Raw genomic sequence first — 56,863 nt, 5'->3', positions numbered from 1 at the left:
ACGATCGAAGGTACCGCAATCAAGCTCAAGGGAGCACTGGCGGTCGAAACCGGAGGCGCAGGCAATCCGTTTTCGGCGAAAGGCACACCTGCATCCGGCAAACCGCTTGACCGGATGTGTGGCAAGCAGTCCGATGGAACTTGTGCTCTACCCGATTGCCCCTGCATGGCGGGGCGCGCGCGATGATGATGCCTATTGTGGAGTCGATTCCAGGAGTGCCCGAAAAGCTGGGTCAAGGTTCCGCTCCTGGTGATTTCCCGTGCGCGCCGTATCGCTACTTGTTGCTGCATACTGGCGCGCTTGAAAGCTGGGCGTATCGGCCATCACCGCCCGATTCGAGTGTAAATTCTGCCTGGGCGCCGAGCGTCATCGATCTGGTTCGCGCAGTCAATCCGTTGGCTATGCGACGCTGGCTATTGGAAGACCTGACATCGGAAAATCCTGAGCGAGGCCCGCTGTTGGTCGACGTCACGAACGATGTCCTGTTTCTGGAACAAGCAAAGACAACATGGGCCGCCGCTGATAGCGTGTTGATGATCGGTACTCAAAGCGATATGGATACGCTGCACCGACATCTGAAGAGCCTGGCGCGCATCGTCATGCCCGACCAGGGGGCTGCCCAGTCTGCGCTCAGACCCAGTCAACTCGCCGCTTGGTTGAACGCACTCGATGCGGATCATCGCCATGCTTGGCTTGGACCGATTACGCAATTGCTGTGGCGTGACAACCTAGGGCCAGCCCATCAATGGTATAGGGTTGAGCAGACCACGTCCGCGCCAGCGCAAACGTCTACGGGCTGGTTGCATCTGCGTCCGCGCGAACTATCAGTCTTCAACCGAAATTTACAGGAGCACTTCGTAGTCGCCCTCGCAAATGAGTTACAGGCGCTGCCTGACTTCGCCGAGTTCAGTTTGGCCCATCTTCAAAACAGTGTGCAACACACATTGGATCAAGCCAACCAGATCGATATTTACTCAGAAGATGACATGCGCAGTTATGTCCTATTGCATGCACGTCACGGCAATCTTCGGAGCGATCCCGAGGCGCAGCGCCTCCTAAATGATGTCAGCGAGCCACCTTCTGCACGCCTGCGCGCGGTATCCGCCTACGCCAATAGTAAGGATATGCAACAATGACCGATCCAAACATCACGAGCTCCTCGCTCGCATGCAGCTCGCGCATTCCCGTCGTTCCCGTGCGATACGCGGTTCTTCCGGCTAAGTCGGGAGCTAAAGCATATGCTTACGCCGACTCAGGATTTACCTTGGATCAAAGCTTACCGGCGCTCAAGGAAGCCACCTATACGCTGCGCGCATTACGCCCCGGGTATGTCTACGTCTACATGAAAGGTTCACAGCGCGAGAAGCTAACGATCCATGAGTACGATGGCAACGGCAAATATATCGAACTCAAGTACTCAGGCTTGGAAGATTACGATAGACCCGATAAGTATCTCACCGGTAAAACTGTCTCCAACGTTTGGGTAGAAACTTGCCCAACCCTTGCTAAGGAAGTGTGGATCGGCTACTGCACGCATCTGTGGACAAACGCCACCACTGCGAAGGTGATCAGCAGCAGAGCATTTCGACAACGACTTATGCAACCGCTGGACGTCCAGGAGCTGACCAGTGGCGAGAAAAAGCCGTCTAGCCAGAAGCATGTTTTGCCTGCCACGGCGCTAAGCACTTGGGTAGAAGACTATAAGCCTAAGCAGCAGCGCGTTCCGTTGGCCTGGAGCGCGTGCTTCAGTAAAGATGACTTACCCCTGGGGGCAGTCCTGGCTCAAGCCGCAGCCTATCCATATACCCAACCCCGCGTGCCTGCGGTTGTCGCACTTTATGACGCCGAGGGGCTGACTCAAGAGCTAGGTCTCACGATCGCTGCGCTTCAGCACCAAGCCCTAGATCTGAAAAATTCACTTTTGGCATCCGCCGCGAAAGAATCGTCTAATGCAAGCGGCGCTTCCCCAGCCAGTGAGCTACCTGTGTGCATGCGACTGGACGTCGAGCGGGTTCAGCCCGCCAGCGCCGACTTCCATCGTAAATGCGTCGTAGCTATGCTGCTTGAGCAGGTGCTAAGCGGAATGTACAAAGGCGGAAGCTCGCCAAGTAGCCGAAACCCGGATGCATTTACCAAAATGCTAAGCGAGCGGTACCGCACCCAATCCCACGGCCATAACGTCCCTACGGATAGCCAAATTGAGTTTTCGATTCTTACAAATGAGTCCCTCTCGCCAGATGGAGAGCGCTTTGCCAAACGCATGAACGTGCCCGAGTACAACAAATTCCTGGCGGAACGCGACAAGGCCGATCAACAGCTTAAGCAGTTGCTGGCGAGCCTCGCCGCAGCATGCGCGAATCAGGATCTGTGGCTGGCCACAGCCGAGGCGAAATATCTAGAAAAACCTTACAGCCTCGCCGCTGCACTTTCATCTTATGACCGCAATCACAAGCGCTCATCCCAAGGACTTGAGCTGACCATTGCTCAATGCCTTCACAACATGGGCAATTGTCTGCTTCTGGATGATGAGAAAGACCCGCGCTTTACGCGTCTGCAAGCCTGGGTGGATGATAAGTCCAGTCCCATTTACGTCGGATTGGCAGCATACAACCCATTCAGACAGGCTGTTGAGGAGCTTAAGGGCAAAAACGACGTTAAAGGAACCCTGCTGGGTGCCAGTGCCGCAGTGATCAATGAACTGGGCGGAAAATTCGAGGACGTTAAAGGGGCTACAGACTTACTTGCAGAAACCACCAGCAAAGTCTTCATGAAAAGGCTGAACGGCAAGACTCGCTGGGACAAAAGTCGCAATCTGCGTCAAAACGTCGAGGCTGCCGCGCGTGAAGCGAATATGGAGGAGATCATGGGGTTGCTGGGAGCGCGTTATCGTGTGACCGACGCGCTGCCTGCAGCTGAAGCCAAATTCACAAGTGAAGTACAAGGACTAATCGACACTGGTATGGTTCGGGTAATCGAGAGCCAGAAGGCCGTACAGTTGAACACCGGTGTTCGAACGGTCACTGTGGCGGAGACCAAGACGCTTATAGTTCGGCCGACTTTGGCTGGATTTAGCAAGACAGGTGCTGTGAGTGCCCTGAATTTCGGCGCGTTGTACTTCAACTGGCTCAACTTGGCGAGCGCGTTCAAAGACATCACCACAAATTACAGTAGCGAGAACGCAACGAACCTTGCCTCAGCTATGTTTGCTACGCTGGGCTCGCTTGGCGCCGCTATGGTTAGCGCACGGGCGATTTACGTGACGGCCATTACCACGCTGGCAAATCGTCTGCCGGGCGTGGGCTTCCGTTTGGCCGCGCAAACTTTCCTAAGCAGTGTTGCTTTTACGCGGTTGACTGGGTACCCGGCGATTCTCGCTGGGTTACTCACAGACATTCAGAAGGGCCTACGACTCAGCAACGCTGGGAACAAAGAAGCATCACGCTATACATATTGGGGTGGAGCCACAATGTTCTTAGGCGGAGTTGCGGTACTCGAAGGTAGTATCGCCCTTGCCGGAGGCGTTTCCATTATTCCAGTAGTGGGCTGGGCTGCGGCTGTCGTCATCCTGGTCGGCGCAGCACTTATCGCCGGGGCCTTATGGCTCTATGCACAAGCGGATTCGGCAAGCAATCGCCCAATGGAGCTATGGGTTACATGCGGCATCTTCGGTAACCGCATGGGAGACGACAATAGCAAGAACGAGGTGGATCATCGCCCCAAAGCATTCAAGGATCTCGGTGACGAATTGCAAGGATGGTATCAAGCCTACTACGGTCCTGTATTGCTCAACTCGGACGCTGCCAAACAGTTAGGCTGGGAGGGCGTAGATTCCGCTTGGCAAGGACATTGGTTCGAAAACAATACTGCTGAATTCACTGTGCTACTACCCGGATACATCTTAGGTCAAAGCCTGTGGAACGGTGACTTAAGCGTGCCGCCCAGACCTGGCGAACGAATCCCTCGTGCTACCTATCCTAACGCCGTTGCCGAGACACGCATTACGCCGCATGGATTACTTGTGCACTATTCCCGGATGGCGCCGCTAGGCGATAGAAACCTTCAGCTCAGCCTGAGCTATCACCCCAATCAAGGCTTGAGCGAAGCCGCAGAAGTCACCGCAAGCTTCGTGCTCGGTGGTTGAGCAAGAGTATGCACATGGCAAATCCTCAAACAGTATGGACGCCGCAGTCTGCAGCCACCGGCGCATCTCCTCGCATTGGCGACCAGTTCATCGGTATGGGACAACAGGTGCTTTGCCTGCGGCGCCCGTTTCTCGAAGTATCTGTCCTGATGGCACTCATGTATTCTGTCACGATTGTTGGCTCACTTTGCTTCGTGCTTTGGATGTCGTTCTCATCAATTGCCGATCCGAGTAGCCAAACGGCTGACATCTGGCTAAATTGCCTTCCCTTTCTTTTCTTGATTGCAGGTACCGCTCTTTTTCTTGCCGTAAATTTACGTCGGCTGAGAATGTCCCATATCTACTTCAATCGACACACGCAACGTGTCTATGCTAAAGAAGGGCATCATCTATACGAAGCCGACTGGCACGGCGTGCAAGCGACTCCCAACTCATTCGTAGACGCGAGCAACGTGGGCGCCGTTACACGCTTCCGGCTCGAAATGCTAATACCAAGTGTCCACCCCTTACCGCCACGTCGCTTCTGGCAAAAGCGCTTACCACCCGGCATGCTGTGGATTCGCATCATGAGCAATGCGCAAACCGATCCACGCATCGAATATGTGGCGCAGGTTTGGGAATACATCCGAGTCTTCATGGCTCATGGTCCAGAAGGCCTTCCTATCCCGGCTGAGCCCAATTGGTGGATGCTGCCTCTGCACAAGGTGGTGCTCACGCCACTTGAGGCATGGCGGCACTATGTTCCTTGGCGTACCGGCGAGGCTGGCGAACACCAAGGGAAGAAGATCTGGCTGCTTCCGTTCTGGGCCGTTCTGTTCCCACTCACCATGTCGGTTTCACTTTGCTGGTGGGTCGTATGCTGCATCTTCGGCATTTGCCCTTCGGCGCCACCACCCGAAGCGCTCGAAGGCGAAACCAGACCGCTGGTAACCGTGGAGATGGCGTGCAAAGGAATCCGACCATAGATGCCATAGGTAATCGTGAGAGTGTGCGCCGGGAATCAATACATAGGTTAGCGTACGGGCGATCTACGTGACGGCCATTACCACGCTGGCAAATCGTCTGCCGGGCGTGGGCTTCCGTTTGGCCGCGCAAACCTTTCTAAGCAGTGTTGCTTTTACGCGGCTGACTGGGTACCCGGCCCCGGATGGCGCCACTAGGCGATAAAAACCTTCAGCTTAGCCTGAGCTATCACCCCAATCAGGGCTTGAGCGAAGCCGCAGAAGTCACCGCAAGCTTCGTGCTCGGTGGTTAAGCAAGAGTATGCACATGGCAAATCCTCAAACAGTATGGACGCCGCAGTCTGCAGCCACCGGCGCATCTCCTCGCATTGGCGACCAGTTCATCGGTATGGGACAACAGGTGCTTTGCCTGCGGCGCCCGTTTCTCGAAGTATCTGTCCTGATGGCACTCATGTATTCGGTTACGATTGTTGGCTGGATACCGTTCGCATTCTGGCTGCAATGGACCTCGCCAAAAATCCCGACAGAGTTCGGGGCTCCTAATCCTTGGTTCGAAGCTTTGTTCAACGTTCTGCTCTATGCCGCTCCGATCGTCTGTTTTGGTCCATTTCTGGCCCTTAACCTACGCCGGTTGAAGATGTCGCATATCTACTTCAATCGACACACGCAACGTGTCTACGCTAAAGAAGGGCATCATCTATACGTAGCCGATTGGCACGGCGTGCAAGCGACTCCCAACTCATTCGTAGACGCGAGCAACGTTGGCGCCGTTACACGCTTCCGGCTCGAAATGCTATTACCAAGTGTTCACCCCTTGCCACCACATCGCTTCTGGCAAAAGCGCTTACCACCCGGCATGCTGTGGTTTCGCATCATGAGCAATGCGCAAACCGATCCACGCATCGAATACGTGGCGCAGGTTTGGGAATACATCCGAGTCTTCATGGCTCATGGTCCAGAAGGCCTTCCTATCCCGGCTGAGCCCAATTGGTGGATGCTGCCTCTGCACAAGGTGGTGCTCACACCACTTGAGGCATGGCGGCACTATGTTCCTTGGCGTACCGGCGAGGCTGGCGAACACCAAGGAAAGAAGAGCTGGCTGCTTCCGTTTTGGGCCGTTCTGTTCCCACTCACCATGTCGGTTTCACTGTGCTGGTGGGTCGTATGCTGCATCTTCGGCATTTGCCCTTCGGCGCCACCACCCGAAGCGCTCGAAGGCGAAACCAGACCGCTGGTAACCGTGGAGATGACATGCAAAGGAATCCGACCGTAGATGCCTTAGGTGCTCGTGAAAGTGTGCACCGGAAATCAACACATCGCGCAATGCAACTTGCGCTTCACAGCGTGTGCATTTTTCCCAACGATGCGTCGTGCCTTCGGCTGACCAGGGCTTGTGTAGCGAAACGCATGAAACGTGGCTGGACGACAGCCGTGATCTGAACATGGCCTTGCTGGCCGATCAGAAGAAGGAGTTGTTGCGCGCTGCTGCACAGCGCGCGCGTTTCGGCGCTGCGGGCTACGCTCTTCGCGCCGCACGCAGCACAGAAGGATCAACTGAAACCACCGGCATCCGGCTTTTGCACAACTTGACGCACACAACTAAGCTGGCGGCGTTAAGCCCATCTCGTTCCCTTAGTGCACGCAGGTTCCAGCGCACCATCCATGTCATACGCGCACGCCGACAGCACGCAGCCGAGCCCCCGCCGCAATGCCGCTGCAACGCGAAAGGCGTCTCAGGTAAGCATTGCCGTCTTCCGCCTGCCCGCGCCATGCTCATAGGCGTACGCGAGGCCCAGCAGCGCCGCTTCGTCCCACTGGCGACCCACGAAAATAAGCCCGAACGGCGAGCCCGACGCGTAGTAACCCGCAGGCACCGCGATGCCCGGCAGGCCCGCGATGTTGATCTCTCCCACCGTCGTCTCCTGGATGGTGTCCTTTCCGTGCAACGGCGGAAGCTCGCACCTCATCTGCGGAAAGACGAGGGCATCGAGCCGCTGCTCGTCGAACACGCGCTCGAAGATGCGCAGATAACGCGCCTTCAGTTCGATGAATTCGGGCATCTCCGGCGGCAGCGACGGATTCGCCAGCGCGGCCTCGAAATCCGCCAGGCTGTGCATGAAGTTCAACACGCCGTTCGGTGCGAAAGCGTCTTCGTCTTTCGTGGCCTCCGCGAATTCCGCGAAGCTCTTGATCGACGCGTGCTTACCGAGACGCTCCAGATACTTCTCGACGTCGTAGGGGATGGATTCGAGACCGCGCGCGTCGAAATTGCGCAGCGGCGGGGTCGTCCTGCGCAGTTCGGCAAAGCCGGAGCCTTGAAAAGGATCGTCGATCAGCGTCGCGCCGAGCGATGCCAGTTCGCCCTTCACGCGCTCGTACAGCGCGGCGGCCTCGTCCGAAAGCGGCTGGTCGCGCCACCCGGGACCATAGAGACCGATGCGCTTGCCCCGCAGCGCATCACGGTCGAGCGCCGACGCATAGCCGCCTTCTGGCTGCCGGCCGACGCCAGCGAGCGTCTTCGGGTCTTCGCTCGTGTAACCGGCGATCACGTCGAGACACAGCGCCGCATCTCTCACGTTGCGCGCGATCGGCCCGACGACATCGCGATTGCCCGACAAGGGCATCACGCCCGCGTTCGGCACGAGCCCAATCGTCGGCTTGATGCCGACGAGGTCCTGCGCCGATGCGGGGTTCTGGATGGACCCGCCGGTCTCCTCGGCGAGTCCGAGCACCGCCATGCCCGAGGCCACCGCCGCCGCCGTTCCCGCGCTGCTGCCGCCCGGCACGCGGTCGGGCATCGCGACGTTGATCGTCGGGCCCGCCCAGCTATCGTTCGCATGCGATCCGGTGTGGCTCAGAATCGGTACGTTCGTCTTGCCGAGCAGCACCGCGCCCGCGCGGCGCATGCGCGCGACAACCGGCGCGTCGCGCTCGGGCATCAGGTCGATGCCGCCCGTCTTGCTGTACAGCTTCGACCATCCCGCCGTGGTCGGAAAGCCGACCATGTCCATCGGGTCCTTGATGACGACCGGCACGCCCGCGAGCGGCCCCAATGCTTCGCCGGCGGCGCGCCGCTCATCGATCCTGCGCGCATCGTCGATCGCGGAGGGATTCAGGAAGATCAGCGCGTTATACCTGTCGTTATGACGTTCGATCCAGTCGAAGCAGGCGCGCGCCAGTTCTTCCGCGGTGAACCGGCCGGTGCTGAATCCGTCCTGCACGGCATCGACCGTGAGGGTCGCGAGATCGACGTCGATTGCGCTGCGTTTTTCCATTCGATGCTCCCGTTGAGTTGTTCCGTTCGTCAGAGTTGTACGCCGCGTGTGAGCGCGCCGTCGACGACGATGTTCGCGCCGCTCACGAAGCTCGCTGCCGGACTGGCGACGAACGCCACTGCATTGGCGATCTCCTGCGGCCTCGCCATGCGACCGGTCGGATTCAACGCCAGCGCCCGCTCGAACAGCGTCGGATCGTTATGCTCGATCCAGTCCCACACGCCGCCTTCGAAGTACACGTTGCCCGGCGAGACCGTGTTCGCGCGAATGCCCTTCGAGGCGAGTTGATTCGCGAGCCCCTGCATGTAGTGCACGATTGCGGCCTTGAAGACGCCATAAGGTCCGGCCGCGAAGTCGATCTCGCGAGCCGACACGCTCGATATGGCGACGATCGACGCCGCCTTGCTCGCGGTGAGATAAGGCATGGCGGCATCGACGAGATTGACCGTGCCGAGCAGATCGGTTTCGAACTCCTTGCGCCACGATTCGAGGTCGTTGCCGATGGCAAGCGCGCTCACGTTGGCCACGACGATATCCAGCCCGCCCCACTCCGCGCCGACACGTTCGACCCACGCCTTCAGCGCGGCGCCATCGGAGACATCGACGGCGGCACCCGACGCCCGCGCGCCGCTCAGTTCGGATAGCGCGCTCGCCGTCGCCGCGACGCTCGCTTCGTCGCGCGCGCAGATGGCCACATCGGCGCCCTCGGTAGCCAGCGTCCGCGCGATCGCGAGACCGATGCCCTTGGTCCCGCCGGTCACGATCGCTTTCAAGCCCTTCAGTTGCAGGTCCATGTTCGCCGCTCCTTGATGTGTCGATGAATGGGCGGCGCGACGCGTTCAATCCCTGTCGCGCCCGTCCTCCGAATCCAGCCCGCGCGCGATCTGCAAGACTTCGCCCGCCTGAATGACCGAATGACAGATGTCGTCGATGGTCACGCGCTTTTCCATTGCCTGCGCGCGCAGCATGTCGTAAGCCTCGCGCTCGCTCACGCGATGCATGGTCATCAAGATGCTCTTGGCTTCCTGCAAGTGCCGGCTGTCGAGCAGCTTCTGTTCGAGCCTCGCAATGCGTTGCGTATGTTGACGCGCGCGCTTCGCGTGATAGAGCGCCATCACCACGGTAGACAGCAGGCCGGAGGCGCGAATCGGCGTGGTGACGATGCCGTCCGATCCCATCTTGATCGCCTGATCGATGAAGGTCGGGTTCTCGTACGCCACCACGCAGATGACGGGCGGCGCATCCGGCCCGCACCACTCGCCCTTCGGCGCGCGCTCTTCGGGCAGCAACGCCCGAAACACGAGATCGGTCTTCTCGGGCAGCGTGTCGGTGGGCGGCCAGCATCGCTCGACCTGAAAGCCCATGCGCCGGAGATGATTCGTGAGCGTCAGTCCGTCGTCGTCGTCCGGATGAAAAACGACAACCCGTGCATTGCGCTCGAGAATCGAACCCGTGAGGCTTCGCTGACCTCTGTCTGTTCGCGCGCTCACGTCAGTACTCTCGCGTGCTCAGCTTCGTGACCCAGTCCCCGAGCTTCTGGCGCGTCATGTACGGGTCGGGGCCGACGGCGAACTTCGACTCGCGCAGAATGGTGAACTGGCCATCGGCGTTCGCGCGGCCGATGCGCGGATAGAGCGCCATGTGATGATTCACGGGATCGATACGCACCCGGCCCTGCGGCGCCGCGTATTCCGATCCGAGAAGATGCGGCATGATGACGCCGATCTCGTCGGAACCCGACCGTGCGTAGGCTTCGGCGAACATATGCATTTGATAGTACGCAGCCTCCCAGTTCATGTCCGTCGGGGTGTCCGAACCGTAGCGCGACTGGTGATGCGCCACGGCGCGGTGATTCTCTTCCGTATCGACGCTCTGAAAATAGGGCGCTGCCGTGATGTGCCCTGCCGCGATGCCGCGCTGCATCGCATGTATTTCGGTCTCCGATGTATTCAGGCTGCCGATGGGCATGCGCGAGGGATCGAAGTCGGCGTGCGCGTAGGCGTCGTAGAGATACGGCACCGTCGCGCCGATGACCGTGCTGAAAATCCAGTCCGGGGACTTGCGCCGGATGTCCGCGACCACTTGCTCGAACTGCTCGCGCGTGGCGTCGAGCGACAGATACCGTTCGCCGAGGATCGCGCCTTCGGGATGCTGAAGCAGCAGTTCCTGCATGGTGCGGTTGCATTCGTACGGATAGACGTAGCTGGAACCGACGAAGTACACGCGCGCGCCGAAGGTCTCCGTCATGAAGTCCGCCAGCTGCACGCCGTTCTGATTGGGCGACGCGCCGCTGTAGATGATGTTGTCCGAATACTCGAAGCCCTCGTACATCTGCGCGTAGATGAGAAGCCGGTTGTGCTTCTCGACGACGGGCAGCATCGCCTTGCGGCTCGTCGACGTGTAACCGCCGAAGATGGTGTTGACGCCGTCCTTCACGATCAGCCGCTCGGCGAGCTCGCGGAACACGGCCGGATCGGACGCGGGGTCGTAGTGAATCGCGACGAGCTCGCGCCCGCCAATGCCGCCGCGCGCATTGATTTCCTCGACGGCGAGGCGCGCACCGCGCCATTGAGACTGTTCGAGCAGGGCGGTCGAGCCGCTCGTCGAGCACAGCAGGCCCACTCGGATGGGATCGGACAAAGCCATTTCGTGACGCACTCTAGAATGCGCGCGGAACGGACGCCCCGCGCGTGATGCCGGCTGCCTTGGATTCGTCTGACCGAAGCGTTACTTGAGGTAGTGCTTGGCGACCATCGCGCCAACCGTGTATTTTGGATCGACAAAATTGCCCAGTCGAACCTTGCCGACCTGACTCAGCATCATGTACGCGTCCCACTTGTCGAAGCCGTATTCCGCGGCCATCCACAGCACCAGTTCGCGATAGGCAATGCGGGTCGCGTCTTCCAGCGGCCGCGCGCTGCCGATGCTCATCAGCGCGTCTTCGTTTTCGAGCCGCGGCCAGTCGATCTGCCACTTCTTGATGAGATCGACGCGCACGGTCGTCGTGCTCTGATATTCGACCGCCGTGCCGCAGACTTCGCCGTCGCCCTGACAGGCGTGCGCATCGCCGATGAAGAGCCGCCCGCCCGGCGAGCGCACCGGCAAGTACGTGATGCTGCCCGGTCCCATGTCGGGCACGTCCATGTTGCCGCCGTGGTTGTCGGGCGTGAGCGAATTGATGGAGTCGATCTCCGGCGAAAGACTCAGCGTGCCGATGTGCGGCTTGTACGGCAGCGTATTGCGCTTGCTCCAGTACACGTTTTCTTCGTCGATCCTGATCTTGCGCACCACTTCCGGCAGCGGCTCGTTCAGAAGCGCGGTGTAGTCCGTGCCCGTCAGTCCGCCGAAGTTGGGAATCATGCAGCAGAAGCCATGCGGATCGTCACCGCGCGGCGCCATCTTTTCGATGTACACGGCGACCACATCGCCCTTCTCCGCGCCCTCGATCATGATCGGGCCGTTCTGCGGATTGAGGAACGGCACCTGCAGCACTTCGGACGGCTTGTCGGTCTCCTCTTTGATCTTGCCTTCGAACGCATCGCGCGTTTCCACCACGACGCGATCGCCTGGCTTCACATGCAACACCGGCTGCGAGTACGGCCCGATGGTGTAGTGATACGTCTTCTGCATTTCCTCGGTCAGATGGTGCTCCACCGGTTCGCGATCCGCGCCGACGCCACGCTTCATCATGATCGAGTCTTCAAGCCATTTCATGTTTCGTCTCCGTCACAGTGCCAGATACTGGCGAATCAGTTGTTCGTCCGCGAGCTGCGCCGGGCTCAGCGTCTCGACGATACGGCCCTTGTCCATCACGCAGCAGCGCGTCGCGATGCGTTCGACCATTCCCATGTCCTGCTCGACCAGCACCACGCCGATCCCTGTTTCATGGGCGATTTGCTGAAGCGTTTCGCCGATCAGATCGACAATGGATGGCTGGATGCCTTCGGATGGCTCATCGAGCAACACGACCTTCGGCGAACTGATCAGCGCACGCGCGATGGCAAGCTGCTGCTGTTCGCCGCCGCTCATGGTTCCCGCTTTCTGCTGGTAGCGCTTCTTCAGAATCGGAAAGTAGCCGACGACCTTATCCTTCATCTGCGCCGCCTGCGCGCGATTCGCCTGCGCGCCGACCTGCAGGTTCTCCGCAACCGTCAACGCGCCGAAGATCTCGCGGCCCTGCGGCACGTAGCCCATGCCCCGCTGCGCGCGAACGTAGGGCTTCTCGTGGCCGATGTCATCGCCATCCAGTTCGATCGTTCCTCCGTCGAGACCGATCAGGCCGATCAACGCGCGCATCAGCGTCGTCTTGCCGACGCCGTTGCGGCCGATCAGCGCGAGCACTTCGCCCCGCCCGACGCCGAACGACACGCCGTTGAGCACGCGGCCGCCGCCATATCCCGCTTCCACACCCGACACCTGGAGCAACGCACTCATTTTTTCTTCCCCAGATAGACTTCCGCCACATCGTCGCGGGCGAGGATCTCGTCGAGCGGACCATCGGCGAGCAGGCTTCCTCCGTGGAGCACCGTCACCCGCGAGGCGATCTGCTTGACGAAGGTCATGTCGTGTTCGACGACCATCATCGTGAGGCCGGCCGCCGAGAGACGCTTGATGAGTTCGCCGGTCGCATGCGTTTCCTCGACGGACATGCCCGCAACGGGTTCATCGAGAAAGAGCAGCTTCGGACGCAGCGAGACCGCCATGGCGATTTCGAGCCATTGCTTTTTGCCGTGCGACAGATTGCGAGCGAGCACATGCTCCTCGTCTTCCAGCATGAAGCGCTGCAACAGCTCATCGAGGCTTTCGGGCCGGTCGTCCTTCGCGCGATGCAGCGACAACTGCAGATGCTGGCGCACGCTCAGATCCGGGAACACGCCGGGAATCTGGAACTTGATGCTCATGCCCATGCGAATGCGTTCGTGCGGCAGCACATGACTCATGTCCTGGCCGAGAAACATCACGCTGCCCTCGGACGGCCGGTGCTCTCCGGTGATGAGCTTGAAGAACGTGCTCTTGCCCGCGCCGTTGGGGCCGATCACGCAGCGGATCTCGCCTGCATCGATACTGAAGTCGATGCCGTTGATGACATGCGCGCCGCCGAAGTGCTTCTTGAGTCCGCGCGTTTCCAGGAGCGTGGTCATGACTTGCCCTCCTCACGTTTAAGACATGCGCCGCCGAGACGCGCATCCTGACCCGGGCGGCGGCTCAGACGCCGCAGATGCCGTGTCACGAACGGCAGCAGACCTTCCGGCGCGGCCAGCACGACGATCAAGAGAATCGCGCCGAGCAGGATGAGCGCGTACTGGCTGCCGTACACCGCGAGATTCTGCGAAAGCCACACCAGCAGCGCGGTCCCGAGAACAGTTCCGCCGATGCTCTTCCTGCCCGACGTCGCCACCCAGATGACGGGCATGGCGGCGGAGGTGAGGCCCATCGTCGACGGCGTGATGTACGAGCCCCAGACCGTGTACAGCGCGCCCGACAATCCGCCGAGCGTACACCCGAGCACGAATACCAGAAGCTGATGCCGGCGGATGTCGACGCCCAGCATCTCGGCGCGCTGCGGGTTCTCGCGAATGGCGATGAGCGTGAGCCCGAACGTGCCGTCGAGCAGCCTGCGCATCGCGGCATAGACCACGATCAACAGGATCAGCACGAGGTAGTAGAAGCTCGCGTTTTCCAGCGTCAGCGGGCCGCCAGGCCACGGGATCGTGAGCGGCGGCATGCCGCCCATGCCGTTGTAGCCGTTCAGACGCGCTTCGCCGATCGCCCACTGCGGGCCAGCCGTCTGCGACATGAACGTTTCGAGCACGAGCGTCACCGACAGCGTGACGATACCGATGAACACGCCCTTGATGCGGCCGTAGAAGATCATGTAGCCGATCAGCGCCGCCACGACGACGCTCACCGCCAGTCCAGCGACGAGACCCAGCCACGAATCGAACCAGGCATCGCCGTAGTTCAGCGTGAAGATGCCGTAGCTGTAGCCCGCCAAGCCGAAGAAGGCCGTCTGCCCGAACGACAGGATGCCGCCATAGCCCCACATCGCGGCGAGGCCGACCGCGCCGAAGGCCCACAACAGGCAGTAGGCGAGATTGCCGCTCGTGGTGGCGTCCACGACGAGCGGCAGCGCGAGCCCCACGAGCCATGGCACGTACTGGACCGCGCGCGTGGCGCGGGCCGGGAACAGCCGCGAAGGCTCTTTCGTTTGCTTCACGTTTGCCTCCTAGCGCGCGCGGGAAAAGAGGTTGCCGAGACCTTGCGGCATCAGCCGGATCACCACGATGACCGTCACCAGCAAGCCGATCTGTCCGAACAACTGACCATACGAGGCCGTAAGCGCGGTCTGGATGACGGCAAGCACGGCCGCAGCGGGCGTCGTCCCGGCGATCACGTTCGCGCCGCCGACGACCACCGACACGAACGCCTGCACGATGAAGTTGCTGCCCATCGTCGGCACTGCGGTCATGGTCGGCGCATACAGCGCGCCGGTCAGCCCGGCGAGCCCCGCGCCGAGCGCGAAAGTCAGCGTGTAGAGCCGGTCCGTGCGCAGCCCCAGACATTGCGCGATGTTGGCGTTCTGAATCGTGGCGCGGGCGCAGACGCCGTAGTTCGTCTTGAAGAACAGCACGTACAGCCCGAACAGGATGGCGAGCGCAATGCCCGGCAACAGCGCGCGATATGTCGAAAACGAATAGTCGCCGAGCGAGAACGAGCCGAACGGCGTGCCGATGCCTTCTATCGAAGGACCGGCGACGAGCAGCATGGTCTGTTGCACGATGAGGCTGATGGCCCACGTCGCCACAACGGAATCGAACAAGCGGTCGTACAGGTGACGAATGACGAGCCGTTCGATCACGACACCCGCGAGCGCCGCCGCGAGCGCGCCGAGCAGCATGGCGAGCGGAAGCGGCAACCCGCGCTTGGCCGCGATGATCGTCACATACGCGCCGCACATGATGAACTCGCCGTGCGCGAGATTGATCACGCCCATCATGCCGAAGATCACCGCGAGACCGAGCGCCGCGAGCACCAGATAGGCGAAGCTGTCGCCGAACTGATAGATGAGCGAGTAGAGAACGGAAAAGGTGGCCATGCATGCTCCACGTTCAGAAGGCGGACGCGCGTTCGCTATGTTCTGCGAGCGCGCGCCGGCGCGGATCAGGACTTCTTGGGCAGGTTCGACGGCGTGTACTGGCGGTGATCCGGCTTGTTCGGCAAATCACAGCCCACCTTGCCTAGCCAGTACGGCTGGACGTCGTTCCAGACCTTCGGGATATCGACCGAGTGATCGTCCTTCACATGCACGAGGTAAATGGTATGGCTCGCGTGATGGCTCTTCGGGTCCATGCAGACCTTGCCTTGCGCGCCTTCCGTGCAGATGCCGGTTTCGAGCGCCTTGCGCACCGCGTCCTGATTCGTCGTCTTGGCCTTTTCGACGGCCGCCTTGTAGAGATAGATGGCGTCGTACGCGTTCGCCGCTTCCTGATTGATGTACGGCTCGTTCGGGAACTTCGCGTGGAAGCGCTTCTTGAAGTCGTTGCTGGCGGGCGAATCGACTTCTTCCACATAGTTCGCGGTCACGTACATGTCCTTGAGCGCGGGCGGTTTGAAGCGCTTGTGCTCATACGCCTGACCGACGTTCACCGAACTCGCCATCGGCAGGTTCAGATGGGCCGACGCCTGCTGTTCGTAGTACGAAGCCTGATTCGCGCCGACCAGCAAGGTCACGACGAAGTCGGGCTTGGCCTTCTGGATGTTCTGAATCGTCTGGCCGAACTGCGATACGGACAGCGGAATGAATTCCTCGCCGACCATCGTGCCGCCGTTCTCCTTGACGATGTTGCGCACCCATTCGGCGGAAATCTGCCCGAAGTTGTAGTCGGCGGCGATGGTGTACACCTTCTTGCCGTACTTCTGCATCATCCACGGAATGAGTGTCGAGAATTGCTGCTCGGGGACCGCGCCCGTGACGAAGGTGTTGGTATCGCAAACGCCGCCTTCGTACTGATTGTCGTACCAGTAAAGCTGATGCGCGCGATCCATGATGGGCCGTATGGCCTCGCGCGATGCGCTGGAGAAGGCGCCGAAGATCACATCCGGCTTGTCGGTCTGCACGAGACGCCGTGCGAGTTCCTGGAACTTGGTGTTGTCCGACTGAGTGTCGTAGGCGATCAGTGAAACCGGACGTCCGAGGATGCCGCCCTTGGCGTTGATCTCATCGACGGCGAGCTGCGTGGCGTGAATCTTCGGGATCGTCGCCAGTGCGAAGTTTCCCGAGGCATCTTCCAGCAGGCCGATCTTAACGGGATCGGCGGCACTCGATGCGAGCGAAGTCAGTGCAAATCCTGCGGTAAGGGCGAGACGCATCCAGCCCGACGGCTTCAGCAACATGCGGATTCTCCAGAAGTGGGCGCAGAAACAACGGAAAAATGCGAACAAAAAAAAGCCCCCTGACGAACCGTCGGTTCGTCAGGGGGCTTCTGTGCCGGGTCCTCGGGCGGACATCTTTGTCAGGCCGCGAGGTATGAGGCAGTCTAATGCGTCGAATTTTCAGTTGTCAACGGCGGTCAAAAATAGGAGGGCCCTGAATGCATCGCTTCGTGACGGGGGCGTATCGTGATCGACGCCGGCCCGTCTGATAAAACATTAGGGGGACCGACCAAGGTGGCAGCATCGCTCGGAATTGCGTGCGATTGCATGCGACAACTCGCTGATGTCTCCACTGAGCAATCACCGGCTTCACCGGCTCGCTTCATGCCGCGCGCTCGTCGGAGCGGCAGAGTCGGTGCCGCGCTCAAACGCTTCACCGTCATTCGACGCGCACGCTCGCGTACTCGCGCATGGCCGCGCTCATCGGCAGCACCCGTTCGCTGAGATGGGCATGAAGATATCTCACCGCCGGCGAGAACTGACGGCGGTGCGGACACACGAGGTTCAGCGGCACCGTTTCCCCCGGTTGGTCGGGCAACAGAACCTGCAATCGGCCGGCCAGCACGTCGTCGTGCACGTCGAGCCACGATTTATAGGCGATGCCCCGGCCTTCCACCGCCCATCGCCTTGCGATTTCCGCGTCGTCACACAGCAGCGTGCCCCTCACCGTAACCTGCCGCCGCACGCCGTTGAATGGAAACGACCAGCGGTCGTAGACGCGCCCCGCCAGGACATAGGGCAGGCAGTCGTGCAACACGAGTTCATCGAGAGAAGCCGGTGAGCCGCGCCGCTTGAGGTACTCCGGCGAGGCCACCAACACCCTTCGGTTGTTCACGGCAAGGGCAAGCGCAACGTAGCTCGCCTGTTCCGCAGACCCATACCGGATGGCCACGTCCACCGGATCGCGAAAGACGTCGGTCACATGATCCGACAACGACAGCCGCAAGGTCAGCTTCGGATGGAGATCGCGAAACGCTCCCAGCCAACGCAGCAGGCTATTGCGGCCCAGATCGGATGGCGCCGCGATACGCAAGATGCCTTGCAGGGCATGTCGTTCTCCATGCAGACGTTCGCGGCCCTCATGGAGCATGGAGAGAACTTCTTCCGCGTAGGGAAGGTACTGCTCGCCTTCTGCGGTGAGCTTGAGACTGCGCGTGGACCGCGCGAAGAGCCGGACGTCGAGCTCTCGCTCCAGCCGCAAGATGGCCGCGCTGACCTGGCCGGGCAGGAGGTCTGCCTCCCTCGCCGCATTCGAAAAGCTGCCGAGCGCCGCGGTTCTGACAAAGAGTTGCAGGTCTTCCAGGCGGACCATTTTCATTCCAGGAGTGAAAGTCCTGCCTAATTTAACCGCTTTCTCACACCTATGCGGTCGCGCCAGAATTCAGCCACACGACAGCGGCACATCAGCACGGTGACCGCCGCGATCCGCCATCACGTACCTGGAGCATGCACATGAAAGCAGTGGTCTATACGCAGCACGGCCTTCCCGCCGACCATCCCGACGCTCTCGTCGATTTCGACCTGCCGACGCCTGAACCGGCGCCGCACGACCTGCTGGTGAAAATCGAGGCGATCGCCGTCAATCCGGTGGATACCAAAGTGCGCATGGGCTCGCCGGCCGAAGCGCCGCGCGTGCTCGGCTGGGACGCGGTCGGAACCGTCGAGGCCGTGGGCGACAAGGTGTCGATGTTCGCGCGAGGCGACAAGGTCTTCTACGCGGGAAGCATTGCCCGCCCCGGCGCGTATGCGCAATACGCGCTCGTCGACGAGCGCATTGCCGGCCGCAAGCCCGCCACGCTCTCGAACGCGCAAGCCGCAGCGCTTCCGTTGACGTCGCTGACTGCGTGGGAACTGCTCTTCGACCGGCTCGGCGTGGCGGAGAACGGAGGCGCGGGGGACGCGCTGCTAATCGTCGGCGCGGCTGGCGGCGTCGGCTCGATGCTCACACAGCTCGCACGCCGCCTCACCAACCTGCGCGTCATTGGCACCGCTTCCCGCCCCGAAACGCGTGAATGGGTCGAAGCACTCGGCGCGCATGACGTGATCGATCACTCGCAACCTTTGCTGGAAGGCCTGCGCCGTATCGGCTCGCCGCAGGTGCGTTACGTCGCGAGCCTGACACAGACGGACCTTCACTATCCGCAGCTTGTCGAGGCACTCATGCCTCAAGGCCGGCTCGGCGTCATCGACGACCCCGACACGCTCGATGCCATGCCGCTCAAGCGCAAGTCCATTTCGCTGCATTGGGAGCTGATGTTCACGCGGTCGCTGTTCGAAACCGCCGACATGGTCAGGCAACACGAGATTCTCAACCGCGTGTCGGCGCTCATCGACGACGGCACGCTGCGCACCACGATGGCCGACCACTTCGGAACCATCAACGCAACGAACCTGCGCCGCGCTCATGCGCTCATCGAGAGCGGTCGTGCTCGCGGAAAAATCGTGCTGGAAAACTTCTAGTCCGTGCGGACCTCGCGCTTGCGCCGCATGCAAGAACAACACAAATGGAGAACAGCCATGCATTCCATCCATCGACAAAACAACAGCCATCCGATACGCCGCGCCGCCATTGCAATTGCAGCGGCGCTGGGCTTCGCCGGCGTGGTGGCGCATCCCGCGCTCGCTCAGGCGGCGGCGTCGGATCGGCCGTCGTCGAACCAAGCCACGGAACGCACCATCGGGTCGATCGAAACAGTCGCGACATTCACGGGTCCGATGCCCACGGGCGTGAGCGTCACCGAGACCGGGCGGATCTTCGTCAACTTTCCGCGCTGGGGCGACGACGTTCAGGCCACCGTGGCCGAGTTGCGCGACGGCAAGGTAGTCGCGTATCCGAATGCGGAGATCAATCGCGCCGACGCTTCTCATGCCGGCACGCACTTTCTGAGCGTTCAAAGCGTGGTTGCAGACGGCCGCGGACGACTGTGGATACTCGACACGGCCGCGCCCAACTTTTCGAGTCCGGTAGCCGGAGGCGCGAAGCTCGTCGCCATCGACCTGGCGACGGATCGCGTCGTGAAGACGCTGGTTTTTCCGGCCGATGTCATGCGCGAACAGACCTACGTGAATGACGTGCGGTTCGACTTTCGCGTCGGCAAAGCGGGCGTCGCCTATGTGACCGACTCGTCGTTGAGCGGCACCGGTGGATTGATCGTGATCGATCTGGATTCCGGCAAGGCATTGCGACGCCTTACCGGCGACGTTTCGACGTCCGCCTATCCGGGCTTCGTGCCCGTGGTCGAAGGCGAAACCCTCAAAGTACGGGACGCCAACGGCAAGAGCGCGCCGTTCACCGTCGCCTCCGACGGCATCGCGCTTTCGCCCGATGGCACGACGCTCTACTACTGCCCGCTTTCCAGCCGGCATTTGTATTCGGTGCCCACCGCCATGCTGCGCGATCCGTCGATCAGCGAAGCACAACTTTCGGCCGCTGTGAAAGACCTCGGCGAGAAGGGCGCATCTGACGGACTCGAAAGCGATGCGAACGGCGCCGTGTATGCAGGCGACTACGAGCACGACTCCATCCGCAAGCTCGAACCGGGCGGCGAGTGGCGGACCATCGTGCATGAGCCGCGCGTGTTGTGGCCCGACACGCTGTCGGTCGGCACCGACGGATATCTGTACTTCACCGCTAATCAGCTGCATCGCCAACCGGTCTTCCACGCCGGCAAGGACGAGCGCACGAAGCCGTACGCCCTCTTTCGCGTACGAATCGGCGCCGGCCCCGCACCGACGTTATGACGCATTCACCTGTCCAGCACTGGAGTCCAATCATGAATCTCGCTGATGCCGTTCGCATTCGTCACACCGTCAAGGCCTTCGAGGCAGGCACGCCCGTACCGGCTGAGCAGATCGAAACTCTGCTCACCGTTCTGCATCAGTCGCCCTCGTCGGTGAATTCGCAGCCGTGGCATTTCGTCGTTGCCTCGACGCCCGAAGGCCGCGCCCGCATCGCTCAATCGACCACTGACGCCTACGCGTACAACGAGCCGAAAGTGCTCAACGCATCGCATGTCATCGCAATGTGCATGCGCGAGTCAATGGATGACCGCCATCTGCAAAACATTCTCGAGCGCGAGGCGGCGGACGGCCGTTTCAGGACACCGCAGATGCAGGCAGGTCAGGACAAAAGCCGCCGCTCGTACGTGGACATGCACAAGTACGAATTGCGCGACACGCCGCAGTGGATGGAAAAGCAGGTGTATCTCGCACTGGGTGGGCTGCTTCTCGGTGCCGCCATCCTCGGCGTCGATGCCACGCCGATGGAAGGCTTCGACAGCCGCGCGCTCGATGCAAGTCTGGGCTTGCGCGAAAAAGGGCTCACCAGCGTGGTCATTGTCGCGTTGGGGCATCGCAGTGGCGAAGACTTCAACGCCGATCTGCCCAAGTCGCGTTTGCCGCGCGAACAAGTCTTCACCTTCATCTGAACGGGAGAGCGATCATGACTGGCGCTGCCTCGGACCATCCCCGCATCACACTCGTCACTATCGATCTCTCGTTTCATCGCGCTGCATCCGGCGCGGTTCGGCGCCTGTTGCATGAGCATGGCGTTGCGGTCGATGAAGTATTCGCTCGGCACGAGCAGGCTTTCGAAATGCTGCGCGACGGTAAGGCCGATATGCTCGGCAGCGCCTGGCTGCCCAGCAGCCACGGTATCTATCTGGCGCCGTTCGAGCATGAGGTAGACAAGATCACCGTGCTTTATCGTCCGTATGCCTTGTGGGGCGTGCCTGACTATGTGCCGGAAAGCGCGGTGAAGAGCGTTGCGGACCTGAAGCGGCCGGACGTGGCCGCGAAAATGACGAAACTCATTCAGGGCATCAACCCCGGAGCCGGCATCAGTCGATTCTCCCGGGAAATGATCGTTCAGTACGGTTTGCAAGAGGCCGGCTATTACTTCGAGAACGGCACGCTCGACGATTGCGTGCGCGCTTTCGAAGCCGCCGTTAAGGAGCGGCGCTGGGTCGTCGTGCCACTGTGGAGCCCGCAGTACCTGCATGAGCAGTACAGCATTCGAGAATTGAAGGACCCGAAAGGTCTTCTCGGCGGCACCGACGATGCGACGCTGATCGTGCGCAAAGCGGCGCTCGCGAAGATCCCGCAAGCCGCGTTGAATGCATTGCGGCAGCTCACTCTGGGGAATCGTGAAACGAGCCGCCTCGACTTCGTTCTCTCTCGCGCCGGTTAGGCTCGACGCCAAGTGAAGCTCCAGTACTATCGCAACTCAGTCGCGAAAATATTACAGCGCAGCCGCAGCGAGCACTTGGTCGCGCAACGGAGGCCTCGGGCTTCCGGCCACATTCACTGGCGGCATGATCCTTGCGGCGCGTCGAGGCGCATGCGGGCGACCGTCTGGCGCCCGCCGTGGAGGAGATAATATGAAGATTCTCGTTTTCGACGACGACCGGGACTTCGCAGCGGGTCTTGCGGCGCTGATCGAGCAAATGGGTCACGAGGTGACGGTCGCGCACGAGTGCGAGTCGGCACGCCAGCTGGCGAGCGCACAGTTATTCGACGTGATCCTCGCCGACGTGGACCTGCCCGACGGCGATGGCCGGCACACGTGCGATAGTCTGAGGCAGGAAGGCGCCTCGCAGACCGCTTATATGGTGGCGATCACCGGCAGGCACGATCTGGGCGACAATGACTTTCCGTCGTTCGATGGCTATATGTGCAAGCCGGTCACCTACGATCTGCTGGAACGCGTGCTGGAAGAATGGCGTGTCACGGCCGGGCTGGACCGGCGAGCGCGCGCGGACGAGGCCCACGCCGCGAAAGCGCCATGAGCGCCATGAGCGCCATGAGCGCCATGAGCGCTATAAGCGCGTACCCTTGAACGGGCCATTACCTTCAATGGGAGGCCGCCGTGGCTGCTCGCTCGATTGCGTCCATGACTCTGAGTTTCGGACTCGTCTCCGTCCCGGTGAAAGTCTATGCGGCGACGGAAAGCAAGTCCGGGGTCGGCTTCAACCTGATGCACAAGGACTGCGGCACCCGGCTCAAGCAGCAGTACGTCTGCCCGCACGATGGCAAGGTCGTCGAGCGCGCCGATATGGTCAAGGGCTACGAGTTCGAGAAAGAGAAGTATGTGATCTTCGAGAAGTCCGAGCTCGATGCGCTCGAAGCGAGCGCCAGTCACACCATCGACATCGTCTCGTTCATGCCGACCGAGGCGATCGATCCCATCTACCTCGACAAACCCTACTACCTCGCACCCGACAAGCGCGGCGGCAAACCGTACCGCCTGCTGCAGAAGGCGATGAACGATAGCGGGACCTGCGCGCTCGCCCGTTGGACATGGAAGGGCAAGCAACACATGGTGCAGGTCCGCGCCAGTAACGACGGATTGATCCTTCAGACCCTGCTCTACGCCGACGAGGTGCGCTCGCAGGCCGACATCGGCATCGAAGAGACGGAGATCCAGCCGACCGAGCTACAGCTCGCCGAGCAGTTGATCGAGCAGTATCGCGTCGACAGCTACGACGCAGCCGCGTACAAGGACGAAGAGAAAGAGCGCATCCTCGCCGAGATCGACAAGAAGGTCGCGGGCAACAAGATCACCGCCGCGCCGGCCGTCGAGCAGCCGGGAGCACAACTCATCGACCTTGTCGAAGCGCTGCGGGCGAGCCTGAAGAAGAAGCCGTCTGCCGATCAGCCGACCGCTGCGCGAGCGGCGCGCAAGAGCGCGCGCACCGCCGCGCCGGCGGAAGAAGCGGCCGAAGCCACTCCGGCGCCCAAGCGCCGTGCCGTGCGCCGCGCGGCCAGCGACGACCAACCGGCGCCGGCCCGCAAAACGGGCACGAAGCGGTGACATGCAAGACGACGGCTACAGCCTTCGCGACGTGCAACGCATGCTCGGCGTATCGCGCAGCGTCGTCGAACGCATGATCGCGGCGGGTCTGGTGTCACCGGCGAGCGGTGAAAAACGCGAGCGGCGCTTCACCTTTCAGGACATCGTCATGCTCAGGACCGCGCATGCCCTGCGCGTGGCTGGCGTCTCGCCGATGAAGATCGTCCGCGCGCTCGACCACCTTCGCAAAAACTGGGGGCGTGAAGGATCGCTCACTGGCGTGCGCGTGGCTGCGGTCGGCGACCGGGTCGCGGTGCGGGACGAGGCAAGCCGCCAGTGGGATGCGGAGACCGGCCAGTTGCTGCTGGATTTCGAGCAGGCGAAGGCGCCGGGAAACGTCGCCTCCATGCAAGCGCCGCGCGAGCAGCGGGCGCGCGAAGAAGCCGTCGAATTGTTCCGGCGGGCACGTGCTCTTGAGGACGACGATCTCGATGCCGCCGAAGCGGCCTACCGGCAAGCGCTCGAACGCGCGCCCGACTATACCGATGCATCGCTGAACCTCGGCGGCATCCTCATGGACAGCGAGCGGTTCGACGAGGCGATAGCGGTGTACCAAGACGCGCTGGCATACCGGGCGAACGACCCGGTGCTGCTTTTCAACATTGGGGTGGCGCTCGAAGATTCGGGCCGCTTTCGCGAGGCACTGCAGTTCTACGAGCGTTGCATCGAACACGACCCCGAGTTTGCGGATGCCCACTACAACGCCGCGCGCATCCACGAAGAACTGGGCGAAGCGACCTTGGCGATTCGCCACTTCAATCAGTTTCGCAGACTGCAGAAGCTCTGACAGGAGACATCGATGACGATCGAAGCCGTTTGGTTCCTGATCGTCGGGGCATTGATGGTGCTGATGGCGCTGGGCCGCAAGATGGTCGAGCGGCTGCCGATGACCGGCGCAATGGTGTACCTCGTCGTCGGCTTCGTCCTCGGTCCGGCGTGCGCCGGGCTGCTCAACATCGACGTCGAGCGCGACGTGCGCCTGCTTCGCACGCTGACCGGAGCGGGGCTTATGGTCTCGCTGTTCGCCATCGGAATGTATCTGCGCGTCGAGCTTTCGAGGCCGCTCTGGCGACTGACCTTGCGCCTCGCCGGACCGGCGATGCTGATTACCATCGCGACCATGTTCGCCGCCGCGCGGTGGGGCCTCGGCCTCGCGGCAGGCCCTGCGTTGCTGCTGGCGTCTGCGCTCGCTCCGACCGATCCGGTGCTGGCCAACGAGTTGCGCGTCGAAGAAGCGGGCGACGATGAACCCCTGCGCTTCGCCCTGTCATCGGAAGGCGGACTCAACGACGGCGCGGCCTCCCCGATGGTCTTCATCGCGCTCGCGCTTTGCGGAATCGGCAGTCTCGGCAGCGGAGATCCGTGGACCTTCGCCCTTGCGATCGCGTGGGGACTGGCGAGCGCAGCGATATGCGGTTGGGCGTTGGGCACCGGTGTGGTCGTGCTCGTGACGAAGCTGCGCACGAAGTACGACCATGCGCTCGGGCTCGAAGGCTTTCTTGCGCTCGGACTCGTTGCGCTGGCCTACGGTGCGACCCTGATCGTCGATGGCTACGCGTTCATTGCGGTCTTCGCCGCCGGTGTCGCGCTGCGACGGCAGGAAATGAAGGCGACGGGCGACAAACCGCCGAGCGAGGTGTTGGAATCGGTCGAGCGCGGGCAGCGGGAGGAAGCGGCCAAAGATCCGGAAACGGCTCACGCGTATATCGCGGAGAACATGATGGGCTTCTCGGTCGAGATCGAACGCTTCGTCGAACTGGGGCTGATGGTCATTATCGGCAGCGTCGTGTCGGCGCACTGGCGCGAGCTGATCCAATGGCCGGTTATTTGGCCGGTCCTGTTTCTATTCCTTGTGGCCCGGCCGCTTGGCAGTACTCTGTCTCTCGTCGGCTCGTCGATGGACCGGCATCAGCGGCTTCTGTCCGGATGGCTGGGCCTGCGCGGCGTCGGCGCGTTCTACTATCTGCTGTTTTCGCTCGAGAAGGCCGGGCACGACCGCGTGGGGCCGCTCGTGCCGATCATTCTGGCGGCCATCGTACTTTCGGTCTTTCTGCATGGCGCGACAGCGACTACTCTCCTCGATCGCTATCTCAGCCGGAAGCAATCTGCCTGAACACGTTGCGTTGTTTGAGGCGTAGCAGTCCGGCGAACGCCGAGCGTCTCGCTCGCCGTCATCAGCGAGGCTTGATCTTGCCTTTCTTGAGCAGGTCGATTGTTTGCAGTATCCGGTCCCTGTGACCCTCCATGGCTTCTCGAGCTTCGCGCATCGCGGCGAGCAGGCTGACACCCTGTGACGTGTCGTGCCCGTCCCGCTCCATTTCCTTCAAGAGATCTATTTGAGCCTGTATGCGCTTGTCTGCTTCGCGCAGATCATCGTTGGCTTGGCAGAGGGCTCTCTCTTCGTCTTCGAGGTTCATGTCCACCTCTCCCACCGACCGATCCTCAGCAGCTATTCATAGCTATCTAGCTCGTTGATTCGACCGGATGCGCTGGCACGCCTGCATCGCCGTTGTCTGTCTGCGCCGGTGGCCAGATTTCTGTCCGCGCAGGCTCGGCTTGCGCTTCGCTGACCGGCCCGAGATCATCCCCGAACCAGGGCACTTGCAACTTCATCATTTCGACGTACGCGTCCCAGCCGGGCTGATCGCCTGCGAACAGGTCGTGCTGAACCGTGTGCGCAAGGAGCTTCCGGTTGAGCGTGGCTTCGAGCAACGCCTTGGTCCAGAGGAAGTACGCGGTCGCGGCGCGCGCAGCGAAGTCGTGCGGCGTCAACTCGGGCGCGACGAAGCGCAGTAGCGGCAAGTCCGCGAGCGAGTCCTCGCTAGCGGCAGCCTCACCGATGGTCTTATGGCGGCCGGAGAGTTTCAGCACGCAGCCGATCGCTTCGACCACATCGCCCAAATGCAGCAAGAGCGCGCGTCGCTCCATTGCGTCTTGCGGCTGCACGGACCGCGCTTCGTTGTTGTCTCGCTCGATGTCGCTCATCTCATCCCCTTTGCTCATTGAGAACGCGGCCGACGGCCACGGTTACACTGAATTAGCGCGACAGCTACGCAAGAGACGCGCCACCGGTTGGCGGCGGAGTACGACCGGTTGGCGGACGCAAGGAACTGGGCCTGTTCCTTGCAATAGGGTTTAGCCAAACAACTTGGAGGACACTAATGAAATCGCTGCGATGCCTCGTACTAGCCACCGCTATCGGCGCTGTGAGCCTTGGCGCTCACGCACAGGTCGCCGGGACACAGCCTCTGAGTGTGACTGTCCAGCAATCTCAGGCGTTGCTGCAGGGCTGGAGCACGAAGAAGAGCATTCTCGGCAAGGCCGTGTACAACAACGAGAACGCGAAGATCGGCTCCATCAAGGACTTGGTGATCTCGCCTGACGCGACCGTCTCAGCAGCAATCATCTCGACCGGTGGTTTCCTCGGCGTCGCGACGCATGACGTGGCGGTCCCGATTTCGTCGCTGGAATTGCGCGACGGCAATTTCTATCTGCCCGGCGCGACGAAGGACGCGCTAAAGAACACGCCTGAATTCGAGTACAACAAGGTGAAGGCGCCGGCCAAGCCTCGTAAGCTGAAAGAGACGCAGTAATCGCGTTCGTTGTCACGCAAGAAGCGCCGGTCAATATCAGTGACCGGCGCTTCTGTTGCAACTAGCTGAATCGGCCCGGCCGGTTGAACCGACCACGTTAAGCCGGCAGATCAGCCGGCGGCACCGGCAATTCATCCCCTTCGATGAAAGCGGTTGCGGATTGAATGGCGAAGTGCATCGCGCAGTCTTCGTCAGCGAAAAAACCCCACTTTCCGAGCGACGTCGAATTTCCGTCTTCTCCAAGAATCGACGCGGTGGCGACGAAGGAGTTGCCGTTACGCGTGACGTGCGGTTCGAACGCTGCCCTGCCGTGGTAGATGATCATCGTTTTCGTCTCTCAGGTTCTGAAAAGCGTCGGCATTCAACGATGCCTTTCATGTGCGTGGGGCGTTTCACCAGCCTGTCGTCGTATTCGATCTGCGCAATCGAAGGTGATATTACCGATGCCAATTTCGTCTATGCAGCACATTTAACGTTTCCTTACACTTCCACAGTGCGCTCTTACATGATTCTTTTCGTGAGGCCGTCGTCGAAGATATGCATTGCAGTCCGCCTCCGAGCGGGCTTTTTTTGGCCGTGTCCATAATGAATCGTCAGCGGTTCGAGTGACGTCGATCGACGATGCAGATGTCACCTACCGAGCCCGCGCAACACGCCCGCCAACCTTTGATTCACTGACTGAGGCGACCATGTCCGACGCCGTTTCAACCCCGCAGCACGAGTTCCTGAATGCGCTGCGAAAACAGCGAAAGCGCGTCTCCGTCTTCCTGGTCAGCGGCATAAAGCTGACAGGCGAGATTCAATCATTCGATACGTACATGGTCTACCTGAACGCCGCGACCGGCGCGCAGGCGATCTTCAAGCGAGCCATTTCGACGATCAGCGAGGATCAGGGTCGCCCTCAGCACTCCGAGCGCCATGAGCGCCCTGATCGCCCGGAGCGGCGCGCGCGCCCTGGGCGACGAGTGCCGTGAACATACCTGCAAGCCCCGACAACCCGGACATGGCTTATCAGTTCCGCGGCTGCCCGCCTGCCGACGGCTTCTTCGGCAACCTGACGGTGACGGTGGTCCCGGCCTCGCGAGAAGATGCCACCGTCACCGATCCGCCCGTCGACGGGCGCGGACGCGGGCCAGTGCGCGGCAGGCGCTTGAGCGGATCGAACATGTCGGAGAGGCTCTCGGCCGGTATCGGCTCGCCGAGATTGTGAACATCGAGCCTCATGTGCGCCTTCTGCGGCCGCTCAATTGCAGCTTCGTTTTCCGGCATAAGTAAGGCATTGCTACACACAGACAGCGTCGCACTGCAATGCGCGCGACGTTGATGTATCTCAAGGTCGTTGCACTCGGCGGTTGGCGGTCCGCGTATGCGGCTCTAGTCTAATCGTCATCGGCCGCTGCTACCTTCAGAATTCATGCCGCGACTTGGCGCAAAACGCAGGTCGCACACTGCTGTCCCCGCTCTTCGATCGAGAGGTCTACGTCATGGACGCAGCAAACCAATTGTCACGCAGTCGGGAGATCAACGCGAAGGTTGCGCGCATCCTGAAGGCACGCATCGAAAACGCGCAGAAGAACTTCATCGATCGGTTGCACGCCGCGCTCGGTGAAGGCGGCACGGCGCCCGGCATCAATGCGCGTGGTCCTACTCCCTGGGACACCTGGACCTACGGGCTCGACTTGATTCAGCGTTCCGTCATGTTCTGGGATACGCTGCGCGAGCGCGGCACCGCATTCTACGAACGAAGCCGGCAGGAGCCGAAACCGGTGCTTCACTTCGACTACGAGTTCGTCGTCGACGGCCGCCAGTTCGAGAGGCCCGTCAATTACGCGCTTCTCAAGATCACACCGCCCGAAGGCGTGACCGTGGACGCACGCAAGCGCCCGTACCTGATCATCGACCCGCGTGCGGGACATGGCCCGGGCATCGGCGGCTTCAAGGACGATTCGCAAGCCGGTGTCGCGCTGCGAGCGGGACATCCCGTGTATTTCGTCGTTTTCTTTCCCGACCCCGAACCGGGTCAGACACTGCTCGACGTCTGCGTGGCCGAGCAACAGTTCGTGAAGCGGGTGCGCGAGCTGCATCCGGACAGTGACAAGCCCGCGCTCATCGGCAACTGCCAGGGCGGCTGGGCCGCGATGATGCTCGCTGCTTCCGATCCCGGCGACACCGGTCCCATCGTGATCAACGGCGCGCCGATGTCTTACTGGAGCGGCGCGTGGAGCGAAGGCGAAGGCGACAACCCGATGCGCTATGCGGGCGGATTGCTCGGCGGCTCGTGGCTCGCGTCGTTCGCCGCGGACCTCGGGGCCGGCAAGTTCGACGGCGCGTATCTGGTGCAGAACTTCGAGAACCTCAATCCCGCCAACACGCTGTGGGACAAGTACTACCACCTGTATCACAACATTGATACGGAACCGCCGCGCTTTCTCGACTTCGAACGCTGGTGGGGCGACTACTATCTGATGAATAGCGAGGAGATCGAGTGGATCACGCGCAACCTCTTCGTCGGCAACAAGCTCTGGTCGGGCGATGTCAAAGGCGCAAGCGGCAAGGCATTCGATCTGCGCGAGATCCGCTCGCCGATCATTTTGTTCGCGTCGCTGGGCGATAACATCACGCCGCCGCAACAGGCCTTCAACTGGGTCGCGGACCTGTACGGCAGCACCGAGGAAATCAAGGCGCGCGGCCAGGTGATCGTCGGTCTGATGCATCAGCATATCGGCCATCTCGGCATCTTCGTGTCGGGCAAAGTGGCGAAGAAGGAACACACGCAGATCGTCTCCGTGCTCGAAGCCATCGAATCGTTTGCGCCGGGTCTGTACGGAATGTCGATAACCGAACGCGGAGGCACCGACGGCCAACCCGAATACGAGGTCGAGTTTCGCGAGTATCGGCTCGAAGAAGTGGCGGCTCGCTTCAACCGCTTCGAGCGCGAAGACGAGAAGCCCTTCGAGGCCGTGGCCCAGATCTCCGAATTCAACCAGCGTGCCTATGAACTCTTCGGGCGTCCGTTCGTGCAGTCGATGTCGAACGATACGACAGCCCGCATGCTGCGCGCCTTCCATCCGCTGCGCTTTCAGCGTTGGGGGTTTTCGGACCTGAATCCGTGGCTCGCGTGGCTGCCGTCGGCGGCCAGCGCCGTGAAAGCCAACCGCCAGCCCGCGAAGCCGGATAACCCGTGGTGCGCAGCGGAGACGACCGGCTCCGAGATGATCAGCGCATCGCTCGACTATTACCGGGCCATGCGCGACGCCGGCATGGAAGCGGCTTTCTTCACGATCTACGCGAACCTCTTCTCGTTGTATCTCGCCGATCACAAGGCTGCGGCCGAGACCCCGGCGAAGACCGGCGCGCCGCCGCGCGAGCTGCCCTTCGTGAAGGACGCGCTCGCGGCGATCAGCGAAGGCGGCTACACGGAAGCCATTGCGCGCGCAGCGGCGCTTCTTGCACGCAAGGGCGAACCCCTGCCGCTTTCGCGGCTCATCACGCGCAAGGAACTGGCGCAGGCGTATGCGGACTACCTTCCGGAAGTGCCGCCCGATCAATGGCGGCGCATTCGGGGCGAGCAGGAAATCATCGTCAGCTTCGAACCTGAACAGGCGCTCGCAACGTTGCCGACGCTCATCGCGGACAAGAACGATCGCGCGCGCTTCGTCACGCTGCTCGACGCGCTGATGACCGACGAACGGGTTCAAAGCACCAGCCCGACCGACGCGCAGCGGGCCATGCTCGACCGCATCTGCGAGATTCTCACGGCGAAGCCCGCGCGCGGCCGAACCTCCGCTGCACTCGCACGGCCGTAGCTCGCCTGCGGTATCGCATGCAGTCATCTTCTCGATGGAGGCACGATGGAAAACAACCATGCGAAGTATCAACGGCTGATCGAGTTCTGCAAGAGCCTGGCCCCGTTGCAGACGGCGGTCGTGCATCCGTGCGATCCCACTTCCATTCAGGGCGCGGTGGAAGCGGCGCGCATGGGGCTGATCGCGCCGATACTGGTCGGACCGAAAGAGCGCATCGAAGCAGCGGCCGCGCAAGCCGGCATCTCCATTGCCGAATACCCGCTCGTCGATGCCCCGCACAGTCATGCCGCGGCTTCGGCCGCCGTGCAACTCGTGCGCGAGGGCAAGGCCGAAGCGTTGATGAAAGGCAGCCTGCATACCGACGAGCTGATGAGTGCGGTCGTCAACCGCGAATCGGGATTGCGCACGGGGCGGCGCATCAGCCACTGCTTCGTCATGGATGTGCCGCAGACCGAGCATGCGCTGATCGTGACCGACGCTGCGATCAACATCGCGCCGTCGCTCGACGTGAAGATGGACATCCTGCAGAACGCTATCGACCTGGGCCACGCGCTGCATTTCGAGCAAGTGCGCGTCGCCATTCTCTCGGCGATGGAAACCGTGAATCCGAAGGTGCCGTCCACGATAGAGGCCGCCGCGCTGTGCAAGATGGTGGACAGACACCAGGTGACGGGCGCGTTGGTGGACGGTCCGCTCGCGCTCGACAACGCGATCAATCTCGAAGCCGCGCGGATCAAGCAGATCGATTCGCAGGTTGCCGGACGCGCCAACGTGCTGATGGTCCCCGATCTCGAAGCGGGCAACATGCTCGCCAAGAGCCTCTCGTTCCTGGCGGGCGCAGACGCGGCCGGCATCGTGCTCGGCGCGCGCGTGCCGATCATTCTGACGAGCCGCGCCGACGCCCTGCTGACGCGCCTCGCCTCGTGCGCGGTCGCCACGCTCGTGGCGCAGGCGAGGCGCGAGCCCAACAACGTGTTGAGGTAGCGTCATGGCCGACGTCATTCTGGTACTGAACGCAGGGTCGTCCAGCATCAAGTTCCGCGCTTTCGGCGTGGACGGCACGACGATGCATCTCGTGTTGCGTGGACAGGTCGACGGACTGGGCACAGCGCCGCGTTTCAGCGCGACCGACCACGCCGGTCACACGACGACGCAGGACATGGGCGCGCACGCGGGCATCGATCACGAGGGCGCGATCGAGCATATCGGCGCGTTCTTGCGCAGCCACGGCGAAGGGCATCGTCTTATCGCCGTCGGTCATCGCGTGGTGCATGGCGGCCAGAAGTATGCGGGGCCCGTGCGAGTGACGCCAGCGGTGCTGGACGAACTCGACAAACTGGTGCCGCTCGCACCGTTGCACCAGCCGCATAACCTGAACCCGATCCGCATCATCGCGCGCACTCGCCCGGAGTTGCCGCAAGTCGCCTGCTTCGATACGGCGTTTCACCGCTCGGCGTCCGAAGTCGCGCAGGCTTACGCGCTGCCCGCCTCGATCACCGAAAAGGGCGTGCGCCGTTACGGCTTCCACGGCCTTTCGTACGAGTACATTGCGAGCGTGCTGCCGCGCCTGGCGCCGGCCGCCGCGAGCGGCCGCACGGTCGTCGCGCATCTCGGCAACGGCGCGAGCATGTGCGCGATGGCAGGCGGCAAGAGCGTCGCGAGCACGATGGGTTTCACCGCGGTCGACGGCCTGCTGATGGGCACGCGCTGCGGCAACCTGGACCCTGGCGTGATCCTTTACCTGATGTCCGAGCTGAAGATGGACACGCGGCAGATTGAAGATCTGATCTACCGGCAGTCGGGCCTGCTCGGCGTGTCGGGCATGTCGAGCGACATGCGCGCGCTGCTTGCGAGCGACGCGCCGCGCGCGCGCTTTGCCATCGACATGTACACGTACCGGATCGCCCGTGAACTGGGTTCGCTCGTAGCCGCGATGCAGGGCATCGACGCGCTCGTTTTCACGGCCGGCGTGGGCGAGAACGCCAGCATCATTCGCGAGCGCGTGGTGCGCGACACCGCGTGGCTCGGGATCGAACTGGACCATGCCGCGAACGCTTCGGGCGGCCCTTGCATCAGCGCGGCGTCGAGCAAGGCGACCGTCTGGGTCATACCGACCAATGAAGAACTCATGATCGGCCAGCATACGCTCGCGGCGATCAACGCAACGGCGTCATCCGGCGACACCATGCCTTTGCCTGCCTGAAGGATGCTCTCATGACACCGACCTCGCCGCAGCCCATTCTCCGCGACGCAAAGGCCCTCATCACCGGCATCGCGAATGAACATTCGATTGCATACGGATGCGCGAAAGCGTTTCGCGAACTCGGCGCGACGCTTGCGATCACCTATGCCAACGACAAGGCAAGACCCTATGTCGAGCCGCTTGCGAAAGACCTCGACGCCTCGCTCTTCATGCCGCTCGATGCATCGCGGCAGACCGAACTCGAAGACGTGTTCGAACGGATCGACAAGGAATGGGGCGGACTCGATATCCTCGTCCATTCCATTGCATGGGCGCCCAAGGAGGACTTACAGGGCCAGTTGCTCGACAGTTCCAGCGAAGGCTTCGCCCGTGCGATGGACATTTCCTGCCACTCGTTCGTACGGATGGCGCGACTGGCCGCACCCCTGATGAAAAACGGCGGCACCATGCTCACCATGAGCTATCACGGCGCGAACAAGGTGGTGCCCACCTACAACGTCATGGGGCCGGTCAAGGCGGCGCTGGAAGCCTGCGCCCGTTATCTCGCCTATGAACGGGGGCCGAAGGGCATACGGGTGCACGCCATCTCGCCGGGTCCGCTCAAGACGAGGGCCGCCTCCGGTCTGAAGGACTTCGACGTGCTGCTGACCGAGGCGGCCCAGCGCGCGCCGCTCGGCGAACTCGTCGACATCATGGATGTGGGCTTCACCTGCGCGTTCCTCGCGACGCCTTATGCGCGCCGTCTGTCGGGCGAGACCTTGTATATCGATGGCGGCGTGAACATCATGGCGTGACGAACTTCCAGCCGTCCTTGCGAACCGCGCTGACGCGGTCGAACTAACGTTCGCGAGCATCGTCGAATATGTCCAGGTGCTGAAGCAGTGCATGGACGAAACGACATGGCGCGACAAAATGGAAATTCGACCGAAAGAACGTATCTTTCGCCAGATACCGCGGAGCGTCTGGGTGCTCGGATGCGTCAGCCTGCTCATGGACGTGTCGTCGGAGATCATTCATAGCCTGCTTCCGATGTTCCTGCTCGTCGGACTCGGCGCTAGTGCCACGACGATTGGCCTGATCGAAGGCCTCGCGGAAGCCACCGCGCCCATCGTCAAGGTGTTCTCCGGCGCCCTGAGCGATTACCTTCGGAACCGCAAGTGGCTCGCCGTCGCCGGCTACGCCCTCGGGGCATTGAGCAAGCCGCTGTTCGCCATCGCGCCGACGATCGGCGTCGTCCTCGGCGCCCGTGTCATCGATCGTGTCGGGAAAGGCATCCGGGGCGCGCCGCGCGATGCGCTCGTTGCAGACGTCACGCCGCCGCATCTGCGCGGCGCCGCCTACGGATTGCGTCAGTCTCTCGACACCGTCGGAGCATTCCTCGGCCCGCTGCTCGCGGTCGGCATCATGCTCGTCTCGTCCGACGACTATCGCCTTGCATTCTGGATCGCGGTCATACCGGGATTGCTCGCCGTTGCGCTGCTCGTAACGGGCATCAAGGAACCCGCGCACGCGCAATATGCGCAGGACGCGAAAGGCGCGAATCCGATCCGCTGGCGCAACCTCGTCGAAATGGGCAGTGGCTACTGGTGGGTCGTCGCCGTGGGCGCGGTATTCTCGCTGGCGCGCTTCAGCGAAGCGTTTCTCGTTCTCCGCGCGATGCAAAGCGGCGTGCCCACGGCGCTCGTTCCTCTCGTCATGGTCGTCATGAATGCGGTCTACGCTCTCTGTGCCTACCCATTCGGCAAGCTCGCGGACAGAGTCAGTCATACCCGGTTGTTGATCGGCGGCCTCGGCGTTCTCATCGCCGCCGACATCGTGCTCGCGCAGGGGACGCACTGGGGCGTGGTCGTCGCGGGTGTCGCGCTTTGGGGCATGCATATGGGCATCACGCAGGGCTTGCTCTCGGCCATGGTCGCGCACGCTGCGCCGGCTCACTCGCGCGGAACGGCGTTCGGCTTCTTCAACTTGTTCAGCGGGAGCGTCACGTTGCTATCCAGCACCGTTGCCGGCGCGATATGGGATCGAGTCAGTCCCGCAGCGACGTTCTACGTCGGTGCCGGGTTTTGCGTCGCCACGATATTGCTGCTTTGCTTGGGCCGCCAACGTCGGCTTCGGTGACGACCGCTGAACGCGGTGGTCCGTTGACATGCGGGGATCGACGCTTCGACCGCTCGCCCGGGCACGACCATGACCGCGAGGCAAGCGCATGCTTGCAACTGTTCGTCGTTCCGGGCGCTGGAAGCACCAGCGAGCGTCATATGCGCATGCTGTTCACCTCGATACCTTCGACCGAGTCGGCCCTTGCGGATATGCCGTCATCGTGATCGACAAGACCGCGACCCGCTGGGTCTGCTGTAGTCAGTGCGGCCTTCACGCGCGCATTCCTGCGATCGCTGCGCGACGTCGCGGCTCAGGCGGGCTATTTCCAGCAGGTCTATTGTGCAATTGACTCCGGCCGTGCCGACTCGTGGTACTAACATGGCCGACGCGGCATCGCCCGCGCGATCAATTACTGAATTGGTGTCACCAGCACGCGAGGCAACTGCCTGTGACCAGCGCCAGCGGAATGCCGCTAATATAGGCGCCCGTACCGGCTCGGAGAGCAACTCTATGACCAAGCCGATCTCGAGCGCGCCGATAACCATGCACACCCCTTTCGAGACGATCGCCATGATGTTCGTGACGGCGACTGATGCCGCGCACTGCCTCCCGTCGCGCTTGTCGCACTCGATGATTGGAAGCCCTAGATGCAAGCAAACACTTTGATATCCAGCCGGCGTTGGCCAGGCTCTGCGCTCGAGGTGCTGCTGGTCTTCCTGAAGCTGGGGCTGACGTCGTTCGGCGGACCGGTCGCGCACATCGGCTATTTCCGCCGCGAGTTTGTCGAGCGCCGCCGCTGGCTCAGCGACGAAACCTTCACCGATCTCGTCGGTCTCTGCCAATTCCTGCCCGGACCGGCCAGCAGCCAGGCGGGCTTCTCCATCGGCTTGCTGCGCGCGGGCTGGCTCGGCGGGATCGCCGCGTGGTGTGGATTCACGCTGCCGTCTGTCGCACTGTTGATCGGCTTCGCGATCCTCGCGCCGTCTCTTGGCGGCCCGGTGGGCAGCGGCCTGATTCATGGGCTCAAACTCGTTGCCGTTGCCGTCGTTGCGCAAGCCGTATGGGACATGGCGCGGCGCTTGTGTCCCGATCATCGCCGGGCGGGCATCGCGCTCGCTAGCATCGCGATCCTCGCAGCGCTGACGACCGTCTACGCGCAGCTCATCGTCATCGTGACGGGCGCGCTGCTCGGCATTGCGCTGTGCCGCGAAGCCACGGCGGGAAGCCGCGCTGTGACGCATGAACGCGCTGAGGCGTTTCATGTGCCGCGCGCGGCCGGCGCGATCGCGCTGATCGTGTTTTGCGTTCTCCTTTTCGGACTTCCGGTCTTGATCGCGACCGATCCCACGCACGCAATCCGCCTGTTCGATGCGTTCTACCGTTCGGGCGCACTCGTGTTCGGCGGCGGTCACGTCGTGCTTCCGCTTCTTCAGCAGGAAACCGTGGCGACGGGCTGGGTATCGTCGAACGACTTTCTCGCGGGATACGGCGCTGCACAGGCTATTCCGGGCCCGCTATTCGCATTTGCTGCCTTTCTCGGCTGGACGATGGGCGGGACAAGCGGTCACGCGTGGGGAGCGATGCTCGCGACCGCCGGCATCTTCCTCCCCGGTCTCTTGCTCGTGCTGGCGGCCTTGCCGTTCTGGCAAGCGCTGCGAGCCCGGCCGTCGATGGCTGCCATGTTGTCCGGCGTCAATGCGGCCGTTGTCGGGTTACTGGCGACAGCACTCTACTCGCCGGTCTGGACCAGCGCCGTGCATACCGCGTCCGACTTCGCGATCGCTGTCATCGGCTTTTTCCTGTTGGTGCGCTGGAAGATTCCGCCGCTTGTCGTGGTAATCGGTTGCGCGCTGGCGGGAATCGCGCAAGGCGTTTTGCATTGACATCAGAGGCTAGTTTGCGGGAACGCCGACAAGGGCGTCCGTAGACCGCTCGCCGTGCATTCTTGCAGATGACTCCGCGCATTCATTGCGATGACCGCGTTCGCCTGGACGTTCCATGAAGAGCTTTCAGGCATACGGAACCCACGCTGCGCATCACTCTGCTTGCTCGAACGTCGGCCCGCGTCGCAAGCGGATAGGCCCGTGACTGATCGCGTCCGGGTGCACCGTTGCGCTTCCTTGCGTGACGATGATGCGCCCTTCGATCGCCAGTGCCGAGGCGACCTGCCTGACCACAGGCATCAGCGCGCGCCACGCGGCTTCATCGTCAGCCAGGGCGCGCGCGACGTCTGACGGACAGATAGAGGAAGTCGCGGCGCGCTCCCGAAGCAGGCGCAGCACGCAGTCTTCGATGTCGGATCTCGATACGCTCATCTCTGTCACGGAATATTCGAGAGCAGGCAGGACCGCAACGATTCGGTTCGACACATCGCAACGATCGAGCCCGTATCTCATCAAAAAGCCCAAGACAATCCGTAATTAGGCTGCTTGCCGCCGAAATACTCTCGGTCGACACTGATCCCGAATCCAAACAGTCAGATGCCCGTCCGATATATCGGACACCACCCACAGACTCCGGTGCCTTTCGGATGCAGTTCTGGAACCGGTCCCTCGTCCACCCTGGAATCAGGACCTGCATATGAAATTCGTTGCTCTACGCGGCAAAGCGGCCGCTCTCCTCGTCATCGGCGCGATTGCCTTGTCGGCATGCACAAAGGTCTCCACCCCAGCCGAAAGCCCTGCGGCAACGACTTCCTCGACGCTGCAAGCGGTCCTGCAACGCGGGACCTTGCGCGTCGGCGACTGTCTGACCTTCGCGCCGTTCGGCTTCTACGACAAGGACGGCCAGCCGGACGGCTATGACGTCGATCTCGCGAAAGAGCTGGCTAAGCAGATGGGCGTCAAGCTCGAAGTCGTGAACACGACCAGCGCCAACCGCATTCCGAATCTGCAGACGAGCAAGGTGGATGTCGTCTTCTGCAACTTCACCCGCAACCTCGAACGCGCGAAGGTCATCGAATTCACGTCGCCGTACGTCGTCGCGAGCGAAGCGCTGCTGGTCAAGAAGAGCAGCGGCATTCAGTCGGTAAAGGACATGACTAACCGCACAATCGCGACCGTGAAAGGTTCGACCAACGGCGATGAAGTCCGCTCGCTGAACATGCAGGTCAAGATTCAGGAATACGACAGTTCGCAGGCCGCTATTCTCGCAGTCAAGCAAGGGCAAGCCGACGCGATGATCGAGGACAACAACTTCCTCGCCTATCAGGCCAAGCTGGACCCCGAACTGACCGTGACCAACGAAGCGCTGGTGCCGCTGGAGTACAACGCGTTCGGCGTGAAAGCCGGCGATCAGGCGTGGCTTAACTACCTTAACCTGTTCCTCTTCAACATCAATGCGTCGAAGGTGAACGCGCAGCTTTACAAGAAGTGGTTCGGCGTCGATCCGCGCTTTCCGCTCAATCCGCAATTCTGAGCGCCGCATGACGGGATCGCCGGCCGAGGACGGACCGATAGGACCGATAGATCCGATAGGGAGAAGGACATGAGCTATGAGTGGTTGACCCTGTGGGGCTATGTTCCAGAGTTCCTGAAAGCCGGCTGGCTGACTCTGCAGGTCACGCTTCTCGCGTTCGTGCTCGCGATCTTTCTGGGCCTCGTGGCCGCGCTGGCGAGCATGTCACCGCTCGGCGTGGTTCGTTTTCTCGCGCGGGCGTACGTCGAAGTTATCCGCAACACGCCGGTGCTTCTCCAGATCTTCATCGTGTTCTTCGGCTTGCCGTCGGCGGGCATCGCGCTCGATGCCTACTGGGCAGGCGTCATCGCGCTCGGACTGAATGTCGGCGCCTACCTGTCGGAAGTGTTTCGCGCAGGCATTCAGTCGGTGCCGCGCGGGCAACTGGAAGCTGCGGCAATCCTCGGTCTGGAGCGCGCACAGATCATGTCCGAGATCGTCTTGCCCCAGGCCGCCCGCGCCGTCTATCCGGCGATCGTCAACTACCTGATCCAGTTGCTGCTCGGCACGTCGCTCTTGTCCGCTATCGCGCTGCCTGAGCTGACCGGAACCGCGACGGTCATCAACTCGCGCACGCTGCTCTACGTTCAGACATTCGCGGTCGTGCTCGTTGCCTATCTGGTGCTGAGCAACGTGCTGTCGTGGCTCGCGAGCCGCATCGGCGCGAAGCTGTTTCATCCACCGCTCGTCGTGCCGCCGCGCGCGCGGTTCGGCGCTTTCACGTTGCGCCGCGCCAATCGCGCCTGAGCCGCGAACCGGAGCCGGATCATGTCACTCGAATTGTTGCGAACCAGTCTGTCGATCCTGTTGCAGGGTCTCGTGACGACACTGCTGCTGTCGGTCGCGGCCATCGTCGGCAGCACGCTGATCGGACTTCTCGCCGCCGTGCTGCGAACGTTCGGGCCGTGGGGCACGGACCGTATCGCCAGGCTCTACGTCGAACTCTTTCGCGGCACGCCGGTTCTCATCACGCTGATGTTCATCTACTTCGGCGTCTCTTACTTCGGCTATGCCATCGACGTGTTCGCTGCCGGCGTCGTCGGTCTGAGCGTTTATCAGGGCGCCTATATCGCCGAAGTGTTCCGCTCGGGAATCGAGGCGGTGCCGAAAGGCCAGTGGGAAGTCTCGCAGATCCTCGGACTGTCGCGCATGCAGACCTTCAGCGCCGTCGTGCTGCCGCAGACCGGAAGGATCGTGCTGCCGCCGCTCGTCGGACAGTATCTGTCGCTCATCAAGGACACGTCCATCGTCAGCATGATCGGCATGTCGGAACTGATGCACGGCGGACAAGCCATTGTCGACCGGATCGGCAAGCCCGTCGAAATCTACGGGCTCGTCGCACTCATTTACTTCGTCGTGTGCTTCCCGCTTTCGCAGTGGGTGCGCCACCATGACCGCAGGAGACTCTCGTGAGCGAGCAAAGCCAGAACAAGCCCGTCATTGCGCTCACGCGCGTCAGCAAGGCATTCGGCGCAACGCGCGTGCTCGACGAAATCAATATCGACGTGCGTGCGGGCGAAGTGCTCGTACTCATCGGCGCATCGGGATCGGGCAAGAGCACGGTGCTGCGCATCATGGCGGGCCTCGAAACGGCGGATTCCGGCGAAGTCTGGGTCAACGACGTACCGCTGCACGACCCGAAACGCGCGCGCGACATTCGTGGTCACGTCGGCATGGTGTTCCAGCAGTTCAATCTGTTTCCACACAAGACCGCGCTAGGCAACGTCACGCTCGCGTTGATCAAGGCGCGCAAGATGAGTCCTGCCGATGCACGGAAGCGCGCGATGGACGTGCTCGATCGCGTGGGGCTCGCCGAGCGCGCGGATCATTATCCGAGCCAGTTGTCCGGCGGACAGCAGCAGCGCGTCGCCATTGCCCGGGCGCTTGCCGTCGAGCCCGGCATCATGTTCTTCGATGAAGCGACCTCTGCGCTCGATCCCGAACTCGTCGGCGAAGTCACCGACGTGATGCGCGGTCTCGCGCGCGATGGCATGACGATGGTGGTCGTCACGCACGAGATGGGATTCGCGCGCAAAACGGCCGATCGCGTGGTGTTCATGGACAAGGGCGTCATCGCGGAGCAAGGCGATCCCGAGCAGATGTTCGTCAATCCGTCGAACGAGCGCACCCGGCAGTTTCTGCATCGGGTGCTCGATCATTGACGCACGATGGAGCGGATGAATGGCTGTGATGGAATCGTCGCGCGCCCGGGGCGTGGATCGCGTGATTGCGATGTTCAGGCAACTGCATATTGCGCAGCGTCCCATGTCGATTCGCGAGCTGATCGAAGCGACCGGTGCTCCGCGATCGAGCATCTATGAACTCGTCGCTATCCTCGCCGAAGTCGGCTGGCTGGAAAGCACCGCCGACGGCAGCGTCTTCTTCGGACGGGAGATGCATTACTACGGGTCCGACTACGCAACGCACAACGACCTGATCAGCCGCGCGCATCAATCGATTCTCGCGCTGGTGCGCAAGCACGAGGAAACCGCGCAGTTGTGCATGCTGGAGGGTAACAAGTACACCGTCGTTCTATCGGAGAACAGCGCGCGCCCTTTCAACATCAGTTCCGACATCGGCGTGAGAGTGCCGATTCCGTGGACCGCGACCGGACGCCTCTTGCTCGGCCACATGAACGCCGACGAGATCCGCGCGTTGATTCCGCAGGAAGACTTCGTTCTCGACAACGGCGTTCGTATCGACTTCCACGCATTCATGCGCGATGTAGAGCTCGCGCGCGACCTCGGCTACTGCTGCACCGAGGGACTCTCGAACGCGTTTCGCCTATGCATGGCCGCGCCCGTTCGCGACCGGGCCGGCACGCCGGTCGCGGCGCTCTGCTTCATGACAGGCCGCGACACCACTCCGGACCGCCGGCAGGCCATGCTCGACGACCTCCTGCAATCGGCGCGCGCGCTCTCGCACCGATAGCCTTCACGGGCGCGCGCCGCATGCCCGCGCATTCACGCCGACGCGCCCTGATCGACCGCCCTGCGCAACGCTTCCAGAAAACGCACATAGGCCGTCGCGCCGGGGTCCGGATGGCCGATGCTCCGCTCCTGCACCCACGCCGCGCGGCCCTTCTGCGACTGCATCTTCGCGGTTTCCACGACGCGTTCGCTCGCCGTGGCGATCATCGCGTCGAGCGTCTCGGCCGCGCTTCCCTGCGATGCCTCCAGCACGTCCAGGCTCGGCGTCAGCGCATCAAGCACGGTCTTATCGCCGATCTTGCTCTTGCCGCGCTCGGTAATGCGTGACGCCACCGCCCGCCCGATGGCGAGCGCCTCGTCGCGTCCCAACGCATCCTTGCCCTGCACCGTCTTCGCGGCGGCAAGCAGGCCGCCGCCCACCAATGCCGCGAATGTCGACGGATTGGCCGTCGAAAAAGCCTTCCCTGCGGCGAGCAGCACGTCGCCGAGCGTCGCCTCGTCCGGCAGCGCGCCGATTGCCTTGACGACCGCTTCCGATCCCGCGCGCACGGTGATGCCGAGATCGCCGTCGCCGAGTGCGGCATCGAGATCGCGCAGCTCGTCGGCATGAGACGGAAGCTCACTCAATGCGTGGGATAGCAGATCCCGCATTTGTCTCGTCGTAATCATTTAGGTTTCCTGATCAGGCACGCGTGCCTTCGCGAAAGAAGGGAGAATGCGCTGGAGCTGCGAGCAGCGCTTCGAGTTCATCGTCGAGCAGCATGACGGTGATGGATGCCCCCGCCATTTCCAGACTCGTCACGTATTCGCCGACATACGACCACGCGATCGACAGGCCATCACCCTCGGCGATCTTCGCCGCGCGCCGATACAGCAGATACAGTTCTTCGAGCGGCGTCGCGCCCAAGCCGTTGACGAGCAGCGCAAGCCGCGAGCCCTTGGGTGCCGCGAGATCGTCGAGAATCTGGCGCATCAGATTCTCGGCGATGGCATCGGCCGATTGCAGCGCGCCGCGATGCGTTCCCGGTTCACCGTGAATGCCGATGCCAATCTCCATCTCGCCATCCGGCAGCGTGAAGGTGGGCTTGCCGGCCGCGGGCAGAATGGTCGGCGAAAGGCCGACGCCCATGGTGCGGCAGTTCGCATTGGCCTTCGCGCAGATGCGGGCCACTTCGTCCAGCGAGTCGCCGCGTTCGGCCGCCGCGCCCGCGCACTTGAACGCGAACACCATGCCCGCGACGCCGCGCCGGTCGGACGCGCGCTCCTTCGGCGCCGATGCGACGTCATCGGTCAGCACGACGGTCTTCACTTCGATCCCTTCCGCATCCGCGAGGTCCGACGCGAGATCGAAGTTGAGCACGTCGCCGCCATAATTGCCGTACACGTAGAGCACGCCCGCGCCGCCATTCACGCCTTTGGTGGCCTCCAGAATCTGTTCCGACGATGGCGACGAGAACACGTTGCCCACCGCCACGCCGCCGCACAAGCCTTCGCCCACGTAGCCTAAGAATCCCGGCATATGGCCCGATCCGCCGCCCGTCACGATGCCTACGCGGCCTTCGCGGGGCGCATCGGCGCGAACGAGCGCGCGCTTGTCCGCGTTCGCCGCCTTGATCCATTTCGGATGCGCGAGCAAGAGCGCGTCGATGATCTCATCGACGAAGGTTTCCGGGTTGTTGATGATCTTCTTCATCTTCGCGTGTCTCCTTGGTTTGTCTCTCGATGTCCTGCGTTATGTGTTGACGTCGCGTGTTTCACAGCTTGCGTCGCTGGCTCAGTGCATCCAGCAGGACCGCGGCGAAGATCACTCCACCCTGAATGAATTGCGTCCAGAACGGATTCACGCCCAGCAGCGACAGACCGACGTTGATCACGCCGATCAGCACGACGCCGATAAACGTGCCGACGATCGAGCCGCGCCCTCCCGCGAGCGACGTGCCGCCGATCACGATGGCGGCGATGACCTGAAGCTCGAGACCGTTCGCAGCCGACGGCAGCGCCGAATTCAACCGTCCCGCGAGCACGATGCCCGCGATCGCCGCCGTGACGCCGGCGAGCATGTAGGTGAGAAACACGACGCGCCGCACCGGAATGCCCGCGAGGCGCGCGGCCTCCTGATTGCCGCCGACCGCGAACACCTGATGCCCGAACGTGGTCTTGCGCAGCAATACGTGGCCGATGACGAACACGACGAGCATCACGATCATCGGCATCGGCAGGCCCGCGATGGCCTTCGCGCCGAACACGGTGAACGCGTTCGGGAAGTCGAACTTCGTGCGGCCGTCCGAGATGGCAAGCGTGAGGCCGCGTGCCATTGCCATCGCGGCGAGCGTCACGATGAACGGTACGAGTCGCAGCCATGAGATGGCGAAGCCGTTGATCGCCCCGACCGCCGCGCCCGTCGCCAGCGCAATGAAGAGGCCGCCCATGCCGAGACCGACCGCATCCGGGCTCGATCCCGCCATGAAGGTCGCGGCGACCATGCCGCTCAGCGCGACGAGCGATCCCACCGAAAGATCGATGCCCGACGTGATGATGACGAAGGTGCCGCCGACCGCCGCGATGCCCACGACGGACACTTGCACCATGATGTTGGTGAGCGTGCTCGTCGTGAGGAATTCCGGCGATGCAATCGACAACGCGACGCAGATGATGACGAGCGCCGCGAACAATGGCCCGATGCCGCTTCTCAGTTGACGGATCACGCGGCGCGACAGCGCTTCGGTGTCCGCCCGGTTGGCTGCCGTGGATGTCATGCCCCTGCTCCTGTCGTTGCCCATTGAATCACCGTTTCGGAGTCCGCCTTGTCGCGCGGTATTTCAGTCACGATGCTGCCGCGATACATCACCAGCACGCGATCCGACATGCCGAGCAGTTCCGGCAGTTCCGAGCTGACCATGACGACCGCCGCGCCCGCGCGGGCCATCGCCACCATATGCGCGTAGATCTCGGTCTTCGCGCCCACGTCGATGCCGCGCGTCGGTTCATCGAGCATGATGACGGCGGGATTCGTCGCGGTGGCGCGTCCGAGAATGACCTTCTGCTGGTTGCCGCCCGAGAGCGTCCCCGTGATTTGCAGCACGGACGAAGCGCGCACGCCGAAGCGCGTGCTCGCGTCCTGCGCGAGCTTGCGCTTTCTCGCGCCGCGCACGAAGCCGCCGCTCGCGAGCGCTCTGAGACTCGACAGCGCAATGTTCTCTTCGATGCTGGCATCGAGCACGAGCCCTTCGAGCTTGCGATCCTCCGACGTATAGACGAGCCCGTGACGAACGCCTTCGGTCGGCGAATGATTCGAGACCTTCCTGCCTTTCACGAAGATCTCGCCATGCGTGGCGGGCAGCGCGCCGAAGATGGTCTTCAGCAATTCCGTGCGGCCCGCGCCCGCAATGCCCGCAATGCCGACGATCTCGCCCGCGCGCACCGTGAAGCTCGCGTTGCGCAGCAGAGGCGCGCTCGCGAGCTTGCGCACTTCGAGCACGACCTCGCCGTAGTCGCGCGGCTCCCACGGATAGAACGATTCGAGATTGCGCGCGACCATCGCCTGCACGAGTTCGGCTTCGGTCCATTGCGACATGGGACGCGCGCCCACGGTCGCGCCATCGCGCATCACGACTGCCGAATCCGCCAGCTCGAACACTTCTTCCAGATGGTGCGAGATGAAGATGATGCCGAGTCCTTCTTCGCGCAGGCGCCGCACGACCGCATACAGGTTCTCGATGTCGTGGCTTTGCAGCGCGGCGGTCGGCTCGTCCATCACGAGAATGCGCGCGTCGCGTGCGATGGCCTTGGCGACTTCCACGAGTTGCCGCTTGTTGAGCGGCAGATCGCCGAGGCGCATCCACGGCGCTACGTCGTCGAGCCCCACGCGCGAGAGCGCCTCGCGCGCCATCGCATGCGCCTCGCGTTGCCTCACGAAGCCGTTGCTCGCGGGCATGCGGCCGAGAAACAGGTTCTCCGCGACCGTCATGTCGTTGATGAGCGAAAGCTCCTGATAGATGACCGCAACGCCGGCGTCGATGGCGGCGTTCGTGCCGCGCGCAAGTGGCTCGCCGTCGATTTCGATGTCGCCTTCGTCCGGCTCGTAAGCGCCCGAAAGCGTCTTCACGAGCGACGACTTGCCCGCGCCGTTCTCGCCGACGATCGCCATCACATGTCCGGCCTGCAATTCAAGACTCACGCCGCGCAGCGCCTTCACGCCGGGAAAGCTCTTGACGATGCCCTGCATGCGCAGAAGCGGCGCCTTCGTGCTCGAAGGCGCGCGCGTGCGCGGTTCGGTTTCGACTGTCATGTTCGCATTCCGCTCGCGGCCGCGCGCCTCGAAACGCGCGGCCGCCGGTTGACCTTACTGCTTCACCTCTTCGGACCAGAGGCCGTACTGCTTGACCGCGTCCGAGTCGATGTTCGACTTGTCGATGAGCATGGTCGGCCACGCATAATTCGCGGGGACGTCCTTCTTCGCGTTGAAGTCCGCGATGAACTGCAACGACTTTGCCGCCATCTTGATGGGGTTCTGCGAGATGGTCGCGTCCTGCTTGCCCGCGCGAATCGCGGAGAGGGCCTGTGCGGTTCCGTCCGCGCCGATCACCATGATGTGCGCCTTGTCGTCGAGCGGCTTGTAGCGCCCCGCGTTGTCGATGGCTTTCTCCGCGCCCACGGTATTGTCGTCGTTGGCGCCGAATACCGCGTCGATCTGCGGATACTTCTGCAGGATGTTGGTCATCGCGTTGAGCGACTTCTCCTGGTCGAATGCGCCCTCCTGGCGAGCCACGACCTTGATGTCCGGATACTTCGCGATCTCGTCGCTGAAGCCCTTCTCGCGATCGGTCGCCGCCGTGGTGCCGACGAGACCGATCAGGTCGACGACGTTGCCCTTCTCCGAGCCGTATCGCTTCTTGAGCTGCTCCGCGATCCACTTCGCCGCCGTCTGGCCGAGCGCGACGTTGTCCGACGCGACGAAGGACGTCACCTTGCCGCCATCCGATCCGCGATCGAGCGTGAAGACGGGAATGTTCATCTGGTTCGCTTTCTCGACGGCCGGGATGATCGCCTTCGAATCGATCGGATTGAGCACGAGCGCCGTCACGCCCTGACTCAGCAGATTGAGCGCATCGTTCACTTGCTGCTGCGCATCGCCGTTCGCGTTGGTCTGCACGAGGTCGAAGTTCTGATCCTTCGCGCCGCGCTCGACGCCGGCCTTCAGGCCCACGAAGAACGCGTTGTTCAACGTCGCGATCGAGAAGCCGATCTTCGGCTTCGCGCCGCTCGCGGCGGCCGCCGCTGGTGCGCTTGCCGGTGCGCTTGCCGGCCCGCTTGCCGGCGCGCTCGCGCTTTCGCTGGCGCTCTTCGCGGAACCGCTGCCCGACGATGTGTTTTCGCTCTTGTTGCATCCCGCGAGCGCGGCGGCGCAAAGCAGCAGCGCCCCGGTGGATTTGCCGAACGTTCCCCAACTATCGAATCGTGCAGAACTCCAGGCCATCACTGTCTCCTTTGTATGAGTTGTTCATTGCAGTTAGCTTCAGGTCGTGTCGCGGGGTGTCAATCGTTATTGCTGCGCTTGCCGTACGTCTTGAATCGTTCCAGCACGTCGTCCATCTGCTCGTTGCTGAGGAGAGGCGGCGTGCCAAGCTGCAACGCGAGCAGATATTGCCTCGCGAGCACTTCCACTTCATGCGCGAGCCACACGGCGCGGGCGAGATCCGCGCCGAGCGCGACGACGCCGTGATGCGCGAGCAGACACGCGCGTCTTCCTTCCAGTGCAGCGAGCGCGTGATCCGATAGCGCCTGCGTGCCGAAGAGCGCATACGGCGCGCAGCGTATCGACTCGCCGCCCGCAGCCGCCACCATGTAGTGAACGGCCGGTATATCGCGGCCGTGAATGGCGAGCGCGGTTGCCGCCGTCGAGTGCGTGTGCACCACCGCATGCATGTCCGGGCGCGCGCGCAGCAGGTCGCGATGAATACGCCATTCCGACGAAGGCCGTTTCAAGCGAAGCACGTCATCGTCGTCGCGCACGTCGAGCGGCAGATACACGATGCTCGCGGCGTCCAGCTCGCGTGCCGGAACGCCGCTCGGCGTAATCAGCAGGCCGTCGCCCAGACGCGCGCTGACATTGCCCGACGTGCCCTGATTGATGCCGAGGCGTTCCATTTCGAGCGCCGTTTCCACGATGGCCCGGCGCAGCGTGTCCTCATCCGTCGCGCTCATGCCGCGTTGCCTTCCGCGGCAAAGAGGTTTCTGAGCGACCGCTCGAACGGCGCTTCGACGATGCCCCGTTCCGTGATGAAGCCGGTCACGAGGGCATGCGGCGTCACATCGAATGCAGGATTGCGCGCCTTGATGTTGTCCGGCGCGATACGTTGCCCGGCGAGATGCGTCACTTCGGTCGCCGAGCGCTCCTCGATCTCGATGCGCTCGCCCGTCGCGGTCGAAAAGTCCAGCGTCGAAGAAGGACACGCGACATAGAACGGTATGCCGTAGTGGCGCGCGGCGATCGCGAGCCCCAGCGTGCCGATTTTGTTCGCAAAGTCGCCGTTCGCGGCCACGCGGTCCGTCCCGACGATCACGAGATCCACGAGACCCTGCGACATGATCGAAGCCGCCGCGCCATCCATGATGAGCGTCACGTCGACGCCCGCCTGCTGCAACTCGAACGCCGTGAGACGCGCGCCTTGCAGCAGGGGCCGGGTTTCATCGGCAAAGACGTTGAATGCGACGCCCGCGCGATGCGCCGCGTAAATGGGCGCCGTCGCCGTTCCGAGACCGGTGGTCGCGAGCGCGCCTGCATTGCAGTGCGTGAGCACGCCGCTGCCCGGCCGGATGAGGGACATGCCATGCAGCCCGATGCCTTCGCATAGCGCGATGTCTTCCTCGTGGATGCGCTTTGCTTCATCGACGAGGACGTCGTAGAGCGCCGCGCCATCCTGCGCGTCGCATTCGCGCGCGCGCCGCACCATGCGCGCAAGGCTCCAGCTCAGATTGACCGCCGTGGGACGCGCGCTGTCGAGCCACGCGGCGCGCCGTTCCAGTTCCGCTCGGAACCGCGTCACGGGCAACGCGCGCGCATCCTGCATCGCGACGCATAGCCCATATGCCGCCGCGACGCCGATGGCAGGCGCGCCGCGCACGCGCAGTTCGTGAATGGCGCGCCACACGGCGGCGGCATCGGCGACATGCTCCACCACGATCTCGTGCGGCAGGCGCGTCTGGTTCAGCAGCAGCAGTTTGCCGTCACGCCACTCGATGGTGGGCGCGAGCGCAGGAAACAAGGGCTGCGAATTCATTCGTGCTCCAGTCAGCGTTGTTCGACGGCCTCGCGCTGCATGTCGCGCGCGAGCAGGGTGACATCTTCGATGCCGGTCAGAGCGGCGCGCTGCACGAGCAGCGCTTCGGCACAGCGCAGGCAGCGCACTTCGATTTGCGCGCGCACGTCGGCGTCGGGAATGCGCGTGATTTCCGCGACCTTCGCCATGCCGACGATGCGCCGGATCATCTTGCAGCCCGCGAAGCCCAGCGTGTCCGCCAGAAGCCGCCGCATGAAGTGCGCGCGGTAGGCCTCGGCCGCGCGGCTATCCGCCGATCCGCCGATGAAAGGCCGGCCGCTCCGGCTTTCGTGATCGCGCCAGAGCGCGAGGAACTTCGCGCTGAAGCCATTCCAGATGCGCGCCGTCTGATCGAGCAGCCATTCCTGATACGCGCCGGGATCGCCGCCATCGAGGCGGCCGTGATAATCGCGCGAGAAATACGCGAGCAGCAGGTTGGCGATCAGCGCGCCGATGTCGAAGCCCATCGGCCCGTAGAACGCGAACTCCGGATCGATGACATAGGTCTCGCGCTCGTTGACCATGATCGAGCCGGTGTGCAGGTCGCCGTGCAGCAGCGTTTCCGCATGATTCATGAACGCCCATTTCATGTCGGCGGCGGCGAGGCGCAATGCATCGTCGGTGCGCAGGCGGTCGAGCGCGGACTTCGGCAAGGCGGCGCTGTAGACGTTGGACGGATGGTCTTCGAACGGAAACGTGAAGACGAGGTCTTCGGTGATCTTGCACAACTCCGCGTTCACGGCGCCGCCCACGGCCTGCTTCTTGATGTCGGGCGAGAGATAGAGATCCGAGCCGAAGAAGAGCGTCTGCGCGAGATACGTCGACAGATGCTCGGCCATGAGCGGATACCGCACGCCGTCCATGAGCCCGTGCCGCAAGATGCGATGCGACGAAAGATGCTGCATGACCATCAGGAAGCGCTTGCTGTCCGCGTGAAAGACCTGCGGCACATGCTGCGGACACAACGCGCCGAAGCGTCGCAACGCCGCGACTTCATGCTCCATGCGCTGGCAGGACAGCGGCCAGTTCTTGCCGACGAGCCGCAGAAACGGCGGCGCTTGCTTGACGACGACGCTGCGCTCGCGCGCCTTCGCATTGGTCACGAAGTACACGAAGTTGAGATTGCCGTCCCCCACTTCGACGATCTCCAGATCATCGGGATCGCCCAGCCGCGCGCGCACTTCGGGGATGCCGCCGAGGTAATCGGCAAGTGCGGCTGCGGTGAATGCTTCGAACTCCATCGGTGTCTCCTCCGATGTGTTGAGCGCGCAGGTCAGCGGAACGCTTCAGCGACGTTTGCGCACCAGGTCGAACTTGAAGATGCTCGTGTTGTAGTAGTCGTTGCTATAGCAAAGCGGCTCGCCGCTTTGATCGAAATCTACTTCGTCCAGCAGCAGAAACAGACCGAAGCCATCGCCCAGTTCGGGCAAGTCGCGCGGCGTGAGAATGGTCGGCTGTATCGACGTGTGCGTGTGGGACAAACGGCGCCCGGTACGCGCGAACATGCCGAACAGCGACTCACCCAGTTCTCCGTCCGCGGCATCGAACAACGTCTTCGGAATGGTGTCGATGCAGTACGCGGCAATGGCGTCGTCCGCGCGGCGCACGCGCTCGATGCGCACGCATTCGTCGCCTGCCTCGATACCCAGCTTGTCCGCAAGACTCTCCGATGCCCCGACGATGTCCATGCGAATGCGGCTCGTCGACGGCACCGCGCCGACGCTCTTGATCATGTCGGTCACGGACATCAGATCATCCAGCCCGCCTTGCAGCTTGAGCGAAATTTGTCTGATGAACGTGCCTCTGCCTTGCACGCGTTCGAGCAGCCCATGCGAGATCATTTGCGCGACCGCTTCGCGCAGACTCGATCGCCCCACGCCCAGCAGCTCGCATAGCTCGATTTCCGTCGGAATCTGGTCGCCGGGCTTGAGCTTGCGCTCACGAATCATCGTGAGAAGCGACTCCTGAATCTTGTCGCTCATCGAACGCTCGACGCTTAGACGCATGGGACTCCCGCAGGTGGCATGAGGTCAAATATACATCAGACGTCTGATGTTCCTGTCGGGATTTTCCCTTAGCTGCACGGGTTCGTCTACTTGAGCGAGATTCCGCGCTTGCAGCATTTTCGGTCACGCAAGCCCGCCCACGCTGGCGCATGCGCTCGTCGCATTGCAATAACGCGCATCGCCGCGCGGGAAAAAATGCGGTGCAACGCACGCGGCATGAGACACCGGCGAATGCTTGCGTGTGTAGAATGAGCCGTCCTGAAGTACGGCTCCGCATGCGCCCACGAACGAGCGCCCGGAAAGAGAGCCGATCGAAAGGCAACCCCAAGGAGACGGCAATGTGGTTTGTCGGCAAGAGCGAACTGCTTTCACTTATCCAGCGCAATTGCCTCGACGAGGTAATGCCCGCGTTCAGCGATCACCGAACGCTGCGCAAGAACACCATCGTTTATCGCCCCGATGAATCGAGCGAGCACGTCTATCTGCTCAAGAGCGGCAGCGTGAGGCTATACCGGCTGACCGAGGACGGTCAGGAAATCACGCTGGCGTTCGTGAAGGCCGGCATGATTTTCGGCGACGGCGACGTGTTGAATCAGGCGAACTATTCGCATCACGCACAGACGCTCGCGCCGAGCATGGTCTGCTTCATCCGCAAGCAGGATTTCAAGGACCTGCTCGCGCGCTATGACGTCATCAACCAGTTCGTGCTGCGCAACCACTATCTGCGCTGGCAGGAAGCGCAGCAGTTGATAGAGAACCTTTCGCTGCACGACGTGCGCAAGCGGCTCACCAACATCCTCGTGATGTTCTCGGGTCAAGTGGGCATCGCTTGCGATTACGCCGACCATGGCGATGCGATCCTCATCGACTTGCCGATCGCGCAGGACAAGCTCGCGGAATTCATCGGCACGTCGCGCGAATCGGTGAACCGGCATATCAGCGATCTCAAGGCCGAAGGTCTCGTCGACATGCGCGATCGCAAGATCGTGCTGACGCCCGCGTTCGTCTCGCGCTTCATCGGCAGAACGCACGCGCTCGCGACGGCTTAGGCGATATTCGCGAGTGCCCGCTTGACGGCGGCCACGCCGCTTTGCGGGCTCGACAGCACCGGCACGGCAAGGGAGAGCGCGGGCACGAGACGCGCCATCGAAACCTGCGCCAGCACGATCACGTCGACCTGATCGGCCAGTTCGATGATCGCGCGTTTCACGATGTCGTCGTGCCGGCCCGCGTCCCCCGCGAGCAGCGCCTCGAATGCGCCTTGCGCGATGCATTCGGTCACATCGACCTGCCGTCCGTGCTCCGCCGCCTTGCTGCGAATGAGACGGACGGTGGGCTCGAGCGTGGTCGACACCGTCGCGACCACACCGACACGCGCGCCGAGCGCGCTCGCTTCTTCGGCCATTGACTCATCGACTTTGACAATGGGCGTGCGAATGAGGCCGCGAAGCAGATCCGTCGCTTCGCCGACCGATGAGCATGCATTCAGAATGATGTCCGCACCCATGCCCTGCGCGCTCGACATGTACGCGTAGAGACGCGCGGTCACTTCGGGCGTCAGGCGTCCTGCTGCGCGCACATCGGCAAGCAGGCTGTCGTCCACGATGTTGATGACGCGATCGCCCGGCAACTGCTCTGCGAATTGCGCCTTGAGCGGCTCGACGGTAACGGGTCCGGTATGCACTACGACGATCTTTGCCATGCTTCGCTCTAACGTTCGAATGAGTTGATGTCAGGCAGTGGCAAGCGCCATCACCTTCTCCTGGTTTGCTTCCTCGCGGCGCAACTCGCCGCTGATGCGCCCTTCGCGCACGGTCAGAATGCGATCGCTCACGGCGAGTACTTCGAGCAGGTCCGACGAAATCACGATCACGCCGATGCCCTGGGACGCGAGCCGCGCAATGAGCGCATGCACTTCCGCCTTCGCGCCGATATCGATGCCGCGCGTAGGCTCATCGACGATCAGCACCTTCGGTTGCCGCGCGACCCACTTCGCGATGACGATCTTCTGCTGATTGCCGCCGCTCAGGTTCACCACTTTTTGCTCGACGCCCGGCGTCTTGATGCCGAGCATGCGCACGTACTCCGCGCAACTGGACCGCTCGCGCGCCTGCTGCACGAACTGGAACGGCGAATAGCGCGAGAGATGCGTGAGGCTGAAGTTCTCGCGCACGCTCATGCCGAGTACGAGCCCTTGCGCCTTGCGGTCCTCGGTGACGAAGCCGATGCCCGCGCGAATCGCATCATGCGGATTGCGGATCGCGACCGGCTTGCCCTCCATCAGGATCGAGCCGGTCGAGGGGCGCATGCCGAAAATCATCTCCATGATCTCCGTGCGTCCGGAGCCGACGAGCCCCGCGATACCCAGCACTTCGCCGCGATGCAGCGTGAAACTGATATCGCGTATGCGTGCATCGGCGGACTTGCTTTGCCTGAGCGAAAGATCGCGCACTTCGAGCACCGGGTGCCTGCTCGCGTGCGATTGCGGCTCGCCATAAAGCTCGCTCAACTCGCGGTCGACCATCTGACGCACGAGCGTTTCACGCGTCACGCGGTCGATCGGCATGGTGCTGACCGTGCGGCCGTCGCGCAGCACGGTCACGCGATCCGCGAGTTCGAAGACCTCTTCGAGCCGATGCGAGATGTAGACCACAGCAATGCCCCGCTCCCGCAAGCGCTTCACGAGTCCCAGCAGCACGCTCGTTTCGTGATGACTGAGCGATGCGGTCGGCTCGTCCATCACGATGACCTTCGACTGCGCGGACAGCGCCTTCGCGATCTCGATCATCTGCCGCTGGCCCACGCTCAGTTCGCTTACGCGCGTCGCCGGATCGACGTCCATGTCGATCATCTGGAGCACCTCGCGCGCTTCACGATGCATGCGCGCGCGATCGATGAGGCCGAAGCGCGTGAGCGGCTCCTTCGCCAGAAAGATGTTCTCGCCGACCGTCAGATTCTCGACGACCGCCAGCTCCTGATAGATGATGTTGATGCCGAGCGCGCGCGCATGATTGCTGTTCGCGATCGTCACTTCGCGGCCTTCGACGAGGATGACGCCGCCGGGATCGGGCGCATACACGCCTGTCAGCACCTTCATGAGCGTGCTCTTGCCCGCACCGTTTTCGCCGGCGAGCGCGAGCACTTCGCCTCTGTAGATGGCCAGATCGACGTGGTCGAGCGCCTTCACGCCCGGAAACGTTCTGGAGATGCCGCGCATCTCCAGAAAGGGCTTCGTACGGTCGCCGGCGGGCGTCATTTGGTATAGCTGCCGATGTTGTCCTTCGTCACCACGGTGACGCCCGTATCGATGTCCTTCTCCTGCGTCTCCTTGCCCTGGATCTGCGCAACGAGATGCTGAACCGCGAGCGAGCCCATCGTCACCGGACGCTGCACCATGATGCCCTGAATGTAGCCCTCTCTCAGACCCTTGAGCGTATCCGGGAGGTCGTCGAAGGCGAGCACTTCGAGCTTGCCTTTCATCGCGCCGAATTCCTTCGTATTGAGCACCTTCGCGACCGCCGGGCCGCCGACCTGACTCACGCCGAAGATGCCGTTCAGGTTCGGATGCGCGCGCAGCGTCGTCTCGACAACGGACACGCCGCGCGCGAGGTCGTCGTCCGTGCCCTGCGTCTCGACGATCTTGATACCCGGGTACTTCGCGAGACCCTTCTTGATGCCGGTGATGCGCTCGTTGAGGTTCACCGCGCCGAGCTGCCCCGTCACGATCGCGACTTCGCCCTTGCCGTTCAACGCACGGCCCATCGTGTCGGCCATCGTCTCGCCTGCCTGCACGTTGTTCGTGCCGATGTACATCGAGCGGCCGCTCTTCGGCGAATCCGAATCGTAGGTCAGGACTTTCACGCCGCTTTGCGCGGCCCGCTTGATGACGCCTTCGACCGACTTGGGCTCGTTCACGGAAATGGCGATGCCATCCACGTGACGCGAGATGAGGTCTTCGATGATCTGCACTTGCGTCGAGCCCTGCGTGTTCTGCGGCACGACCCATTGATACTTGACGCCGGCCTTGTCTGCGGCGGACTGCGCGCCCTTGTTGCAGTCGTCGAAGAACGGCACCGCGACCTTGGGAATCACGGCGACCGATATGTCCTTCCCCTCCTTCGCGTGCGCTGCGCTGCCGAGCGTCGCGCAAAGCGCGAGCGTCAAGCCCGCGATAATTCTTGGCGTGGTCTTCATGCTTCGTCTCCCGTTATGGTTTCTGTCGATTCGGCTCTAATCAGGGCCCTTTGCGGCGCACGCGCCATATGTCGATGCTCACCGCAATCAGGATCACGCAGCCGGTAATGGCCTGCTGCGCATAGGTATCGATGTTGAGGAGCACCACGCCGTTGGTGATGATGCCGGCGAGCGCCGCGCCGATGATCGCGCCTTCGACGCTGCCCGCGCCGCCCGAAAGACTCGCGCCGCCGATGGCCGCCGCCGCGATCACGTCCAGTTCCGCGCCGAATCCCGACGCCGGTTCCGCCGACACGAAGCGCGAGAACGCGATGACGCCCGCCATCGACGCGATCAGTCCGGACAGCACATACACCGCGAATTTCACGCGGGCGGTGCGCACGCCGGACAAGCGCGCGGCCACTTCGTTGCCGCCCGTCGCGTAGACGTGCCGGCCGAAGCGCGTCTGACGCATGACGACGGAGAACACGCCGGTCATGGCGAGCAGGATGACGACCGGAAACGGCACGAAGCCGATATATCCCTGCCCGATGTATGTGAACGCATCCGGCACGTCGGGCGTGACCGGCACGCCCTTGGTGATGATGTACATGAGCCCGCGCCCGATCGACAAGGTGCCGAGCGTCGCGATGAAGGGCGGCAGCTGTATCCACGTGATCATCAGGCCGTTGAAGGCGCCGACGATCACGCCGACCGCGAGCCCCGACAGAACCGCGGCGAATGCCGTCATGCCGTGCTGAAAGGCGAGCGCCGTCACGAGCGACGACAGCCCCATGACCGAGCCGACCGAGAGATCGATGCCGCCCGTGATGATGACGAGCATCATGCCGATGGACATGAGCGCCACGAGCGAGAACGAGCGGAACACGCCCATCAGATTGTTCGTGGTGAGAAAGTAAGGCGAAAACGCGCTGATCAGGAGTCCGACCAGCAGCACCACGGACAGTACGTTCAGCTCGCGGATGCGCAGACAGGCACGCAGCAGAGCCACGCCGCGCGATGATTGCGGCTGCGGCTTGTTCGAACCTTTATCCGACGCTTTCTTCGACGCTTTGTTCGACGATAGTGCGCTCACCGATCGCTCCTCCGTTCAGGCTGAGGCCGATCATAGGCGCGATGGAAACGGCAAATCTGTGACGCGCGTCATAGTCGCGCATCGGGGATGACCCGTAGAAGAACTCGCGCGCCGCTATGACGCGCGTCACAGAAATGGAAGGCTAAGAACGGCTACGATGCGCGCACACACTGTCGAATTCAAAAGGAGCGCAGCATGACGAAGCGAGTGATTGTGACCGGCGGTAGCGGCCTGGCCGGCAAGTGGGTGGTGGAGGATCTGGTCGCGCACGGTTATGAAGTGCTGAACGTGGACCGCGTGCCCATGGCGAAGGGCACCGCTCGCACGCTCATTACCGACATCACCGACGCGGGACAGGTCTTCAACGCGCTCGCATCCACGACCACGCCGAAGGAGTTCGACGATGACATCGAGCCGAAGCCGATCGACGCCATCGTGCATTTCGCGGCCATTCCGCGCATTCTGGTCACGACCGACAACGAGGTCTTTCGCATCAACGTGATGGGCACCTACAACGTGC

Annotated in this window: 57 protein-coding genes (2 of these 57 only partly in view); 28 read left to right on the top strand and 29 right to left on the bottom strand. The window is 62.4% G+C overall.

Features of this window, described 5'->3' with window-relative positions; genetic code table 11:
* From LDZ26_RS22865 to LDZ26_RS22845, 5 genes are all read left to right on the top strand, one after another.
* Positions 1-186, top strand: partial view of a type VI secretion system Vgr family protein gene (locus LDZ26_RS22865; RefSeq protein ID WP_244851585.1) — the end only. It extends 1,941 nt beyond the left edge of the window; only the last 186 of its 2,127 coding nucleotides appear in the window; its start codon lies off the left edge, out of view; the stop codon is at positions 184-186.
* Positions 183-1,136, top strand: coding sequence for a DUF4123 domain-containing protein (locus LDZ26_RS22860; RefSeq protein ID WP_244851584.1), 954 nt, complete (start codon positions 183-185; stop codon positions 1,134-1,136). Before LDZ26_RS22865 ends, LDZ26_RS22860 begins: the two co-directional genes overlap by 4 nt.
* Entirely contained in the window at positions 1,133-4,141 is a 3,009-nt protein-coding gene (locus LDZ26_RS22855) for a T6SS effector BTH_I2691 family protein (RefSeq protein WP_244851583.1), read from the top strand. The genes LDZ26_RS22860 and LDZ26_RS22855 overlap by 4 nt, the downstream gene beginning before the upstream one ends.
* 14 nt (positions 4,142-4,155) lie before the next feature.
* Entirely contained in the window at positions 4,156-5,106 is a 951-nt protein-coding gene (locus tag LDZ26_RS22850) for a DUF6708 domain-containing protein (protein ID WP_244851582.1), read from the top strand.
* A 304-nt stretch (positions 5,107-5,410) separates the two neighbouring features.
* Positions 5,411-6,376 (top strand): DUF6708 domain-containing protein, encoded by a 966-nt coding sequence (locus tag LDZ26_RS22845; protein WP_244851581.1) that lies wholly within the window; start codon positions 5,411-5,413, stop codon positions 6,374-6,376.
* Between the two features lie 460 nt (positions 6,377-6,836).
* Here LDZ26_RS22845 and LDZ26_RS22840 read toward each other — a convergent pair whose 3' ends face one another.
* The 11 genes from LDZ26_RS22840 to LDZ26_RS22790 form a co-directional block, all read right to left on the bottom strand.
* Complete coding sequence (locus LDZ26_RS22840) at positions 6,837-8,378, bottom strand: amidase (RefSeq protein ID WP_244851580.1); 1,542 nt, start codon at positions 8,376-8,378, stop codon at positions 6,837-6,839.
* A gap of 29 nt (positions 8,379-8,407) precedes the next feature.
* Entirely contained in the window at positions 8,408-9,172 is a 765-nt protein-coding gene (locus LDZ26_RS22835) for an SDR family NAD(P)-dependent oxidoreductase (protein ID WP_244851579.1), read from the bottom strand.
* 45 nt (positions 9,173-9,217) lie between these two features.
* The gene (locus LDZ26_RS22830; RefSeq protein WP_244851578.1) at positions 9,218-9,868 is read right to left on the bottom strand and encodes an ANTAR domain-containing response regulator; all 651 of its coding nucleotides are present in this window, start codon (positions 9,866-9,868) and stop codon (positions 9,218-9,220) included.
* Position 9,869: 1 nt separating this feature from the next.
* Entirely contained in the window at positions 9,870-11,024 is a 1,155-nt protein-coding gene (locus LDZ26_RS22825) for a transporter substrate-binding domain-containing protein (protein ID WP_244851577.1), read from the bottom strand.
* Between the two features lie 81 nt (positions 11,025-11,105).
* Positions 11,106-12,092, bottom strand: coding sequence for an acetamidase/formamidase family protein (locus LDZ26_RS22820; RefSeq protein ID WP_244851576.1), 987 nt, complete (start codon positions 12,090-12,092; stop codon positions 11,106-11,108).
* A gap of 12 nt (positions 12,093-12,104) precedes the next feature.
* A complete protein-coding gene (locus tag LDZ26_RS22815) occupies positions 12,105-12,812 on the bottom strand; it encodes an ABC transporter ATP-binding protein (RefSeq protein ID WP_244851575.1) in 708 nt (235 codons plus the stop codon).
* Positions 12,809-13,519, bottom strand: a complete 711-nt coding sequence (locus LDZ26_RS22810) for an ABC transporter ATP-binding protein (protein ID WP_045460616.1) — start codon at positions 13,517-13,519, stop codon at positions 12,809-12,811. Before LDZ26_RS22810 ends, LDZ26_RS22815 begins: the two co-directional genes overlap by 4 nt.
* On the bottom strand, positions 13,516-14,595 hold the full coding sequence (locus LDZ26_RS22805; protein WP_244851574.1) for an ABC transporter permease: 1,080 nt from the start codon (positions 14,593-14,595) through the stop codon (positions 13,516-13,518). Before LDZ26_RS22805 ends, LDZ26_RS22810 begins: the two co-directional genes overlap by 4 nt.
* A 9-nt stretch (positions 14,596-14,604) precedes the next feature.
* The gene (locus tag LDZ26_RS22800) at positions 14,605-15,474 is read right to left on the bottom strand and encodes a branched-chain amino acid ABC transporter permease (RefSeq protein ID WP_175943200.1); all 870 of its coding nucleotides are present in this window, start codon (positions 15,472-15,474) and stop codon (positions 14,605-14,607) included.
* A 65-nt stretch (positions 15,475-15,539) separates the two neighbouring features.
* Positions 15,540-16,772, bottom strand: a complete 1,233-nt coding sequence (locus LDZ26_RS22795; protein WP_244851573.1) for an urea ABC transporter substrate-binding protein — start codon at positions 16,770-16,772, stop codon at positions 15,540-15,542.
* Positions 16,773-17,190: 418 nt separating this feature from the next.
* Positions 17,191-18,123, bottom strand: coding sequence for a LysR family transcriptional regulator (locus tag LDZ26_RS22790; protein WP_244851572.1), 933 nt, complete (start codon positions 18,121-18,123; stop codon positions 17,191-17,193).
* Positions 18,124-18,263: 140 nt separating this feature from the next.
* Between LDZ26_RS22790 and LDZ26_RS22785 the strand changes: the two genes are divergently transcribed.
* From LDZ26_RS22785 to LDZ26_RS22750, 8 genes are all read left to right on the top strand, one after another.
* On the top strand, positions 18,264-19,271 hold the full coding sequence (locus tag LDZ26_RS22785; protein WP_244851571.1) for a zinc-binding alcohol dehydrogenase family protein: 1,008 nt from the start codon (positions 18,264-18,266) through the stop codon (positions 19,269-19,271).
* Positions 19,272-19,328: 57 nt separating this feature from the next.
* Positions 19,329-20,552 (top strand): major royal jelly family protein, encoded by a 1,224-nt coding sequence (locus LDZ26_RS22780; RefSeq protein ID WP_244851570.1) that lies wholly within the window; start codon positions 19,329-19,331, stop codon positions 20,550-20,552.
* 32 nt (positions 20,553-20,584) lie between these two features.
* Entirely contained in the window at positions 20,585-21,238 is a 654-nt protein-coding gene (nfsB, locus tag LDZ26_RS22775) for an oxygen-insensitive NAD(P)H nitroreductase (protein WP_244851569.1), read from the top strand.
* A gap of 14 nt (positions 21,239-21,252) precedes the next feature.
* On the top strand, positions 21,253-21,999 hold the full coding sequence (locus tag LDZ26_RS22770; RefSeq protein ID WP_244851568.1) for a glycine betaine ABC transporter substrate-binding protein: 747 nt from the start codon (positions 21,253-21,255) through the stop codon (positions 21,997-21,999).
* Positions 22,000-22,189: 190 nt separating this feature from the next.
* Positions 22,190-22,597: a response regulator gene (locus LDZ26_RS22765; protein WP_244851567.1), complete on the top strand. Its 408-nt coding sequence runs from the start codon at positions 22,190-22,192 to the stop codon at positions 22,595-22,597.
* A gap of 80 nt (positions 22,598-22,677) precedes the next feature.
* On the top strand, positions 22,678-23,622 hold the full coding sequence (locus LDZ26_RS22760; RefSeq protein WP_244851566.1) for a Ku protein: 945 nt from the start codon (positions 22,678-22,680) through the stop codon (positions 23,620-23,622).
* Between the two features lies 1 nt (position 23,623).
* Positions 23,624-24,448 carry a tetratricopeptide repeat protein gene (locus LDZ26_RS22755; RefSeq protein WP_244851565.1) on the top strand — a complete coding sequence of 275 codons (825 nt, stop codon included), beginning with the start codon at positions 23,624-23,626 and terminating at the stop codon, positions 24,446-24,448.
* A 12-nt stretch (positions 24,449-24,460) separates the two neighbouring features.
* Positions 24,461-25,774 (top strand): sodium:proton antiporter, encoded by a 1,314-nt coding sequence (locus LDZ26_RS22750; protein ID WP_244851564.1) that lies wholly within the window; start codon positions 24,461-24,463, stop codon positions 25,772-25,774.
* Positions 25,775-25,835: 61 nt separating this feature from the next.
* On the opposite strand, the gene LDZ26_RS22745 is transcribed toward LDZ26_RS22750, so the two are convergent.
* Together LDZ26_RS22745 and LDZ26_RS22740 are read right to left on the bottom strand one after the other, a co-directional pair.
* On the bottom strand, positions 25,836-26,078 hold the full coding sequence (locus LDZ26_RS22745) for a hypothetical protein (protein ID WP_244851563.1): 243 nt from the start codon (positions 26,076-26,078) through the stop codon (positions 25,836-25,838).
* Between the two features lie 46 nt (positions 26,079-26,124).
* Complete coding sequence (locus LDZ26_RS22740; RefSeq protein ID WP_244851562.1) at positions 26,125-26,664, bottom strand: hypothetical protein; 540 nt, start codon at positions 26,662-26,664, stop codon at positions 26,125-26,127.
* A 158-nt stretch (positions 26,665-26,822) separates the two neighbouring features.
* Here LDZ26_RS22740 and LDZ26_RS22735 point away from each other — a divergent pair, with 158 nt between their 5' ends.
* Positions 26,823-27,254 (top strand): PRC-barrel domain-containing protein, encoded by a 432-nt coding sequence (locus LDZ26_RS22735; protein WP_244851561.1) that lies wholly within the window; start codon positions 26,823-26,825, stop codon positions 27,252-27,254.
* 97 nt (positions 27,255-27,351) lie between these two features.
* Here LDZ26_RS22735 and LDZ26_RS22730 read toward each other — a convergent pair whose 3' ends face one another.
* Positions 27,352-27,579, bottom strand: a complete 228-nt coding sequence (locus LDZ26_RS22730) for a hypothetical protein (RefSeq protein WP_244851560.1) — start codon at positions 27,577-27,579, stop codon at positions 27,352-27,354.
* 364 nt (positions 27,580-27,943) lie between these two features.
* Here LDZ26_RS22730 and hfq point away from each other — a divergent pair, with 364 nt between their 5' ends.
* A complete protein-coding gene (hfq, locus tag LDZ26_RS22725) occupies positions 27,944-28,228 on the top strand; it encodes an RNA chaperone Hfq (protein ID WP_244851559.1) in 285 nt (94 codons plus the stop codon).
* A 37-nt stretch (positions 28,229-28,265) separates the two neighbouring features.
* On the opposite strand, the gene LDZ26_RS22720 is transcribed toward hfq, so the two are convergent.
* Positions 28,266-28,478 carry an ATP-binding protein gene (locus tag LDZ26_RS22720; RefSeq protein ID WP_244851558.1) on the bottom strand — a complete coding sequence of 71 codons (213 nt, stop codon included), beginning with the start codon at positions 28,476-28,478 and terminating at the stop codon, positions 28,266-28,268.
* 260 nt (positions 28,479-28,738) lie between these two features.
* Here LDZ26_RS22720 and LDZ26_RS22715 point away from each other — a divergent pair, with 260 nt between their 5' ends.
* The 6 genes from LDZ26_RS22715 to chrA all read left to right on the top strand — a co-directional run bounded on the left by LDZ26_RS22715 (position 28,739) and on the right by chrA (position 37,246).
* Positions 28,739-31,060, top strand: coding sequence for a DUF3141 domain-containing protein (locus tag LDZ26_RS22715; RefSeq protein ID WP_244851557.1), 2,322 nt, complete (start codon positions 28,739-28,741; stop codon positions 31,058-31,060).
* 45 nt (positions 31,061-31,105) lie between these two features.
* A complete protein-coding gene (locus tag LDZ26_RS22710; protein ID WP_244851556.1) occupies positions 31,106-32,044 on the top strand; it encodes a phosphate acetyltransferase in 939 nt (312 codons plus the stop codon).
* A gap of 4 nt (positions 32,045-32,048) precedes the next feature.
* The gene (locus LDZ26_RS22705) at positions 32,049-33,263 is read left to right on the top strand and encodes an acetate/propionate family kinase (RefSeq protein WP_244851555.1); all 1,215 of its coding nucleotides are present in this window, start codon (positions 32,049-32,051) and stop codon (positions 33,261-33,263) included.
* Between the two features lie 11 nt (positions 33,264-33,274).
* Positions 33,275-34,057, top strand: a complete 783-nt coding sequence (gene fabI / locus LDZ26_RS22700) for an enoyl-ACP reductase FabI (RefSeq protein WP_244851554.1) — start codon at positions 33,275-33,277, stop codon at positions 34,055-34,057.
* Positions 34,058-34,175: 118 nt separating this feature from the next.
* The gene (locus LDZ26_RS22695; RefSeq protein WP_244851553.1) at positions 34,176-35,381 is read left to right on the top strand and encodes an MFS transporter; all 1,206 of its coding nucleotides are present in this window, start codon (positions 34,176-34,178) and stop codon (positions 35,379-35,381) included.
* Between the two features lie 629 nt (positions 35,382-36,010).
* Positions 36,011-37,246: a chromate efflux transporter gene (gene chrA, locus LDZ26_RS22690; protein WP_244851552.1), complete on the top strand. Its 1,236-nt coding sequence runs from the start codon at positions 36,011-36,013 to the stop codon at positions 37,244-37,246.
* Positions 37,247-37,399: 153 nt separating this feature from the next.
* On the opposite strand, the gene LDZ26_RS22685 is transcribed toward chrA, so the two are convergent.
* Positions 37,400-37,771, bottom strand: a complete 372-nt coding sequence (locus LDZ26_RS22685; RefSeq protein ID WP_244851551.1) for a DUF3253 domain-containing protein — start codon at positions 37,769-37,771, stop codon at positions 37,400-37,402.
* Positions 37,772-37,943: 172 nt separating this feature from the next.
* On the opposite strand from LDZ26_RS22685, the gene LDZ26_RS22680 reads away from it, so the two are divergent.
* From LDZ26_RS22680 to LDZ26_RS22660, 5 genes are all read left to right on the top strand, one after another.
* Positions 37,944-38,780, top strand: coding sequence for a transporter substrate-binding domain-containing protein (locus LDZ26_RS22680; protein WP_244851550.1), 837 nt, complete (start codon positions 37,944-37,946; stop codon positions 38,778-38,780).
* A 69-nt stretch (positions 38,781-38,849) separates the two neighbouring features.
* Positions 38,850-39,566, top strand: coding sequence for an amino acid ABC transporter permease (locus tag LDZ26_RS22675; protein ID WP_244851549.1), 717 nt, complete (start codon positions 38,850-38,852; stop codon positions 39,564-39,566).
* Between the two features lie 21 nt (positions 39,567-39,587).
* On the top strand, positions 39,588-40,232 hold the full coding sequence (locus tag LDZ26_RS22670; RefSeq protein ID WP_244851548.1) for an amino acid ABC transporter permease: 645 nt from the start codon (positions 39,588-39,590) through the stop codon (positions 40,230-40,232).
* Positions 40,229-40,981 carry an amino acid ABC transporter ATP-binding protein gene (locus tag LDZ26_RS22665; protein ID WP_244851547.1) on the top strand — a complete coding sequence of 251 codons (753 nt, stop codon included), beginning with the start codon at positions 40,229-40,231 and terminating at the stop codon, positions 40,979-40,981. The genes LDZ26_RS22670 and LDZ26_RS22665 overlap by 4 nt, the downstream gene beginning before the upstream one ends.
* Before the next feature lie 19 nt (positions 40,982-41,000).
* A complete protein-coding gene (locus tag LDZ26_RS22660) occupies positions 41,001-41,750 on the top strand; it encodes an IclR family transcriptional regulator (RefSeq protein WP_244851546.1) in 750 nt (249 codons plus the stop codon).
* Positions 41,751-41,782: 32 nt separating this feature from the next.
* On the opposite strand, the gene LDZ26_RS22655 is transcribed toward LDZ26_RS22660, so the two are convergent.
* The 9 genes from LDZ26_RS22655 to LDZ26_RS22615 form a co-directional block, all read right to left on the bottom strand.
* Complete coding sequence (locus tag LDZ26_RS22655; protein WP_244851545.1) at positions 41,783-42,418, bottom strand: DAK2 domain-containing protein; 636 nt, start codon at positions 42,416-42,418, stop codon at positions 41,783-41,785.
* A gap of 13 nt (positions 42,419-42,431) precedes the next feature.
* On the bottom strand, positions 42,432-43,442 hold the full coding sequence (locus LDZ26_RS22650) for a dihydroxyacetone kinase subunit DhaK (RefSeq protein WP_244851544.1): 1,011 nt from the start codon (positions 43,440-43,442) through the stop codon (positions 42,432-42,434).
* A 61-nt stretch (positions 43,443-43,503) separates the two neighbouring features.
* On the bottom strand, positions 43,504-44,505 hold the full coding sequence (locus tag LDZ26_RS22645; protein ID WP_244851543.1) for an ABC transporter permease: 1,002 nt from the start codon (positions 44,503-44,505) through the stop codon (positions 43,504-43,506).
* The gene (locus LDZ26_RS22640) at positions 44,502-46,037 is read right to left on the bottom strand and encodes a sugar ABC transporter ATP-binding protein (protein WP_244851542.1); all 1,536 of its coding nucleotides are present in this window, start codon (positions 46,035-46,037) and stop codon (positions 44,502-44,504) included. The genes LDZ26_RS22645 and LDZ26_RS22640 overlap by 4 nt, the downstream gene beginning before the upstream one ends.
* A gap of 54 nt (positions 46,038-46,091) precedes the next feature.
* On the bottom strand, positions 46,092-47,225 hold the full coding sequence (locus LDZ26_RS22635; RefSeq protein ID WP_244851541.1) for a sugar ABC transporter substrate-binding protein: 1,134 nt from the start codon (positions 47,223-47,225) through the stop codon (positions 46,092-46,094).
* Between the two features lie 59 nt (positions 47,226-47,284).
* The gene (locus LDZ26_RS22630) at positions 47,285-47,953 is read right to left on the bottom strand and encodes a class II aldolase/adducin family protein (protein ID WP_244851540.1); all 669 of its coding nucleotides are present in this window, start codon (positions 47,951-47,953) and stop codon (positions 47,285-47,287) included.
* On the bottom strand, positions 47,950-49,029 hold the full coding sequence (gene mtnA / locus LDZ26_RS22625; protein WP_244851539.1) for an S-methyl-5-thioribose-1-phosphate isomerase: 1,080 nt from the start codon (positions 49,027-49,029) through the stop codon (positions 47,950-47,952). The genes LDZ26_RS22630 and mtnA overlap by 4 nt, the downstream gene beginning before the upstream one ends.
* Positions 49,030-49,040: 11 nt before the next feature.
* Positions 49,041-50,309, bottom strand: a complete 1,269-nt coding sequence (gene mtnK, locus LDZ26_RS22620; RefSeq protein WP_244851538.1) for an S-methyl-5-thioribose kinase — start codon at positions 50,307-50,309, stop codon at positions 49,041-49,043.
* Between the two features lie 45 nt (positions 50,310-50,354).
* Positions 50,355-51,050 (bottom strand): GntR family transcriptional regulator, encoded by a 696-nt coding sequence (locus LDZ26_RS22615; RefSeq protein WP_244851537.1) that lies wholly within the window; start codon positions 51,048-51,050, stop codon positions 50,355-50,357.
* Between the two features lie 362 nt (positions 51,051-51,412).
* Between LDZ26_RS22615 and LDZ26_RS22610 the strand changes: the two genes are divergently transcribed.
* Positions 51,413-52,123, top strand: coding sequence for a Crp/Fnr family transcriptional regulator (locus LDZ26_RS22610; RefSeq protein ID WP_244851536.1), 711 nt, complete (start codon positions 51,413-51,415; stop codon positions 52,121-52,123).
* On the opposite strand, the gene LDZ26_RS22605 is transcribed toward LDZ26_RS22610, so the two are convergent.
* The 4 genes from LDZ26_RS22605 to LDZ26_RS22590 are packed head-to-tail and all read right to left on the bottom strand — an operon-like array spanning position 52,120 to position 56,259.
* Complete coding sequence (locus LDZ26_RS22605; RefSeq protein WP_244851535.1) at positions 52,120-52,776, bottom strand: aspartate/glutamate racemase family protein; 657 nt, start codon at positions 52,774-52,776, stop codon at positions 52,120-52,122. The two genes, LDZ26_RS22610 and LDZ26_RS22605, sit on opposite strands and share 4 nt — an antisense overlap.
* 30 nt (positions 52,777-52,806) lie before the next feature.
* The gene (locus LDZ26_RS22600; protein WP_244851534.1) at positions 52,807-54,330 is read right to left on the bottom strand and encodes a sugar ABC transporter ATP-binding protein; all 1,524 of its coding nucleotides are present in this window, start codon (positions 54,328-54,330) and stop codon (positions 52,807-52,809) included.
* Positions 54,327-55,268: a sugar-binding protein gene (locus tag LDZ26_RS22595; protein WP_244851533.1), complete on the bottom strand. Its 942-nt coding sequence runs from the start codon at positions 55,266-55,268 to the stop codon at positions 54,327-54,329. The genes LDZ26_RS22600 and LDZ26_RS22595 overlap by 4 nt, the downstream gene beginning before the upstream one ends.
* Positions 55,269-55,308: 40 nt before the next feature.
* Positions 55,309-56,259, bottom strand: coding sequence for an ABC transporter permease (locus LDZ26_RS22590; protein ID WP_244851798.1), 951 nt, complete (start codon positions 56,257-56,259; stop codon positions 55,309-55,311).
* A 279-nt stretch (positions 56,260-56,538) separates the two neighbouring features.
* On the opposite strand from LDZ26_RS22590, the gene LDZ26_RS22585 reads away from it, so the two are divergent.
* Positions 56,539-56,863, top strand: the beginning of a protein-coding gene (locus tag LDZ26_RS22585) for an NAD(P)-dependent oxidoreductase (RefSeq protein WP_244851532.1). It continues 569 nt past the right edge of the window; the window shows 325 of its 894 coding nt (coding positions 1-325); it begins with the start codon at positions 56,539-56,541; its stop codon lies off the right edge, out of view.

The sequence above is a fragment of the Caballeronia sp. SL2Y3 genome, assembly GCF_022879575.1.
Lineage (GTDB): Bacteria > Pseudomonadota > Gammaproteobacteria > Burkholderiales > Burkholderiaceae > Caballeronia.
This window is presented reverse-complemented; position numbering and strand designations above follow the sequence as displayed.

Coding starts and splice junctions, on each gene's coding strand:
- LDZ26_RS22835 (WP_244851579.1), bottom strand. CDS start 9,172: ATGGACCTGCAACTGAAGGGCTTGAAAGCGATCGTGACCGGCGGGACC.
- LDZ26_RS22855 (WP_244851583.1), top strand. CDS start 1,133: ATGACCGATCCAAACATCACGAGCTCCTCGCTCGCATGCAGCTCGCGC.
- LDZ26_RS22695 (WP_244851553.1), top strand. CDS start 34,176: ATGGAAATTCGACCGAAAGAACGTATCTTTCGCCAGATACCGCGGAGC.
- LDZ26_RS22610 (WP_244851536.1), top strand. CDS start 51,413: ATGTGGTTTGTCGGCAAGAGCGAACTGCTTTCACTTATCCAGCGCAAT.
- LDZ26_RS22740 (WP_244851562.1), bottom strand. CDS start 26,664: ATGAGCAAAGGGGATGAGATGAGCGACATCGAGCGAGACAACAACGAA.
- LDZ26_RS22850 (WP_244851582.1), top strand. CDS start 4,156: ATGGCAAATCCTCAAACAGTATGGACGCCGCAGTCTGCAGCCACCGGC.
- mtnK (WP_244851538.1), bottom strand. CDS start 50,309: ATGGAGTTCGAAGCATTCACCGCAGCCGCACTTGCCGATTACCTCGGC.
- LDZ26_RS22730 (WP_244851560.1), bottom strand. CDS start 27,579: ATGATCATCTACCACGGCAGGGCAGCGTTCGAACCGCACGTCACGCGT.
- LDZ26_RS22600 (WP_244851534.1), bottom strand. CDS start 54,330: ATGACGCCCGCCGGCGACCGTACGAAGCCCTTTCTGGAGATGCGCGGC.
- chrA (WP_244851552.1), top strand. CDS start 36,011: ATGCAAGCAAACACTTTGATATCCAGCCGGCGTTGGCCAGGCTCTGCG.
- LDZ26_RS22605 (WP_244851535.1), bottom strand. CDS start 52,776: ATGGCAAAGATCGTCGTAGTGCATACCGGACCCGTTACCGTCGAGCCG.
- LDZ26_RS22670 (WP_244851548.1), top strand. CDS start 39,588: ATGTCACTCGAATTGTTGCGAACCAGTCTGTCGATCCTGTTGCAGGGT.
- LDZ26_RS22645 (WP_244851543.1), bottom strand. CDS start 44,505: ATGACATCCACGGCAGCCAACCGGGCGGACACCGAAGCGCTGTCGCGC.
- LDZ26_RS22785 (WP_244851571.1), top strand. CDS start 18,264: ATGAAAGCAGTGGTCTATACGCAGCACGGCCTTCCCGCCGACCATCCC.
- LDZ26_RS22825 (WP_244851577.1), bottom strand. CDS start 11,024: ATGGCTTTGTCCGATCCCATCCGAGTGGGCCTGCTGTGCTCGACGAGC.
- LDZ26_RS22660 (WP_244851546.1), top strand. CDS start 41,001: ATGGCTGTGATGGAATCGTCGCGCGCCCGGGGCGTGGATCGCGTGATT.
- LDZ26_RS22770 (WP_244851568.1), top strand. CDS start 21,253: ATGACTGGCGCTGCCTCGGACCATCCCCGCATCACACTCGTCACTATC.
- LDZ26_RS22860 (WP_244851584.1), top strand. CDS start 183: ATGATGATGCCTATTGTGGAGTCGATTCCAGGAGTGCCCGAAAAGCTG.
- LDZ26_RS22790 (WP_244851572.1), bottom strand. CDS start 18,123: ATGGTCCGCCTGGAAGACCTGCAACTCTTTGTCAGAACCGCGGCGCTC.
- LDZ26_RS22650 (WP_244851544.1), bottom strand. CDS start 43,442: ATGAAGAAGATCATCAACAACCCGGAAACCTTCGTCGATGAGATCATC.
- LDZ26_RS22815 (WP_244851575.1), bottom strand. CDS start 12,812: ATGAGTGCGTTGCTCCAGGTGTCGGGTGTGGAAGCGGGATATGGCGGC.
- LDZ26_RS22720 (WP_244851558.1), bottom strand. CDS start 28,478: ATGAGGCTCGATGTTCACAATCTCGGCGAGCCGATACCGGCCGAGAGC.
- LDZ26_RS22795 (WP_244851573.1), bottom strand. CDS start 16,772: ATGTTGCTGAAGCCGTCGGGCTGGATGCGTCTCGCCCTTACCGCAGGA.
- LDZ26_RS22750 (WP_244851564.1), top strand. CDS start 24,461: ATGACGATCGAAGCCGTTTGGTTCCTGATCGTCGGGGCATTGATGGTG.
- fabI (WP_244851554.1), top strand. CDS start 33,275: ATGACACCGACCTCGCCGCAGCCCATTCTCCGCGACGCAAAGGCCCTC.
- LDZ26_RS22800 (WP_175943200.1), bottom strand. CDS start 15,474: ATGGCCACCTTTTCCGTTCTCTACTCGCTCATCTATCAGTTCGGCGAC.
- LDZ26_RS22820 (WP_244851576.1), bottom strand. CDS start 12,092: ATGAAATGGCTTGAAGACTCGATCATGATGAAGCGTGGCGTCGGCGCG.
- LDZ26_RS22735 (WP_244851561.1), top strand. CDS start 26,823: ATGAAATCGCTGCGATGCCTCGTACTAGCCACCGCTATCGGCGCTGTG.
- nfsB (WP_244851569.1), top strand. CDS start 20,585: ATGAATCTCGCTGATGCCGTTCGCATTCGTCACACCGTCAAGGCCTTC.
- LDZ26_RS22705 (WP_244851555.1), top strand. CDS start 32,049: ATGGCCGACGTCATTCTGGTACTGAACGCAGGGTCGTCCAGCATCAAG.
- LDZ26_RS22615 (WP_244851537.1), bottom strand. CDS start 51,050: ATGAGCGACAAGATTCAGGAGTCGCTTCTCACGATGATTCGTGAGCGC.
- LDZ26_RS22780 (WP_244851570.1), top strand. CDS start 19,329: ATGCATTCCATCCATCGACAAAACAACAGCCATCCGATACGCCGCGCC.
- LDZ26_RS22640 (WP_244851542.1), bottom strand. CDS start 46,037: ATGACAGTCGAAACCGAACCGCGCACGCGCGCGCCTTCGAGCACGAAG.
- LDZ26_RS22680 (WP_244851550.1), top strand. CDS start 37,944: ATGAAATTCGTTGCTCTACGCGGCAAAGCGGCCGCTCTCCTCGTCATC.
- LDZ26_RS22755 (WP_244851565.1), top strand. CDS start 23,624: ATGCAAGACGACGGCTACAGCCTTCGCGACGTGCAACGCATGCTCGGC.
- LDZ26_RS22765 (WP_244851567.1), top strand. CDS start 22,190: ATGAAGATTCTCGTTTTCGACGACGACCGGGACTTCGCAGCGGGTCTT.
- LDZ26_RS22655 (WP_244851545.1), bottom strand. CDS start 42,418: ATGATTACGACGAGACAAATGCGGGATCTGCTATCCCACGCATTGAGT.
- LDZ26_RS22840 (WP_244851580.1), bottom strand. CDS start 8,378: ATGGAAAAACGCAGCGCAATCGACGTCGATCTCGCGACCCTCACGGTC.
- LDZ26_RS22710 (WP_244851556.1), top strand. CDS start 31,106: ATGGAAAACAACCATGCGAAGTATCAACGGCTGATCGAGTTCTGCAAG.
- LDZ26_RS22810 (WP_045460616.1), bottom strand. CDS start 13,519: ATGACCACGCTCCTGGAAACGCGCGGACTCAAGAAGCACTTCGGCGGC.
- LDZ26_RS22845 (WP_244851581.1), top strand. CDS start 5,411: ATGGCAAATCCTCAAACAGTATGGACGCCGCAGTCTGCAGCCACCGGC.
- LDZ26_RS22675 (WP_244851549.1), top strand. CDS start 38,850: ATGAGCTATGAGTGGTTGACCCTGTGGGGCTATGTTCCAGAGTTCCTG.
- LDZ26_RS22595 (WP_244851533.1), bottom strand. CDS start 55,268: ATGAAGACCACGCCAAGAATTATCGCGGGCTTGACGCTCGCGCTTTGC.
- LDZ26_RS22635 (WP_244851541.1), bottom strand. CDS start 47,225: ATGGCCTGGAGTTCTGCACGATTCGATAGTTGGGGAACGTTCGGCAAA.
- LDZ26_RS22630 (WP_244851540.1), bottom strand. CDS start 47,953: ATGAGCGCGACGGATGAGGACACGCTGCGCCGGGCCATCGTGGAAACG.
- LDZ26_RS22715 (WP_244851557.1), top strand. CDS start 28,739: ATGGACGCAGCAAACCAATTGTCACGCAGTCGGGAGATCAACGCGAAG.
- mtnA (WP_244851539.1), bottom strand. CDS start 49,029: ATGAATTCGCAGCCCTTGTTTCCTGCGCTCGCGCCCACCATCGAGTGG.
- LDZ26_RS22745 (WP_244851563.1), bottom strand. CDS start 26,078: ATGAACCTCGAAGACGAAGAGAGAGCCCTCTGCCAAGCCAACGATGAT.
- hfq (WP_244851559.1), top strand. CDS start 27,944: ATGTCCGACGCCGTTTCAACCCCGCAGCACGAGTTCCTGAATGCGCTG.